The following is a 57671-nucleotide window of genomic DNA, read 5'->3' as shown; positions in this document are numbered from 1 at the left end:
CAACCGACAACGGTATTGCAAATAATACCGATATTTTTAAAACAACAGACAGTAATGGGGACTTGATTTTCACTGCTTCTGAAATTCATGGCTATAGTAATGTTCAAGTATCTGGCTTCTTATCAGTTTGGGCGCCTAAAGATGCTACGGATGATCAAGATGTACGTACTGCTGCTAGTGAATCGACTTCTAATGATGGCAATACGCTTCATTCAAATGCTGCCTTAGATTCCAACCTAATTTATGAAGGCTTTTCAAACTTTCAATCAACACCTCAGTCAGAAAGTGAATTTGCAAATGTCAAAATAGCTGCTAATGTTAATCTGTTCAAATCTTGGGGTGTCACGAGTTTCCAAATGGCACCGCAATATCGCTCGAGCACCGATACAAGCTTTTTGGATTCCATTATTCAAAATGGTTATGCCTTCACTGATCGTTACGATTTGGGATTTGAAACGCCAACGAAGTATGGAACCGATCAGCAATTGCGTGATGCGATTAAAGCATTGCATGCTAATGGCATACAAGCAATGGCTGACTTTGTGCCAGACCAGATTTATAATTTGCCTCAAACAGAACTGGTGTCTGTATCACGCACCGATAGTCTTGGTAATCAGTCAGCCAATTCAAATGCAGCCAATGTATTGTATGTATCTCACACAGTTGGTGGTGGCGAATATCAAAGTAAATATGGTGGTGAGTTCTTAGCAATTATTAAGTCTAAATATCCAAGTTTATTCAAAACAATTCAGGTTTCGACAGGACTGCCAATTGATGATTCAACTAAGATTAAAGAGTGGTCGGCAAAATACTTTAATGGTTCAAATATTCAAGGACGTGGTTTTGGATATGTGCTATCTGATGGTGGTACGCAGAATTACTTTAAAGTGATTTCGAACAGTACAGATGATGACTTTTTGCCTAATCAGCTGACTGGAAAACCCACAATGACAGGCTTTGAACAAACAAGTAAGGGTATTGTATATTACTCTAAGAGTGGTATTCAGGCTAAAAATCAATTCGTCAAAGATGATGTTTCTGGCAATTACTATTATTTCAATAAAAATGGTCTGATGACAGTTGGTAGTAAGACAATCAATGGTAAAAACTATATGTTTTTGCCAAATGGTGTAGAGTTGCGGGGATCCTTTTTACAAACAGCGGATGGGACCGTCAATTACTATGCGACTAATGGGGCACAGGTTCAGGATAGTTACGTGACCGACACAGAAGGTAATAGTTATTACTTTGATGGTGATGGGGAAATGGTAACTGGTACTTATACAGTTGATGGACATGCGCAATATTTTGATGTGAATGGTGTTCAAACAAAAGGTGCCATCATTACTCTTGGCGGTGTGCAACGCTATTATCAAGCTGGGAATGGTAATTTGGCAACGAATCAATATGTCAGTTACAACAACAGCTGGTACTATGCCAACACCAAGGGCGAGTTAGTGACTGGTGTTCAAAGTATTAATGGTAACGTTCAATATTTTGCCAGCAATGGGCAACAAATTAAAGGTCAAATTGTTGTGACTGGTAATCAGAAAAGTTATTACGATGCAAACACTGGAAATCTTATCAAAAATGACTTTTTGACACCGGATCAAGGTAAAACTTGGTATTATGCCGATCAAGATGGTAATCTTGTGGTAGGTGCGCAAGAGGTTAATGGTCACAAGCTGTATTTTGATGATAATGGGATACAAATCAAAGACCAAATCATCTCAAATGATGGGCAACAATATTATTATCAAGGTGGTAATGGTGATTTAGTCACAAATCGATATATCAGTTACAATGATAGTTGGTATTACGCCGACGCAACAGGTGTTCTTGTAACAGGTCAACAAATTATCAACGGTGAAACGCAATACTTTAGGACAGATGGTCGCCAAGTAAAGGGCCAAATTATTGCTGATGGTGATAAACAGCATTATTACGACGCAGATTCAGGCAATTTGGTTAAAAATAATTTTGTCACAGTCGATCAAGGTAAAACATGGTACTATGCTGATCAAGATGGTAATCTCTCACTGGTTGACCGATAAGGTGACTGAATCACTGTAGCTGACTTAACTAAACATTAAAGGTAACAGTAGGAATGTGCTGTTACCTTTTGTCAATCAAATATATGTAAGCGCTTGCAAATATAGAAGAGACATGCTATAATTTAGGTAGAGATTAGGAGGAGATCCTAATAACATTCAGATTTGTTGACGCCGTCAGTGACGATGGCAGGAATGGATTTCTTTCAATCTAGGAACGACTTACTTAGTGAAAATTGGTTAGTACCATTATGAAAATAGTTGTGTATTCTGGCTAGTTTGAAAATTAATAATATTTGCTCAGGCACTTGGCTTGAGGAATATTGTTGCTGGGTAAGTTGTTTTTTTGTTTTGACCCTTTTTGGTGAAATTAAGTCGTCTTTTTAGCCCAAAAAAGTTAGAATTTCTACAATACCAAACACAGCTAACAATGCTGTGAAAAAGAAACCGTACAAGTATCCAAACACTCTAAAAGGACTATCTGTTTTTGCAGCGTATGTGCGATAGGTTATAAACGCTTTGCGTGAGGCAAAACCTTGCCAAACGGCGGCCGACAGCAGTAACAGACCAACAATTAATTGCCACATAAATAACACCTCCCTTCTGAGTAAAATGATGTTAATTGGGTGAAACGGAACCGTGGATATTGCCGTGACCTGTTGTCAACAAGCATGAATTTGTCCCAATGAGTTATTTCATACTGCCCAATAAGAAAACAAAAGGTATTACCGCCGTTACTATAAAGAAAATGATGTTAACATAGTCAATTTTTTTAGTGTTCATAATGTTTATCCTACACTGTTGCGCTAGTTTTTCATGTTTTTAAAAATCATAGGAAGCGCTTACAATTTAATTGTATAGCTACTAATATCATAATTCAACTATATATGTCATGAAACGATAATTAATGTTCTAAAATAACGATTTTAATTAAGCGATTATCCGTTATGACAAACTATATTGGAATCTCAAAAGCGCTGAATCAACTATTTATTAGGTTTTGTCCGATAAATAGGTACGTTTTATGCAAGAATTTATATTAATAAAATGATATCATTTAAGGAATAAAATAGTTGCCGTTTATTAGTGTGATTGATAATTATGCCGTTAATTGGCACAAAGGTAATTAGAGTATTGGGAGAACAATGTTGATTATTGGAGAACGCATCAAGTTATTGAGAAAAACAAAAAAATTGACCCAAATAGATCTAGCAAAGACAATATTTGTTTCTTATCAGCTAGTGTCAAAGTGGGAAAGAAACCTAAGTGAACCGACGGCAGAAATGATGTTTACGATTATCGATAAATATCAACTACCTTTCGATTTTTTTTTGGACCCAGTGACCCAGCAAACGCAACATACAGCAAGAGAGAGAATTTTAAATGCCTTTTTAGAAAGTATGATTGCCTCGTATGACAAGAAACCAACTATCAACAAGGTTGCACAAGTTGCTGCATTGGAACCCGAACATGTGGCGCTTTATTTTGCTAATTCGGATGAATTAATCTATGAATTTTTCAACGAAGTTGATCGCAATATCAAAATTGAAATTGAAGCACAAGTTGCCTCACACCATGACTTGATTACTATTTTTATCAATAATATGGCCCCTTTACTTTATGCTAAGCGAGTGCCATTGCACGTTTTATACACGCGACCATACATTAAAGGGATTTGGCTGGCATTTATTAAATCAAAGTATAAACGAATTTTGTTAGCACATCATCAAGTGGACGAGCAAGAAGGATTGGCATTAGAGTATTTAATTGAAGTTTTAACAGCCTTTATATCTGTTTGGCTCAGTCAACCCAATCCAGAGCCGTTGAAAGCATTCCAGAGTCGTATGAGACGCTTAACCGGAAATAATATTAACCAATGGTTATAAAAAAACAGCAACTGCTGCTTTTAACGTTGCTGAATTTTATTTCGTAATTTTGGCAATATGTTGCAGTTCAGATAACTGCCATGACACGTAATTTTCGCCATTAGGGAGTGTTTCAGTGACGTTTACAACTGGTATGCCATGTGTTTTAGCTAGACTAATGATGTTACTGACGATCGTGCTGGAGGTTTGTTTGTTGTTAACAATAAAAGCGATTTGGTGATTCTCAATAGCTGATCTAAGTGACGCTAATGTTGTGGGGGAAGGATCATTACCCGCTTCAATTGCTTCAGAAAAATCTGAATCCATGACGTGATAGCCCAGTGCTTTTAGCATGTACTCAAAAACAGGTTCTGTTTGCGCAACTGATTGACCGTTAGAGTCTTGTGAGATTTGGGTGATTAATGATTGAATTGGCTTTAAGCTGGCAATATATTTTTTGGCATTTTTTTGAAAATCAGCTTTGTGGGCTGGATCTTCTTTGCCGAGTTGTTTTGCGAGATACTGTGCTGTTTTAATCATGGTTTCTGGATTATTCCAGAGATGAGGATTACTGCCAGTTTTTTGCTTTAAAACAGTTTCACCAACACGAATGAGCTTTGCTTGGTCAGAAGCCTTAGCTAATTTATTAAGCCATGTGTCGTAACCCAGTCCATTTGCCAAAGCAATATCCGCTTGACTGACTTGTTTTGCGACTGCTGTTGTTGGCTCGTAATCCTCGGGTGAAATGTTTTGATTTTTAATAATAGCGGTGGCTTTACCATGCGATCCGACAACTGCTTGCGCTAATTCGGCATAGAAATCAGTAGATGCGACAATTGTTATTTGATGATGCGTGCTGTTTTTTGAGGATGGGTGTTGTCCTTTAATAAGGGCGAAGCCCATAACAATAATCATGATGGTAGCCAATAAGGCGATAACTTTTTTCATTGGTTGTCTCCAATCTGGTTAAGTTGTTTCAAAAATTTCGTAATGGTCTTTTGTTGCTTAGGGGTGAAATTGGTCATAATTGTATTGAGGTGATCTAACATGGATTGATGGGCAGACTCATGGCGCAATGCTAATTGTTCACCACTCGGTGTTAATGAATAAAAAGTGCTACGCTTATCTGTTTCATTGATTGTCGCAATGACATAGTGATGAGCGATGAGATTTTTGATGGCTTTTGTGATGGCCGGACGTGATAATTCAACCGCTGTGGCAAGTTGTGTGTTAGTCAGTGACTGAGTGCGTAATAACATGAGCAAATGAGCTTGTGTCGCGTTGATATTTTGCCCCGCTGTACTTGTAATGACTTCTGAGTGACTAGCATATTCTTGTACGAAATGATTAAGTGCCGTCATGATTTCATTTGTTTCAGACATATATTCTCCAATACTTAACCGGTTAATTAACTAGTTAAGTATATCTTGTCCGACTAAAGATTGTCAATCATCAGTTTTTGAGTACAATTAGACTTATGAAAAAAGTAGGCTTAATAATCGTGGCCATGGTGGGCATAATGGGTGTTTTTTGGATCACTAATGTGGTCAATCAAACACATCATGATGAACCCAAAAGAACATTACAAATTAAAAAAATGAAACAACTGAAGGTCAAAAAATTGACAACAACAGCTTCAGCAGCAGTTGTCTTAAATCGTGATACTGGCCAATTAGTAGGGACTAAAAACGGTACGCGACCATTAGCAATTGCCTCGATTAGCAAGTTAATGACTGGGTATTTAACGTTGGAGAAATTAGCAATGACAGACATGATTGAACCATCTGCTAATACAGTTAAAATTGGTGAAGAACCTGAATTAGAAGCTGTTCCGTTGGACGCTGGAACCACTTATCGGACTGGTGATTTACTCAATGCAGCCTTGCAATTATCTGCTAATGATGCCGCGATTGCCTTAGGAGATGAAATAAGCGGTTCACAGGCACGTTTTGCAAAGTTAATGACAGCAACCGTCAAGCAATGGGATATTAAAACAGCAAAATGGTATAACGCTGCGGGCATACGTAATGATGAAATGGAAGATGACAAAGTCAACGCACCAAATAATGCTGAAAACATGATGTCTGCAATTGATGTTGCCAAAATGAGCGAGCAAATTTTGAAGCATCAGCCAAAAATAATAGCAATATTGAGTCAAACAACGAGTACTTTCAATGGCACAACTCAAGCGTCAAATTTTTCACTAATGAATAACTATTTTAGTCAGACAAAATATCAGGTCACGGGTGGTAAATTAGGTGTTTCTGTTAAATCTGGTGTGTCATTTGTTGGGTTCTTTACGTACAAAAAGCATCACTTTGTTACTGTTGTGCTGCATGCGGATCAGTACAAAAACTTAGCGGCTGTTTTTCGTGAAACAAAACGGATTCTTGATGAAACTGTGTAAATTGGGCAATAAAAAAACGATCACAATCGATCGTTTTTTTGGGGCTTTAATTAACCTTTAAACACCCAAGCATCACCATTGGCAGCCAATAATTTATCGGATGCTTCAGGACCCATTGAGCCCGACTTGTAAGTTTCAAGTGGTGCTTTATCTGCGGTATAAACGGCTGAAATAGCATCAACGAACTTCCAAGCGATTGAAACGCCATTCCAGTCAGCGAAGTTAGAGCCATCACCATTCATAGTGTCGTGAATCATACGTTCGTATGGTTCTGGCGTGTTCTTCTTATCTTCGTCAGATACAGTCCAACCTAAGTCAATTGTACGTGTGTTGAAAGCATCTTCAACTGACTTGGCGTTCAACTTCAATTCGATAGCACCCTTTGGATCAATGATAATTGACAAGACAGCTTCTTGTGCTTCTTGTTCTGAACCAAAGTTAAACGTGCCAGCCTTAAAGACGATATCAACCCGTGTCTGTTTAGCAGCTAAGCGCTTACCTGAACGGACATAGAATGGGACACCCTCCCAACGTGGCAAATCAAATTGCAATTCGCCGGCGATGAAGGTATTGTTTTTAGAATCAGCAGGTACGTCTAATTCTTCAAGGTATGGCTTGAAGTCAGCTGAATCACCGGCACCATATTGTGCACGAACAAAGTATTTGTTAACTTCTGCTTCATCATAGATCTTCAAAGCATTAAAGGCTGCGTTTTTAGCGGCACGAATGTCTTTGTCAGTGAATGATTCTGGTTTTTCCATGGCTAACCAACCAACAATTTGCATGGTGTGGTTTTGAATCATGTCAAGCAATGCACCGGCTGTGTCATAGTAGCCGGCACGTTCTTCGACACCCAAGACTTCTGACAATGTTACTTGAACGTTCTTGATGTAATCCTTGTTCCAAGCAGCATCGAAAATTGGGTTACCAAAGCGAAGGGCAGCAATGTTTTGAACCATTTCCTTACCAAGGTAGTGGTCAATACGGAATAGTTGGTTATCATCAAATGCGTTTTCCAAGTCATTTTGGAGTTCGGCAGCTGTGTCATATGATGTACCGAAAGGCTTTTCAATCATCAAACGGTTGTAACCAGTGTCAGCTAGTAGGCCTTCTGACTTAAGATATTTGGCAATTGTACCAAAGAAACGTGGCGCAACTGACATATAGAAAATGCGGTTGCCATCGATATCAAATTTGTCGGCAGCTTCTTCAATCGCCTCTTTTAAAACAGCGTATGAAGCAGCATCTGTTACGTCGTGTGCACGGTATGAGAAATGTTCGATGAACGCCTCAGCTTGTGCTTGATCGTCAGTGAAATCTTTAATTGAATCACGAACCAATTGTTTGAATTCGTCATCATTGAGGGCTTGACGGGCCGTTCCAACAATGGCAAAATGCTTTTGCAAGTAGCCTTTTTTATAAAGATTGAAAACTGATGGGTAAAGCTTACGCTTGGCCAAGTCACCAGTGCCACCAAAGAAAGTTACTAACGTCTTGATTTCTGAAACCATGATGTACCCCTTATTTTTAGTTAAATTCACTTTTCATTATAGCGCAAAATAGCGGAAAAAGTAACCGTTTTCAGCGTTTTTTAAACGTTTATCATCTAAAATTGGATATCTGTCGTGAAATTTTGCACTTGACCTTATCACCTGTTCGTTACACAATAATAAAAAAGCAAATGAGGAGTACAACAAATGAAATGGTTTTGGATAGGATTAGCTGCCTATTTGATTGTGACATTTACTGTGGGTATTGGTTGGGCATTTGCCGGCTTAATTGTCGCTGGCATGATTTATGTGGTTATTAAACTGATGGCTAACGGGCGCGACTCACGGCGCTAATAAATTGTCTAACCAGTAGGTACTGCGTGTACTGATAGCAACTTTTCATGGTACAATTGGATATTGTAAAAGCACTCAATATTCGGAGAATTTATGCAAATTGACTTAACTGATAGACCGCGGCCACTTAATGAGAAGTGGCTGCTTTTTGGAACATTACTATCAAATACTGGCAACTCAATGATTTGGCCAGTGACAACGCTGTATATGACCGGCGCATTGCACCAGACATTTACGACCGCAGGCATTGTTTTGATGATTGGCTCAATTATCAGCATGATTGGCTCGTTTGTCGGTGGTAAATTATTTGATCACTGGCGACCTTATGAAGCTTTGTTGATAACTAGCTTCATCATTTTAATTGCGGTATCTAGTTTGATTGTGTGGCATGATTGGCCAGCGTTTGCGGGCTTAATTTGGTTGGCTAATTTTGGCATGGGTGTTGAGCAAACGCTAGTTAATTCCTTTGCTACCACTGTTCCGGGTGAAAAAACACGGATTGTTTTCAATAATATGTATATCGTGCTCAATATTGGTGTGGTTTTGGGAACATTGGCTGTGGGCTATCTGTTTGATTATGGTTTTAGTCTGTTGATGATTATCTCATCTGTGTTATATTTTTTCCTAATGTTGATTATTGCGACTAAGTTCAACGTACCGATTACTCATGTGCGCGGGGAAACAGTGATTGTGGATTCGGCAACTGCTACCGTAGAGACGAACCAAGTACGCCCGACTTTTCGTTTGACGCCCTTATTAGTGGGGATTGGTGCCTTATTATTTATTACTTATCTTTCCTATATGTTGTGGGAAACGGTGATGGCACCACACATGAAAGCATTGGGTATGCCAACACGGAATTATGCAGACTTATGGATGATTAACGGCATTACGATTATTTTGTTGCAAAAAGTGGTGTCCGGTTGGGCTAATAAGCATCCTTACCAAATTTCGGTTATTCTTGGTAGTCTGATTTTTGCTTCGAGCTTTTTCTTTTTGATGTTTGTCAAAGAGTTTTGGCAGATTGTGCTAGTGTTTGAACTGTTGACGATTGGTGAAATGCTACAAAGTCCGCAAGTTCCGGCATGGGTTGCTAAGATTACACCAAAAGAAGTTGCTGGGCAGGCACAAGGCTTTGTCTCAATGATGATTAGCTCAGGTCGTGTGATTGGTCCTATTTATTCCGGTATTATGATGGATCGTGGTTTGATGAATATGATGTTTTTGTCTGTGTTTGTGATGATGTTGCTCATCACAGCAAGTCTAGCTTGGACTATTTTCAAGAGCAAACATGTTAAAACATCTTAAAAGGCAGATTGTAGCAATGCAATCTGCTTTTTTTGATAAGCGTACGTTGGCATATAATTGGTAGAACAAGGTACAATAATAACTGATAATTCATTGTAATAAGGAGCAAAAATATGAATATTAGAACGCAGGTAATTCATGGCGGGCATCAAGTTGATCCACAAACAGGTGCTGTTAATATGCCTATTTATCAAACGACAACGTTCAAGCAGACAGAATTAGGAGGTGGCGCGAAGTGGGAATACACACGGTCAGAAAACCCAACGCGCGCCTCTTTGGAAGAATTAATTGCTAGTTTGGAACATGGCACTGCTGGTTTTGCTTTTTCATCTGGTATGAGTGCGATTCATGCAGTAATGAGCACCTTGTCAGCAGGCGATCATATCTTATTGGCTGATGATGTCTATGGTGGTACTTTTCGGTTAGTTAATTCGATATTAGCGCGCTTAGGTATTACGTATGATCAGGTTGACATGGCTGATTTACCAGCAGTCACTAGCGCGTTTACAGCGAATACGAAGATGATTTTTTTGGAAACACCCACGAATCCTTTGTTGAAGTTAGCCGATATCCAAGCGTTGTCATTAATTGCTCATAATCATCAGGCCACTTTGGCAGTCGATAACACATTTGCGACGCCCTATAATCAAGTACCCCTTGACCTTGGTGCAGACTTTGTCGTGCATTCTGGGACCAAATATATCGGTGGTCATTCGGACGTCTTGAGTGGCTTTGTAGTGACAAATGACGATCGACATTCAGCTGAAATCAAACATTTACAAATGTCAATTGGGGCAACTTTGGGTGCGTCAGATAGTTATTTAGTCTTGCGTAGTCTCAAAACATTTGCCCTGCGTATGCGAGCACACAATGATAATGCGCAAGCTTTGTTCAACTGGTTGCAGACGCAATCTCAAGTGGCCAAAATCTATTATCCGGGTGACGCGTCATCGGCGCAATATGCGATTGCGCAAAAACAAATGCATGGTGGTTTTGGTGGGATGATTTCAGTCGAATTACAGGCAGGATTAGATGTCAAAAAATTTGTGGAAAGTCTCAAAATTTTTACATTGGCTGAAAGTCTTGGCGGTGTAGAAAGCTTGGTAGAAGTGCCTGCGGTGATGACACATGCGTCTATTCCGGCTGACATACGTCATGAACACGGCATCACTGATGAACTGATCCGCATTTCAGTTGGTATCGAAGACAGCCAAGATCTAATTGCGGATTTTCAACAAGGTTTGGCACAGCTTTGAACTTTAAAAGTACCACTTGAAAAAAGTAATTGAATCAGTTACACTAGATTTACTTGAAATTAGCACAAATAAGTAAGACGACACTCGGCGTGAAGAGAAGCAGTGGTTGGTGAAAACTGCACAGGTGTCATAATCTGAAGTACAGCTATCCATTTAAGCGTGGCAGCACCATGTTAACAAATGCCAAAGTGATGCGTTTTATGACGCATAAGCTGGGTGGTACCACGGATTCTTAATGAAATGTCAATTCGTCCCTTTGTCATTGTGACGGCAGGGACGTTTTTTATTTGACATAAAATGGAGAGAATACTATGGTTACAAAATTGAAGACTAAAATTTCTGTGACGCTGCTGCTTGTGGCGGTCGCAATTTTAGCAGTGGGTGTGATTGGATTCGGATTATCTCCGATTGCGCCGTTAATGTTGGTAATTGGGCTCATTATTGTTGTTGCACGGTGTTTTGGCGTGAGCTGGCAAGCCAGTCAAAAAGCATTGTTAAGCGGTGTGTCATCTGGTATTGCACCGTTATTTTTGTTCTTATTGATCGGCTCGTTAATTGCACTGTGGTTAGCAACTGGTGTGATTCCAACGATGATTTGGGTTGGCTTTAAATTACTCAGTCCACAACTATTTTTGCCCACAGCTTTATTATCAACAGCAATTGTTGGTACCTTGATTGGTAGTGCTTTTACGACATTATCGACGGTTGGGGTTGCACTAATGGGTGTGGGAACGTTGATGGGATTTGATCCCGCTTTAATTGCTGGAACAGTATTATCTGGGGCAATTTTTGGTGATAAAAGTTCGCCCCTATCAGATTCTACTAATCTAGCTAGCGCGATTTCTGAAACAGATCTGTTTGCACATATTAAAAACTTGATGTGGACAACCTTACCTGCGTTGATTTTGTCACTTGTGATGACTATTATATTGGGATTTGGGCATCAAACAAGTGGGGATGCGACCGCTAAAATTAGCCGTTTATTACCACTACTAGCGCCTACTTGGTGGGCTATTGTACCGCTTGGCTTGTTAGTCATCACAGCCTGGCGAAAAATACCGGCGATTCCGGCTTTGATGATCAATATTTTGATTTCAAGTATCGCTTTTGTAACGCAACATAGTTTGACGGCTTGGGCTGATTTATTGATTAATGGCTTCAAAACAAGTAGCCATAACGCTACTTTGATGGCTTTGATGAATCGTGGTGGCATGTCTGCTATGATGCCAACAGTGATGATGATAATGCTTGCCTTGGCTTTTGGTGGTTTGCTCAGTGGCTTAGGAATTTTGTCGCGTGTCATGGCACCAGTGGTTGTCTATTTAAAAACACAACGTGCGATGATTGTGGCGACATTGTTAACAGGGATTGCGGCGAACTTTTTAGTTGGTGAGCAGTATCTCGCAACCATTTTGCCGGGGCAATTATTCAAAGATAGTTTTAAGCGTGTTGGCTTATCAGCGCTAGCGTTAGGTCGTACGATTGAAGATAGTGGTACTGTAATGAATTATTTGGTGCCGTGGGGCGTTGCCGGCGCTTTTGCAGCGCAAACACTTGGTGTATCAGTGCTTGCTTTTGCGCCATTCACGTTCTTTGCGCTATTTTCACCCGTTATGTCATTGCTTTCGGCTGTGACAGGAATTGGTTTGAAGCAACTTGAAAAATGATATAATTGCGGTAACTGTTTGATGGGGGTATAAAATGTTAATTCGAGATATGGTGCGCACTAAGCCAATTAGTTGGTTGTTATTCATTGTCGGGTCAGATATTATGATGACCTATGGGATTAACATTGCCCATCACAGCCACTTTGTGCGGGCACAAGATTATCCAACAATTGCCAAGTTTGTGGCCATGGATCTCATTAGTTTTGTCTTCATTATGCTTTTTTTTGATTGGCTGCACCACAAATTTGCGCAAGATGGACAAGAAACGTTGATTGATATTGTGTTACGAATTGGTGGTAATCTGATGGCCGCTTATTTTGGTTGGTTTACGATTGGCTTTATCGTTCTACAAGTGATTGATTTTCAAGCACAAACATTCTGGTGGTTGGTTGTGATTTCTGCTGTGCTGGCTGTGATGAATTGGCTATTTAGGCGTGTTTCACCAATCAAATTCCAGCTTAATCCCAGTAAAAATCAGTGATGGTAGCACATGCTATAATGGAAAGTATGCAGAATCAAACGCCGGAAACAATTTTAAAAGAAACTTTTGGATATGACCAGTTCAGAACGGGACAATTGTCAGTCATTAACAAGGTATTAGCGCACAAGCACGCCTTGGCCATCATGCCAACCGGTGGTGGTAAATCCATCACCTATCAGCTGCCAGCCATGATGTTTGAAGGATTGACGTTAGTAATTTCACCACTCATTTCCTTAATGAAGGATCAAGTTGACGGTTTAAATACATTAGGGATCCCAGCAACTTTTTTGAACTCAACAGTCGATGGTCAGGAACAAGCCCAACGCATGTCGGATCTACGTCATGGTGTTTATAAAATGTTGTATGTTGCGCCTGAACGCCTTGAAGTAAAAAGCTTTTTTAGCTTTGTGCAACAGTTACCGGTGGACTTAATTGCCATTGATGAAGCGCACGTTTTGTCGCAATGGGGACACGACTTTAGACCAAGTTACCTCAACATCTTGCCTTTATTGTCCGAAATTCCCGGTAATCCAGCAATTCTTGGTTTGACGGCCACAGCGACTGAACGTGTCCGTGAAAATTTACAAGAGCTTTTGGGCGTTAGTGACGATGACACTGTACTTACTGGATTTGCGCGGGATAATTTGGCGTTGAAAATAGTCCGAAACCAAGATAAACGTGATTATATTGCTAAATATCTGCGTGAAAACGCTGACCAGACTGGGATTATTTATGCGGCAACACGCAAACAAGTCGACGAGTTGACAGCCTATCTGAATAAAATTGGGATTCATGCTGCTCGTTATCATGCGGGCTTGTCAGAAAAGGAAAGACAAAAGCAACAGGAAGCTTTTCTCTATGACGAAAGCCCAGTCATTGTGGCAACGAATGCTTTTGGAATGGGCATTAACAAGCCGAATGTGCGCTACGTCATTCATTATTCAGTACCGGGCAATATTGAAGCATACTACCAAGAAATTGGCCGCGCCGGTCGTGACGGCTTGCCAGCTGAAGCAATTTTGCTGTATGCACCTCAGGATATCCATCTGCAAGAATTTTTCGTGCAAAAATCAGAAGGTTCCGAAGCCTACAAGCAAAATGAATACGATAAAATTCGTGAAATGAATGCGTATGCGAATACCCAAACGTGTCTTCCACGCTATTTGTTGCAATATTTTGGTGAGACAGTAACACAAGACTGTGGTCGGTGTTCGAACTGTTTAGATGAGCGAGAATTAGTTGATGTGACGGTAGATGCACAAAAGGTCTTAGCTAACGTTATGCGCATGAATCAGCGCTTTGGCAAAACAATGGTTGCCAAAGTGTTGAAAGGTTCTAATGATGCAAGTGTGAAAAAGTACGAGTATTTGCGTGACTTACCCACATTTGGTTTGATGAAAGAGCGCACTTTGAAAGATTTAACTCAGTTTATTGATTATTTGACGGCTGACGGCTACTTGCGTTTTGAAGGAGCAGAATATCCGGTGTTAAAGGTCACTAAACTGGGCGCCGATGTCCTTAAAGGTCAGGGAAATGTTACCAAACGATTGGAAAAGGTTCGCATTCTTCGTCAATCAGCGACGCAAGAGGGCTTGAAATTGTCAGATGATGATAATCGCTTGTTCGCTCAGTTGAAAGAAAAGCGCTTAGCATTGGCGCGTGAGGCCGGCATTCCACCGTTCTTAATTTTCTCCGATAAAACACTCATGGCCATGGCTCAAAATCGGCCACAAACAAACGAAGCATTTTTGGCCATTTCTGGTGTTGGTGAAAAAAAGTTTGATATTTACCATGATGATTTTGCCGCTGTGATTAATGATTATGTTGTTAGTTAAAATGTTGTGAGAGCTGGGTGATGTGGATCCCAATCGTTGAACAAAATACAATTAACTAAAAAACTCATTGGTGAGTTGACGATAGTTAGAAGTTGTTTAAGAATCAAAGCATTCATTGTTGGTGTGAGATTGCTATAATTTAGGTTGGCGTTGGTCGCGTTGAGGGCCATATTTTCAACGAAAAAATGTAAAACGAAATAATAAAGTTCACTGCGACTAAATTTTGCACCAATGCCTTCTAGGTGATGATCAAATCAAAATAGGCTAAGTGATGCATATTTTCAGTTGCATCCGAGCCATTTTGTTGAAGTCTTTTTGGTGAATTGAGGAGACTAAAAAACAAATGACGATCAGAAAGATTGTCATTTGTTTTTTTATTTTTTTGGCGTTAATAATTTCTATCAAGTCACGCTCATATTGAAAAAATTGTTGGCATGAATTGGACTAGATTCAATCAATAATTGATACAATTTGATTTTGATTTAATCTAATAGGATTATAGTATAGGTGTGGTCAGGTATATGACCATACTCTCCCAAATTAATTTCATATTCTCTCTGAATATCTCTTAAACCAGATGAACTCCCTCATCTGGTTTTTCTCTGTTAACTTTTTGTGCAATAAGTATTTATTTGTGCTAAAGGTTTGCAAATTAGGGAGGGGTGGTTGATGGTAATAGGTTAAATTAATAATTATCTTAGGTACGTAAAAGCTTTGTTATATCACAAAGGCTAATAGTCGCGCAAAGCGTGGCTATTACGATGTACTACAGTTACATTAACTAATAAGTTTGGGAATTCCAATTTTTTCGAGCTCATCGCTGGCAGGCGACGAGCTTTTATTTTACACAAACATCCCAACCTGTCAGGGCGAGGTATGTGTAGTATTGACGTTCGTCGAAATACTTTTGCAACTAAATTAACGTTATGGCAACAAAAATTTGCCATAATGCAGCGTTGAAAAGTTGTACTTCATTAATTAATTGTGTTAAGAATATTCACCACCTTTCACGACGTTAAATCTTAAAACACTGTAAAAAACCTAGCAGATCTAGGTTTTTTAGCGATAGCGTTGTTCATAAGTAAATAATTCGGACTATTTTCTTGGTTACTAATTAAACCGAACAGCTGAATAAAATATTAGCACATTGCTAAATGTATGATGTTAATTTCTGAAAATTGGGTACTTAGATAAAATATTAAACTAATTAACGTTCACATCAGAGATTTATGTGATAATTTAAAGTAAAATAAGCGTCAGCAGTTCTTTTTAAAATTAAAATGAACGGAGGGAATAAGTACATGACAAAACGATATGTTGGAGAAATTTTTCAAGAAATTAGAAAGAATCGAGGGCTCACGATTACAGAGGCGGCTGGAAAAGCAGTAGATAGATCCTTCATTTCAAAATTTGAAAATGGACAAACTGACATTTCTTTAACTAAATTGATTCAGATTTTACATAATATTGGTTTAACTTTGTCAGAATTTTCAGAGGAAATTACGCAGAATGAAAATAATTTGGAAATGTTTTTAACCAGGGTGGGGACATTGTTTCACAGTCGTAATTTTGAATCTCTTAAAGAAATGCAACTATCGCAGAAAATTCATTGGCAACAAACGCATAATAAAATTTATAAAGTGAATTTTATACTTATTTCATCGCTGATAAATATCAATCAAAATCCATCTGTTAGCCCTGCTAATGTGCAGTACATTGTAAATTACTTGTTTGATGTTGGTGAATGGCGTTGTTATGAATATCAATTGTTTAGCCGTGTCATACATATATTGCCGATAAATATAATTGATTATTATTTGTCTATCATTGTGACAAAATACAATGATTTGGACAAAGCAATACAGGTTGCCATCATTAAGTCATTAGAAAATCGAATTGTACTGGCTATTGACAATAATGACTTGAAGTTTGGCAACCACTGGTATCAAGTGTTATTAAAGTTTGATATTCCAGATGGTGAAGCTTACTTAACTATTAAAAGAAAATTATTATTAGGAATGTTGTATATTATGGATTCAAGAGAAAGAAGTCGTGGTATACACGTTGTTCAACAACAAATAGCTTTACTCAGAGAAATTGGTTTCGTTCGAATGGCTGCTTACCATCAAGACCAATTAGATCAATTTATACAAGTGCATCATAAAAAGTAATGTTGAATATATTCAACATTTAATTAGCTTAGTTTTGTTAGGATTATACTGATAATATTAAAAATTAAGGAGGCATTTGATTATGTCACAAGAAATTAAGTTTGAGGAAGTTGCTGTTTTGAAGGTTGAGTCATCGCGTAAGTTAGATACTTGCTATGATTTTGAATAAAATTTGAACACTTCTAGAAAATTCGAAACAATTGTTTCGTTTTTTTAATGCTCGCAAGGAGGTCACTTTAATGTTACAAAATTACACACAGGAAGTTTGGAAAACAGAAAACAAATTTAAATTTACAATGCTTGATATGATACCAGAATTAACGGGGTTAATAGATATCCAATGGGCTTCTCTATTTGAAATTTTTTTTAAACGGAATGCACAATATGATATGTTTTTTTTTCGAGACACTTTAAAGGTACTGAAAGGTTCGATTTATTACCAAAGTGTTTTAGCCTATGCAGCACAACATGAATTACCAGATAAGCATGGCATCATATCATCTTCTAATGCAACATCTGTTTTGTTTATTAGGCGAGGGGCTCAAATAACGCAATACAAAATAAAAGGCAAAGTAACGGACGAACAGATTTATCAACAGTTTAATATTAATTATATTTGGAGTAATGATTTATGAAAATTGGTCGCTTCCAAAAAAATGAAATTCGTTTATTATCTGGCTACTACCTCATGCTTATTTTAATAGATAGCACTATGTATTCAGCCTTTACAATGATGATATTGTCCTATTTTTCAAATCAGCTAAAATTATTGATTTTGGGAATTGAATCTTTAGTAGCAATTTTTATTTTTATAGATACAAATCGAAAAAAAAAGATGTTAGTTGGACTAAAGCTACAGGACTATATTTATTTAGGTGAGTTTGGCTTGATTTTGTTTTTATGTTTTCCTAATAGCATATTCATAAAATGTTTCAGTTATGCCATAGTAACATTGTCAACCTCTTTACTAGTATTGGATATTTCAAAAAGTATTATTATACAACAGAGTCAATTTGAAATTGGCTTCATGAAATTAGCTAACTTAAAAACATTTGCTACACTAATTGGTTTTGGTATTGGCGGTATTTTAAACGCTCAATTTATTCCGTCTTTGATTATCCTGATTATGATTGTTTTTGCCGTGTCTTTGATTCTAGTAAATAGATTTTCTAAGGTTGATAGCCATAAATCACTTACTATTTCGATTGGCAAAATTGAGGATATATTTACGGTTTTTGTACTAGGAATTTTGACTGCTAATACCTCAGTATGGGTTCCGATTGTAGCAGTGAGTTTACAACATCAGTATGTTCATTTAACGGTTATAGCTTTCGTACTACCTGGTGTTTTAACTTTGATATTAATGCGTTGGCTAATTAAGGTACCAACTGTGATTATTTTGATTTTATTTGTTGTTCAATCGCTCATTATGATTATTGGCTTTATAAATCAGAGTGCAATTGTTCAAACATTTTGTTTAGCTTTTATTGTACCAACTAGTTTAAGCATAAGTGTTCATCTCAGAAGCCAATTTTTTAAGAAAAATACTATCTTTGACCTTAAAAGTTTAATTCAACTTTTATCAGTGAATAGTAACACTGTTTTATTTGTGTTGGCTATTTTGAGCATTATAGTACCAAACATTGGGATTTATTTATTATTAGTAAATATGGTGTCAATGATTATATTAGTTATTAAAAGTCAAAAGGAAAAGTTATGAAAATTGGATTTAGTTATAGACCAGCGATTCATTCTAAGAATCTAAATGAATTGTTGCCACTCGTGGACTATGTCGAGATTATGCCGGATATTATGAGTAGCAATGAAATATACCTTATTCAAGACAAATTATCTGGTAAAGAGGTGGGCTAGTGCGTAGGAACACCAGCTCTTTTTATTTGTCACTTGTCAATCAAACACTGTCTCATAAAGGTCTCATGGAGGACAAATTTCACAAGTTAGAAAAGGTATGCTGTGAGTAGTGTGAGAGGTAGACAAATTTCTAACAAAGAAATTTACAAATGACAATTACAGAAAAAGCGTCCCGACTGAAGTGAACCCGATAACTTGGACAGAATAAAAATCTGTTCAGAAAGTTATTGGTTTTTTATGTCTAAATATTCAAATGAATTAAAAATCATGATTGTTAAAACATGGATCTCGGGTGCTAAGAGTTCCACTGAATTAATCCCAAAATATGGCATCGGTAGTGATCACATAATCCGCGAATGGTGTAACAAGCATCAAATTACAGGTTCCATTGGTTCGGCAAGCTACAAAACCTATACGCCTGAATTCAAAATGCAGGTCATTAATGATTATCTTTCAAGACACTCATATTCTGAGGTGTCACGTCATTTTGTGCTCTTCCCTAGTACAAACAGTCGCTAATTGGTTGAGCACCTACCGCAAATTCGGTTACTAAGTAGGTACGGCAATGGGTTAAAACCTAAACCGAAAGGCAGACAACCGACTATGGGACGCAAACGCATTCATCCACTCACACCAGAACAACAAGAACTCGCTGACTTAAGGCAAGAGAATTATCAACTCAAGATGAAAGTGGCGATCTTATTGTGGTAGGCAACGCGTACAAAAAATTAAAAGCCTTAGTGGCTCAACGAACCGAGAAAAACAAACGGTAGTAACGTCACTAAGGTTGTATCATGGCGTGTCATTGAATGACCAAGTAAGCGTTGATTGCAGTTGTTTATCCAATAATGAGGACTTAATGATCGTTGCTGGATTGAGTGAAAGACGGAAACTTTTATCAGGATTGTGGTTCAAACTAACACTTTTCTGGCTGTTTTCTGATTGACCTTGCCAAAAAGTGGTTGCATGATCCGATAACTCATCATCGCCATACATGAGTTTGAGATCATGACGCGTTATCTTGTCAGTTGTGCCATTTGCCTCCCAGTCGCTAGTTTGCGCAACTGTGATGTCATAGGTGATAGCTGCTTCTAAGTTGATGAGATCAAGCTTTCCTGTTGACATATTAGTTGCTATCGGTAACTTTCCGCCACCAAAGTCGCTCGCATTTAGTGTACCAAAAACAATGTTTGACGCAGCATCAATTGTCGGTGCTTGCGCCCAGACGTAGGTGACAGGACGAGTGGCTTCACTATTCCACATATCAGTAGTTGATACAAGTGTCCCCTTAGGATTGTGAACAGTTCCGGATCCCACTTCCTGCCAGCTTGCGGCAGTTGTTTTGTAGTTTTGTCCGTTATCACTAAAAATAGTTTTGGTGGCTGGTGCTACGCGGAATGAAGGGTCAGCGAGGAACATAGTATTTTTACCCAGTGTTATTTTCCAAAGGTGGTTAGTGTTACTAAACATCGTTTCACAAGATTGCAATGAGTTTGTTTGCCAACTACTTAAATCCAAAGTTACTACACCACTGTATGCAAACATGTTTTTCATAGTTGACACATTGCTTGTATTAAAATTAGCAAAATTTACTGATTTTAAACTTGCAGTATTTTGAAACATACTTTCCATGGATACATTTGTAGCATTTCTCTCCTGTCCCCAACCTGAAAGATTCAGATTTGTCAATTGACCAGCATTATAAAACATGTGCCTAAACGTAGTGACTTGGCTGACGTCCCATTTATTGATATTCAGATCCGTTAAGTGAGTGTTTGAAAACATTTCTGCCATATCAATGACGTTAGTTGTTTTAAAATCTACTAAAGTCAGATTATTTAGTTTAGAAGTCCTATTGAACATGCCGTTCATTTTGACATCGGTTGCACTTCTTTCGGATCCCCAGCCTGACAAGTCCAAATCAGTTAGTTGTGAAGCATCATAAAACATAACCTGAAACGACGTGACTTGATTGACGTCCCAATTGTGTAAATCAAGTTTTTCTAAGCTGGTGACATAAAACATTTGCGTCATATTGATAACGTTGGTTGTTTTGAAGTTTGTCAACGTCAAGTTTTTAAGATTGGGCGTGTTTTGAAACATACTGCTCATAATAACGTTATTAGCACTACGGTTCTCACCCCAATTAGATAGATCCAAGGTGGTAAATTTGGCACTTAGGAACATTCCTTGAAACGTCAGCACTGTATCAACATTCCAACTGTGAAGATCAAGCGTCGTCAAAGCAGTTGCACTAAACATATAAGCCATGGTCGTCACATTATCAGTTTTAAAGTTGGTCAGGTTTAAACTGGTTAACGCACTGGTGTAGGCAAACATATAATCCATTACAACCGAAGCAGCTGATCGATTATCACCCCAATTAGATACATCTAAAGTTATTAATTTATCTGCCCCATAAAACATATAAGTAAAAGATGTAACTTTATTGACATCCCAGTTGCTTAAATCTAATTCAGTTAATCCAGTTGCTCGAAATGTGTAAGACATATTAGTGACGCTAGCAGTCTTAAAATTGCTTAGGTTTAAAGTGGTTAACGTACTGGTACCATCAAACATGTAGGCCATACTTGTAGTGACAGATGAATCATTATTTCGCCAACTTGATAAGTTCAAAGCCGTGATCTTTGCCTTTTGGAACATGTTAGCAAACGTTGTGACTTTGGCGACGTTCCAAGTGTGTAAATCCAATTCAGTTAAGCCAGTATATTGGAACATGTATGACATATTAGTGACATTGGTTGTTTGAAAATTCGTTAGTGTTAAGTTGGTCAAGGCAGATGTACCAGAAAACATGTAAGACATGCCAACAGTCGATGCGGTACGATTAGCACCCCAATTTGATAGATCCAAGTCTGTTAACTTTGATGCATTCGTAAACATATGAGAAAACATTGTGACCTGTGTGACGTCCCAATCACTAAGTGCCAAGTTGGTTAAGACGATACCACGAAACATATAGTTCATACTAATGACGTTAGTGGTTTTAAAATTTGCGAGTGTTAAACTTGTGAGAGCACTAGTAGCGTCAAACATATAGTCCATACTGACATTTCTTGCTGTTCGATTAACACCCCAATTTGATAAATGTAGCGTCGTTAATTTGGTAGCACTTTGAAACATGTAATTAAATGATGTAACTTTTGTAACATCCCAATCACTAAGGTCTAAGCTAGTCAGGGCTGAGAGTTGAAACATATAAGCCATAGTAGTGACATTGGTAGTTTTAAAATTAGTTAGATTTAAGTTTGTCAAACCACCATTGTTGGAAAACATGTAACTCATATTGACGTCTGTTGCTGTCCTATTGAGTCCCCAGCCAGATAGATTAAGTGTTTCCAACTTGGACATTACACCCGTAAACATATTACTAAAATTTGTTACTTTAGTGACGTCCCAATCACTTAAATCTAAATTAGTCAAACCAGTCGAACGAAACATCACAGACATATTGATGACATTCGTTGTTTTGAAGTTTGTCAAAACTAAGTTAGTTAAAGCACTCGTGGCATCAAGCATATAACTCATATTGACATTTGTTGCTGTTCGATGCGCACCCCAACTTGATAAATTCAAAGTGGTCAAAGCCGTCGCGCCAGAAAACATATAGGCAAACGTTGTTACTTTATCGACGTTCCACGCACTCAAGTCTAAACTGGTCGCGAGAGTACCATAAAACATATAAGACATATTCGTCACATTACTGGTATTCAACAAACTAAAATCAGGATTAGTCAGGCCTTTACTATTGTAAAACCAATAAGCCATTGAAGTGACATTACTCGTATCAAAATTTTGTAAATCAATAAATTCACTGAGTTGCCCTAGATTAGCGAATAAATAAGTCACATTGGGGTCTACTGTGACATTAGCTTCAAATTGAATTTTCTTGACTTGAGTGGCCACCAAATCAGCGGCTACCAAATTCTGATCAATTCTCTGTGCTAATTGCCCCGCCCCAAAAACCAACAAACCAGTATCCGAATCAAATGTCCAAGTACTAGTGCCGTTCGTGTTTGTCGTTATTCCTCGTGGTGCCTTTGCAGACGAAGCTGGTTTGCTATCCGCTTTCGCCACCGTTGGTTGTTCAACTGGTGGGTCTGTTTCTTCTGGCTGTTCCGCTTGAGCTACTTCAGGTGTCTCGGGTTCATCAGGTTCCGGCTCTGTTGGCTGACCGTCACCCGTATCACCAGTAACGACGCGCTGAATCAATTCTTGCAAGTCAGAGCGACCGTCATTTGGTAGACGTAGCTTTGTATCTGTTTTGACGTCATCAGCTGTCATCACTTCGGCAGCTGTCACGGCCTGTACTGGACCTGTGACGGTTAATAAGGTAATTAATATTGGTAAGTAGAATTGCTTGTTCAAACGCATGATTTTTCTCCATTAGTAGCCTAGATCCTCATTCTACTAGGGGGGGTGGAAGACCACGTGACAATTTCTTGAAGAAAGTGTGATAATTTGAGACAAATATATGTCTATATAATCAACATGATAATGTTATTTTACTTATAAAAGTGTCGATACTAACAAAATTATTGACAATAAATAAGATTTGTCTTAAAATAATGATAAGTTAATAAATCAATGAAGCGAAGAGTAGATGAGGCGTGGCAATATAGCGAGTCGGGATAGTGAAAGCCGGTATGACGCAATTTATTGAAGATGAACGTGGATGATGTCGCATGGTGCAAGCTGTGTGTCCGGCTGAACGCCGTTATCGTGATGAGTGCACATTGTGCTGAATTTGGGTGGTACCACGTTTTGACGTCCCTGTTAATCTTAGGATTAACAGGGACTTTTCATTTTTAACGACTAAAAAAAGAAAGAAGAAGTATAATGATTAGTAGACATCTCGTTTTACAGACTGACTTTGGCCTGCAAGATGGTGCGGTAAGCTCAATGCGTGGCGTTGCCTACGGCGTGGCTGATAACATTGTCGTTAGTGACTTAACCCATGGGATCACGCCTTTTAATATATTTGAAGGATCCTTTCGGCTGTTCCAGACATTTCGCTATTGGCAAGCTGGTACGGTATTTGTTTCGGTAGTTGATCCCGGCGTGGGGTCCAATCGGTTATCGATTATTGCTAAGACAACAACAGGGCATTATATTGTGACACCAGATAATGGTACCTTGTCTCATTTACTAACTAACGGCTTGATTGAAAGTGCCCGTGTGATTGACGAAACAACGCAGCGGTTGCCGGGATCAGAAAAATCAGCGACGTTCCATGGGCGCGATATTTATGCTTTCAATGGGGCCAAATTAGCTAGTGGGCAGACACGATTTGAGGATTATCGTCAGAGTGTGTCAGTAGATGATTTAGTTCGTTTGCCAATTACACCGGGGCGTTATCAAGAAACGCAGTACGGACAGCCACAACTTGTTGGTAACATTGATATTACTGATGTTAACTTCGGATCATTATGGTCAAACATTCCTATCAGTGAGTTTGAGAAGCTGAACTTGGTATATGGCGATACTTTGCGTGTTCAAATAACGCATCATGATCATGTTTTGTTTGATGAGGTCTTGCCTTATGTGCATACCTTTACAGATGTTAATCCAGGAGAACCATTGATTTATATTGACTCGGTGTATACAGTTGCTTTTGGCGTCCACACTGGTAGTTTTGAGCAGACGTATCACGTTGGTGCTGGTCAAAATTGGGCGGTCGTACTTACCAAAGAAGCACAATAGATGACAGAATAATTAGGAGAAAAACGATGAGTGAACAACGCAAAAAATCAGGACTATCTGTACGGGCAGTAGTCGCAACTGGAATCGGTGCAGCAGTTTTCTTTATTTTGATGAAGTATATTGCGATTCCAACAGGTGTTCCTAACACCAATGTTAACGTGGCTGAAGGTTGGTTGGCTTTGATTGCTGGGTTATTTGGACCAGTAGTTGGCTTTTTAGTAGGGATTATCGGGCATACGTTGACTGACGCCACTTATGGTGCGCCTTGGTGGTCATGGGTGTTGGCAGATGGCGTTTTTGGTCTACTGCTTGGTTTGAGCAAGCGCTTTTTAGATTTGCAAGGTGGGGATTTAACGGCTAAAAAGCTGATTCAATTCAACGTTTGGCAGATTGTTGCCAACGTTGTGTCATGGGTAGTGATTGCGCCAATTGGCGATATTTTAATTTATAAGCAGCCAGCTAACAAGGTCTTTTTGCAAGGCATTGTGGCAGCAATTGTGAATATTTTGTCAGTGGCAATCATTGGCTCAATCTTAATTGTGGCTTATGTAAAGTCACGTCCCAAAAAGAGTTCGTTGCGTAGCGAATAGTTCTCATGCGGCAATTGTCGCGTACATAGGAGTCATCATGCCGGAACCGATAATTGATTTTCAACATGTCACATTTAAATACAATGCACAAGCCGAACCAACCTTACATGACGTGAGTTTTCAGATTTATCCGGGTGAAAAGGTTTTGATTGCTGGTGCCTCAGGCTCTGGTAAAACCACATTGTTACGGTTGCTTAATGGCTTGATTCCTCAAGCTTATCAGGGAGATGTGACTGGTCAATTATTATTAAATGGCAAAAATATTTTGGATCAATCCCTATTTGAACTTTCGTTACAAGCTGGAACTGTATTACAGGATGCAGATGCGCAGTTTGTTGGCATGACTGTGGCTGAAGATATCGCTTTTGCATTGGAAAATGATACACAACCGGTGAACAGTATCAAACAAAAAGTTGCAAAGTGGGCGCAACGTTTTGGTTTAGGTGAGCGCCTGAATTTGGCACCACAAGATTTATCAGGTGGGCAAAAGCAACGCACTGCAATGGCTGGTGTGTTAATTGACGACGGGAAGTTGTTACTATTTGACGAACCTTTGGCGAGTTTGGACCCAGCTGCTGGACATGCTGCTATGAAAATGATTGCTGAATTGCAGGCTGAACGTGATTTGACGGTAGTCATTATTGAGCATCGCATTGAAGAAGTGTTGGGGGCAGATATTGACCGTGTGATTGTAATGTCTGACGGTAAAATTGTTGCGAATGGCACACCAGACGAGATCGTACAAGCTGGCGTATTACTGGATAATGGGCTAGATGAGCCGCTTTATGTGCAATTATTGCGCCAAGCTGGTGTGGCGATTACCAATTTGCCACATGTGTCTGATTTGAATCAAATTGATGTGACGCCATATCGCGACCAAATCGCAGCTATTGGTCAATCTGTAATACCAGCTAAACTTGCCGATCCGCAACTCATCATCCAAAATGTTTCATTTGGTTACAGTGCGGGACAACAATTGTTCAACGCGTTGTCAACGACAATCCACACCGGTGAAATTCTCGGCATTGTCGGTAAAAATGGTTCTGGTAAAACGACGTTATCACATTTACTAACAGGATTTTTACAACCAAGTAGTGGTGATGTTTTATTGCATGGCGAGTCTGTCTTAAGACAATCAATTAAAGAACGCGCCGACCACATTGGCTACGTGTTGCAAAATCCCAACCACATGATTACGAAATCAACAGTTTATGATGAAGTCGCCAGTGGTTTGATATTACGCCAAGTGGATACTGACACCATTGAAAAACGTGTGCGTGATATGCTCAAGTTAGTTGATTTAGATGGCATGCGCCACTGGCCAATTTCCGCACTTAGTTTTGGTCAGAAGAAGCGATTGACGATTGCTGCTGTCTTGGTCTTACAACCAGAAATTTTAATTTTGGACGAACCAACAGCTGGTCAAGATGCGACGCATACGGTTCAATTATTGACTTTCTTGCAGAAAATCAACACCCAACAGCAGACTACAATAATTATCATCACGCATGACATGCATTTGCTGGCAAATTTTGTCCAGCGTGTGTTGGTCATTGTTGACGGCCAGTTACTGGCAGATACGACACCGGCTGAATTATTGGCTGACGAAGAACTGGTCACAGCAGCAAGCTTGCGGACAACGAGTGTCTATCGTTTGGCGAAACGTTTGGCGATTAAGCAACCGGAAAAACTCAATGCTGCGATAAGGAAGTAATATGAACAATTCGTTATTTGGATATAAAGCGCGTGACACATGGATGAACCAAACAACTGGCACAGCTAAGCTAGTTGGCTTTTTGGCGTTGACAACAGTTGGTATGGTTTCTTATGATACGCGTTTTCTGGTGGCACTGGTTATTTTATCTTTTATACTGATTAAAATTTCGCACATTCAATATCGCGAATATGCCTTATTGTTGAAATTAGTGATTTTTATTGGGGTCCTTAATTTAATTATGATTACAGTTTTAGCGCCACAATACGGTGCAGAATTGTATGGTTCAAAACACGTGTTATTTGGTAGTGGTTATTGGACAATCACACAAGAGCAGTTGTTTTATGAATTAAATCTACTATTAAAGTATGTTTTTTCATTTCCATTATCAATTGTATTGTTATTTACGACTAATCCAAGTGAGTTTGCCTCTGGCTTAAACAAAATTGGGGTGCCGTACAAAGTGTCTTATGCAGTTGCCCTGACGCTTCGCTATATCCCAGATGTTCAAAGCGATTACCACACAATTAGTTTGGCGCAACAGGCGCGTGGCTATGAAATTTCTAAAAAAGCATCCTTAACAAAACGTATGAAAGGTGCCGTGCAAATTATTTTGCCGTTAGTTTTTTCTAGTTTAGATCGCATTGATACAATTAGTCAGGCAATGGAATTGCGACGCTTTGGTCGCTATAATAAACGTACATGGTACCAAGATCAAAAATTTTCTGGTCGTGACTTTGGCATGATAATTGGTACATTAATCATCGTCGCGATTGGTATTTTGTTAGTATTTCAAAATGGGGGGCGCTTGTGGAATCCATTCAATTAACTTCATCACAGTGGCAAGAAAATGCCCAACAATATCAACCAGCTTTAATGGCTGATTTGCTTCAATTTTTGGCTATTCCATCAGTGCTTGATCCAACAACAGCTAATATCCAACGCCCGTTTGGCACAGGCATTGATATGGCACTTAAATTTATTAGTGATATAGCGCAGCGTGACGGGTTCAAATTCAATCGAGTAGCTGATAACATGATTGTTGTTGTTGACTATGGTCCGGAAGACGCGTCGGAAACTGTTGGGGTATTGTCGCATGTTGATGTTGTACCCGCAGGGGATGCGTGGACGGTAACATTGCCATTTAGTCCCAAAATTGAGGGCAATCGATTGTACGGGCGTGGTTCTCACGATATGAAAGCCGACCTATTAGCTGCCTATTATGCAGTCAAACAGCTCAAAGATATGGGATTTCAACCAAAACGAAAGATTAGATTGATTTTCGGTAGTGATGAAGAGTCAGATTGGCGTGACATGCAGGCTTACTTAACGGAAGTGGGGGAGCCGACATTAGGATTTTCACCCGACGGGGCGTTTCCAGTCGTACCAGGTGAAAAGGGTGTGCTGACTTTGGCGATCAAATTTCAAGGTGTCACCACTAGCGCATGGCAATTGCATCACTTTCATGCTGGTGAACGTGATAATGTCGTACCAGGCATGGCAACAGCTGATATCGAGCTACCAAGTCATGTTGATATCAATGGTTTTTTGGGCGCCTACGAACGTTATTTGAATGACACCCCAATAATTTCTGGTGTTGGTCAATATGATGATGGGCATATCTTACTAACGTTATACGGAAAATCAGCGCATGGCGCTTATCCAGAAACTGGATTGAATGCTGGTACGTACTTGGCCCATTTTTTGGTTAATTATGGTTTCAACCAGCAAGCCCACGCATTTCTGGAATTTTTAGGGATTGCTAACCACCAAAATGTCTTTGGTGAGAAGTTGGGGCTAGTGTATCACGATGACATTATGGGTGATTTGACATTAAACATTGGGCAGATGACGTTTAATGAAAACGCTGAATCAGAAATCAGGATCAATTTCAGATATCCGATGGGTATTACTGAGACGGCAATTTTAACACAGGTGCAGCGACACATGGGTGATTTGATCGGCAAAACATTTAAGCAAGAGTCTTTTGGTAATCAACCACACATGGTCGATTTGAACGATCCAATTGTGACAACACTAGAAAATGTTTACGCCGAACATACACACACAGCCAAACAATACAAAATTTCTAATGGCGGTTCTTATGCACGTTTGCTCAAGCGCGGTGTCGCTTTTGGTGGTCAATTTCCCGATGTTCCTGTCATTAGTCATCAACCTAATGAGTATGTTCTGATTGACAATATTCCCAAGACTCAAGCGATTTTTGCCCATGCGTTATATGAAATTTCTCGATGAAATTGAGGTATGAGTAAAAATTGAGTACAAAACGTAAAATAAGTTACCTGTGGAAATAATTTTGCGAAACACTTGATAATAATAGGCGATATGTAGTATCATTAATACCTGTGAATGCATAAAATTATGCGTGCACTCCTTGCAGCTAAGGCTGCCAGAGACCAAAAGGAGGAAATACAATGGCTACATCATACGAATTGACTTATATTGTTCGCCCTGACTTGGATGCGGATGCAAAAAAGACGCTTGTTGAGCGTTTTGACGGCATTTTGACAAACAACGGTGCAACAATTCAAAAGTCAGCAGATTGGGCAACACGCCGCTTTGCTTACGAAATTGCTGGTTACCGTGAAGGTACTTACCACATTATCAACTTTACAGCTGAAGGCGATGCTGCTACTAATGAATTTGATCGTTTGGCTAAGATCTCACAAGATATCTTACGTCACATGATTGTTAAGCGCGACGCAGAGTAATCTGAATTTCCACTGGGAAAGGAGCTTTTAAATGATTAATCGAGTAGTATTGATTGGGCGATTGACCCGCGATGTGGAATTACGTTATACCCAATCGGGTGTAGCTGTCGGCACGTTTAGCTTGGCGGTTAACCGTCAGTTCACTAACGCAAGTGGTGAACGCGAAGCTGACTTTATTAACGCAGTTATTTGGCGTAAAGCAGCTGAAAATTTTGCTAACTTCACTGGAAAAGGCGCACTTGTTGCGATTGAAGGTCGTTTGCAAACAAGAAATTATGAAAACAATGCAGGTCAACGTGTTTACGTGACCGAAGTTGTTGCGGATAATTTCTCATTACTAGAATCCCGTGCTGAAAGTGAAAAGCGTCGTGCACAAAACGGCTCTTCAAATAGCAATGCGGGTGGCTATAATAATGGTTCAAATGATCATTCATTTGGCGGTAATGATAATTCGTTTAGTGGTGTTGATCCTTTTGCTAGTGCGAACCAAGGTTCAGCTAACAAGTCAGCAGCCGCTGAAAAAGATGCACCTAACCCATTTGCGGCTAGTGGCAACACTGAAATTGATATATCAGATGATGATTTACCATTTTAAATTAAATTAAACACTAAGAAAGGAGCTTTATTATGTCAGAACAAAACTCACGTCCACAAAACTCTGAACGTCCACAACGTTCACGTCGTCCACAAGGCGGCCCACGTCGTCGTCGTAAGGTTGATTTTATCGCTGCTAATCACATCGAATACGTCGACTACAAGAACACTGAATTGTTGGAGCGTTTCATTTCAGAACGTGGTAAGATTTTGCCACGTCGTGTAACTGGTACTTCTGCCAAGAACCAACGCAAGGTAACAACTGCTATCAAGCGTGCTCGTATCATGGCTTTGTTGCCTTTCGTTACGGAAGACTAATTCAGCTTAAAACCCAAGAAGTGATTCTTGGGCTTTTTTTTGTTGTATTTTTGACGAGATTATCTCATTTTAACCACAGGCCACCCTGTGGTAAAATAGTAGATATGAAAGTTACGAGGAGTAACGCGTGAAACGATTTTTTAATTTTAAAAATTTACCTATTTTTTTCCAGAATACAAAATTAGGCACGGTTGCCTTGCTGCTATTAGTGGCGAGTGTGATGAGTGTTGTTTTTGCGGTAATCATTAACTGGATATTTGGTTTAATTTGGTTGGTGGTAGTTGTGATTGGACTTGTCTTCAGTGGGCAAGCGTTCAAAGAGGTTAGCGAAAACGCGCAAGAATACTTATCAGGATTAGGTTATCGTATTGCCCGTAGTGAACAAGAAGCTTTGATTCGTATGCCAATTGGTATTATATTACTGAACCAAGACCAAAAAATTGACTGGATTAACCCCTATATGCAGTCTTATTTGGACAAAAGAGATGTGCTAGGTTTGGAATTATCAGAACTTGATAGTACGCTTGCGCAGGAAATTAACAATTATGCTGATTCGTCTGACACGAACACCATTACTTGGCAAGAGCGACAGTTTTCATTATTTGTTCAACAAAATTTACGGGTTATTTATTTAATGGACATCAGTGAATATGCTGCCATTGCTAAACAATATGAGGATCATCAATTGTTCAGCGGTTTGGTATCGGTGGATAATTATGAGGAAGTAACTGAGGGGATGAGTGAATCAGAGACCTCAACGTTACGCACATTTGTCACGCGCTCATTATCCGATTGGGCAGCAGATCATCAAATCTATATTCGTCGCTTAAACACAGTGCATTACGTGATGTTTGGTTATCAATCTGCCTTGGAAGAGGCGGAAGCTGACAAGTTCAGTGTTTTGAAGGCGATTCGTGAAGCAACAGCCCAACAAAACTTACCGGTCACTTTATCAATTGGTATTGCCTATGGCACGCCAGATATTAATCAGCTGGCAAAACTAGCGCAAACTAATCTTGACTTGGCGTTGGGGCGTGGTGGCGATCAAGTCGTCGTTAAGGCTGAGGATTCGGCAGCACGTTTTTATGGTGGTGCTACCAACCCTATGGAAAAGCGGACTCGCGTTCGTGCGCGCATGGTTTCGCAGACCATATCTGAGTTAATTGAACAGGCTGATAACATTATGATTGCGGGTCATGCGATGCCAGATCTTGATTCAGTCGGTGCTGGATTAGGCGTATGGCGACTAGCCCAAACCAAAAACAAACCGGCGTTTCTCGTGATAGATGAAAAGCAAGTATACAGTGATATCAAATTATTACTGGCCGAACTTAGAAAAAGTCCTGCTGACTTTGTAGCACCCGGATCAAATATTAATGATTCCATTATTGATGAAACGCGCGCGCTTAAATTAGTACGCGATAATACGTTACTCGTTTTGGTTGATCACGCTAACACTAATATATCGGGTGCATCACAATTATTGGCACGACTAGGAAATCGTGTCGTTGTTATTGACCATCACCGTCTGGCTGAGCAAGGGTTAAAAGATAAACCGTTAATGTCTTATATTGAACCATACGCATCATCAACTTCGGAGTTAGTGGTTGAATTGTTGCAGTACCAAGATCAGTCAAATGCGCCAATTACAAAAATTGAAGCCACAGCAATGCTTGGTGGTATCCAGATTGACACAAAAAACTTTACTTTACGTACCGGTTCACGTACTTTTGATGCAGCAAGTTATTTGCGTGCCAATGGTGCGGATAGTAATCTAATTCAGTCGTTTATGAAAGAAAAGTTTACGGATTTCAAAGCACGAACCCACTTGATTAACTTAGCAGAGATTCAGGATGGTAATGCGATTGTGACCGGTGAAAACCAGAATAATTATTCGGGGCTAATTACGGCTCAAGCAGCCGACGAACTGTTGCAAATCAGCGGCGTTGATGCTTCATTTGTGATTACTAAGCGTCAAGATGGTCGTGTTGGAATTTCCGCACGTTCAACTGGTGAGCGTAATGTTCAACGTGTGATGGAGGCCCTCGGTGGTGGTGGCCATTTATCTAATGCTGCCACACAAATTGCTGATGTCACGACTGATGAAGTGAAACAACAATTGTTAGACGTATTGACTGAACAAAAAGAAGAATGAGGTTTTAAAAATGAAAGTTGTATTTTTAGAAGATGTTAAAGGTCGCGGTAAAAAAGGTGAAGTCAAGGATGTTCCTGATGGTTATGCCAATAATTTTTTGATAAAAAATAAAAAAGCTGAGCCGGCGACGGGCAAGAATTTAGGTGCAGTTAAGGGCCGCCAAAAGGCAGAAGAAAAAGCCTCTGCGGAAGAGTTAGCAGAAGCACAAAAGTTGGCTCAGTTCTTTGAGGACGAGAAAACAGTTGTTGAATTGACTGGTAAGTCAGGCGCTGATGGGCGTTTATTTGGTGCAATATCCACCAAACAAATTGCTGCCGGACTGGAAAAGCAATATCAAATTAAGATTGACAAACGTAAGATGGTACTCAACCAACCAATTCATGCTTTGGGCTATACGAATGTCCCTGTTAAGCTTCATCGTCAAGTGACAGCTAACTTGCGTGTGCATGTAAGCGAGGGTTAAGATGGATAATCCGGTATCAAATGAATATCGGCAGGTGCCACAAGATATTGACGCTGAACGAGCAGTGCTTGGCGCCATCTTTTTTGATGTCAAATCAGAGAACGCCATGATTGAGGCAAGTGCAATTTTGGCACCGGACGATTTCTATCGACAAGCCAACCAAACCATTTTTAAGGCAATGCAATCCTTGATTGAGGATAACCGTCCCATTGATATGTTGACATTGCAGGACAAATTGAACAGCATGCAGCAACTTGATAATGTTGGTGGCATGCCCTATTTGGCAGAAATATCTGAATCGACGGCTTCTGCAGCCAACTTAAAACATTATGCTAATATCGTCCGAGAGAAAGCAATTTTACGCAAAATGATTGATACGTTAACACGTAGCATGTCGTTAGCTTATGATGCAGCAGAACCAAGTGAAGATCTACTAGACCAATTATCGCGTAGTATCGATACCATTGCCGAAAATAGAGGTAGTGAGGATTTTCGAAAAATTAAAGATGTTATCCGCGAATATCAGGCTAATCTAGATGAGGCTGTGAAAAATGACAGTGATGTTGTTGGTTTATCCACAGGATTTCCAGAAATGGATAAAATAACACACGGTTTTCGTAATGATCAAATGATTGTTTTTGGTGCTCGTCCAGCAGTTGGTAAAACAGCGTTTGTACTTAATATTGCGCGTAATGTGGCAAAAAATGAACAAGTACCTGTCGTTATTTTTGAAATGGAAATGAGTGCGACAGACATTGTTGGTCGGTTATTAGCTGGTGAAGGATCTATTGATTCTAACCATTTGACAACGGGACAAATGACGCAAGAAGATTGGCAAGCACTCACATTGGCGATGCAATCTTTGGCACAAATGCAAATCTACATGGACGATACCGCAGGTATTAAAATCAATCAAATTAGTGCAAAATTGCATCAACTTGAACGTGATTTGTTGAATGAAATGTCACCGGAAGAACGTGTGCAAAATCCACACCCAATCGGACTTGTTGTCATTGATTATTTAGGCTTGATTGAGTCAAATAACACCGAAAGCCGTCAACAAGCAGTTTCTGAAGTATCAAGATCGATTAAAAAATTAGCAAAAGAATTAAGCACACCCATCATAGCACTTGCCCAGTTGAGCCGTGGCGTGGAACAACGTACAGATAAACGTCCAATTCTTTCTGACTTGCGTGATTCAGGTTCTATCGAACAAGATGCTGATATTGTTGCTTTTCTGTATCGTGATGATTATTCTCGTGATGACGGTGAAGATGGCGAAGGGGATCCACGTGAAGAACAAGAAGCAGTACCAATTGAAGTAATTTTTGAAAAGAATCGTGCTGGTGCACGAGGAACTGCAACATTGATGTTTAATAAGCCAACTTTCAAATTTAATGCCATGGCACCATTGTATCGTGATGATATGAATGCTGGCGTTCCAGACATGAGTTCTGGTTGGTAAAAAAAGCGCATCTGCGCTTTTTTATTGGAAAAATATATATTTAACGGTCGAAATGATAAGGATGAGAGCCAAATAGAAAGGTGTTCCTCGCCAAAAATTTTGCCAATCAGCCTGAGAAAGATGGAATCCTAACAACAGACTGACTAAAATGAAGATAATAATGATGTTTCTAATGTGCCAACCAGTAACCCAGCCAAAAGATAACAAGAACCAAATAGTTAGGCATATTCCGAGAATTGGTGCTAAACTAATAAAAAAATTACCCAGTCGTTGATAGTAGCTTTTGGGATTATATTCGCGATTAACATAGCCTAATATGCCATCATCACTGATTTGCCAGAGACAAAAGCTGACAATGTGATGTCGAAAAATCAAGGCGACAGTCAAGTGGCTTAATTCGTGTATGACGACGCCAAAAAAACTTAAAATAGCTGTGAGGGCATAACCTAGCCACCGATTGAGTTGATCCGTTAAGTAAGATGAGAGACTGCCTACTAAATAAACAACAGTAATTGGCAGGATAAAGAAAAAAAGTAGCTGCTCACCCACCGTGTTTAGCCAATCAGTCATTTTCTAGTAAATCTACGAATGAGGCACCAACCAGCGATGCAACATCTACGGGATTAATTTTGTCAGAGCGACCTAACTCACCACCACTGACCAAAATATATGGTGCTTTTTGAGCAGTTTGTTCGAAGAAAATTGGAAAGTGCTTGTTTTGCCAAATACCGACAGGATTATTGGCGCCGTGAATGTAGCCGGTTGTTTTTTGTAATACTTTTAGTGGCAACATGCTAACTTTTTTATTACCGGAAGCAGCGGCTAATTTTTTTAACGATAAATGTGATGTAATAGGGAGAACAGCAACAATTGGACCAGTTTTGTCACCTTCTGCGGCTAACGTCTTGTAGATATCATCATGTTTCACGTGAAACGTTTCCAAAATAGCATCACGTTCGGCTTCTGATTTGTCAAGAATGTTGAGAGACAGTGCTTCATATGGAATGTTATGCTTCTCCATTACCTGTTCAGGCAATGTTTTTTTCATTTTCTTTTTACTCATGCTCATATTTTACCACAATTGGAACAACCAATGAAATGACTGGTCAGACCAATATGTGATATACTTATTAACATTATGTCAGAACCTATATATGTGACCGTGCAAGCGGACTTAAAACAAAAAATTTATCAAGGCGAATTTGCTAATTTGAAATTACCAGATGAGCGATCACTAGCTGAACAGTACAATGTTTCCCGTTCGTCAATCAAAAGAGCACTCAATGTGCTTGTTCAACAAGGGGTTATTTTCAAAAAACGAGGTAGTGGTACCTTTGTCAATCCATTATATTTGAAGAACCACGCTATTTTTCAGCATGAAGGATCAAATCTTGGTGTCTCTGATTCTTTTCGTGTCGACGGCAAAGCACCGGCAATCGAATTAATAGATTTCAAAGTCATTCCGGCAACACCAGAACAACAGCAAGCGCTTTTCTTAAATGAGGGTGATTTTGTTTATGAAATAAAACGATTGCGTCGCTTAGAAGGTGTGCCATTTATGATTGAGCGTGGCTATGTGCCAATTAGTGTTTTACCCGGTTTAAATCGTGATATTGTTTCAGGTTCAGTGTATGAATATATTGAAAAAAATAAACATCGCTCGGTCACAAAGTCCTTTATGACAATTATGGCTGAACCATCAAATAAAGAAGATCAAAAGCTGTTAAAACTCACTGAAAAAGAACCAGTTGGTATTATGGAAGGCATTTTTTTCATGGATGACGGCACGCCATTAGAATTTTCAACAATGCGTTTGCACTATAAATATCTTCGTTATAATGCCTTTGTCAGCCTTGACTCAGAATGAAATACTGCGATTAGCAGTTTTTTTATGGCATTTCAATCAATTGGACCGTACCAAAAATGTATGTGCGCCAACCAAAATAACAATAGACCTGAACCAATCTAATCTTTCTTCTTGAACTCACTACTAAAATCAGTTATACTGTAAGAGTAAATAGCGGAAGTAGATTCGTGGTTTACGATTCTCTCAAAAAATAAGGAGTACTTAATCTCATGGCAGATTTCGATTCAAAAGAGTACTTAGAACTCGTTGATAAGTGGTGGCGTGCAACCAACTACTTGTCAGCAGGGATGATCTTCTTGAAGAGCAACCCATTGTTCTCAGTAACAAACACACCAATCCAAGCCGAAGACGTTAAAGTAAAGCCAATCGGTCACTGGGGAACTATTTCAGGTCAAACATTCTTGTATGCCCATGCAAACCGCTTGATCAACAAGTATGATTTGAACATGTTCTATATCGGTGGTCCAGGTCACGGTGGTCAAGTTATGGTCACAAACGCTTATTTGGATGGCGAATATACAGAAGATTACCCAGAAATCACACAAGATTTGGCAGGTATGAGCCGTTTGTTCAAGCGCTTCTCATTCCCAGGTGGAATCGGATCGCACATGACAGCTCAAACACCAGGTTCATTGCATGAAGGTGGTGAATTAGGTTATTCATTATCACACGCCTTTGGTGCTGTTTTGGACAACCCAGACCAAATTGCTTTTGCAGTTGTTGGTGATGGTGAAGCTGAAACAGGTCCATCAATGACATCATGGCACTCAACAAAGTTTTTGAACGCCAAGAACGATGGTGCTGTATTGCCTATTTTGGATTTGAACGGCTTTAAGATTTCTAACCCAACAATTTTCTCACGTATGTCTGATGAAGAAATCACAAAGTTTTTTGAAGGTTTGGGTTATTCACCACGCTTTATCGAAAACGATGACATTCATGACTACACTGCTTATCACGAATTAGCAGCCAAGGTCTTGGATCAAGCAATTGAAGATATCCAAGCTATCCAAAAGGATGCGCGTGAAAATGGCAAGTACCAAGACGGTACAATTCCTGCATGGCCAGTTATCATTGCTCGTTTGCCAAAGGGTTGGGGTGGTCCAACACATGATGAGAATGGTGATCCAATCGAAAACTCATTCCGAGCTCACCAAGTGCCATTGCCTTTGGCACAAAACAAGCTTGAAACTTTGACACAATTCGAAGAGTGGATGAACTCATACAAGCCAGAAGAATTGTTCAACGCAGACGGTTCATTGAAAGATGAATTGAAAGCAATTGCACCTAAGGGTGACAAGCGTATGTCAGCTAACCCAATTGCCAACGGCGGTCGTCGTCGTGGCGAAAAGGCGCAAGACTTGACTTTGCCTGATTGGCGTCAATTTACCAACGATATCACAGATGATAATCGTGGTACAGAATTGCCAAAGCAAACACAAAACATGGACATGACAACACTTTCAAACTATTTGGAAGAAGTTATGAAGTTGAACCCAACATCATTCCGTGTCTTTGGTCCTGACGAAACAATGTCAAACCGTTTGTGGAGCCTCTTTAACACAACTAACCGTCAATGGATGGAAGAAGTTAAAGAACCAAATGATCAATATGAAGGTCCTGAAGGACGTATCTTAGATGCGCAATTGTCAGAACACCAAGCAGAAGGTTGGTTGGAAGGCTACACATTGACTGGCCGTGTTGGTATCTTTGCTTCATACGAGTCATTCTTACGTGTTGTCGACACAATGATTACACAACACTTCAAGTGGTTGCGTCACGCTTCAGAACAAGCATGGCGTAATGATTACCCATCATTGAACTTGATTGCAACGTCAACTGCGTTCCAACAAGATCACAATGGTTACACTCACCAAGATCCAGGTCTATTGACTCACTTGGCTGAAAAGAAGTCAAACTTCATTCGTGAATACTTGCCAGCCGATGGTAACACATTGTTGGCTGTTCAAGCACGTGCCTTCTCAGAACGTCATAAGGTTAACTTGTTGATTGCTTCAAAGCAACCACGTCAACAATGGTTTACAGCTGACGAAGCTGATGTATTGGCTAACGAAGGTTTGAAGATTATTGATTGGGCATCTACTGCTCCATCAGGTGATGTTGATATTACATTTGCATCTGCTGGTACAGAACCAACAATCGAAACTTTGGCCGCTTTGTGGTTAATCAACCAAGCGTTCCCAGAAGTTAAGTTCCGCTATGTCAACGTTGTTGAATTGCTACGTTTGCAGAAGAAGTCAGAACCTAACATGAACGACGAACGTGAGTTGTCAGACGAAGAATTTAACAAGTTCTTCCAACCAGAAACACCAGTTATCTTTGGCTTCCACGCGTATGAAGATTTGATTGAATCATTCTTCTTCGAACGTAAGTTTGAAGGTGATGTATACGTTCATGGTTATCGTGAAGATGGTGACATCACAACGACATACGACATGCGTGTGTACTCACACTTGGATCGTTTCCACCAAGCTAAGGAAGCAGCAGAAATCTTGTCAGCAAATGGTAAGATTGATCAAGCAGCCGCTGATACATTTATCGCTAAGATGGATGACACATTGGCAAAGCACTTCGAAGTCACTCGTAATGAAGGACGCGATATTGCAGAATTCACTGACTGGAAGTGGTCAGCACTTAAGTAAGACAAAGTGCGACTTTGCCATTGGTGAAAGAATAAGCGAATCAGTTAATTCTGGTTCGCTTTTTTGTTTGTAAATATGTAGAATGGTTGTATTGAGTAAAATTAAGGTGAAAAATCATGTTAAAAAAAGACGGCTTGACACACGTTCCTAATTTAGATTATGAAAGCCAAGATAGCTTAGACGATTTAATCGAACGTGCAATTTCACTCGGATTTAAAGAATATACCATCGCTGAAATGGCGCCTTTACCAGATGAAGCAAATGTAATCCAACCACATCCAGGTCTCACGTCAGATGATTTGTCAACTTACAAATTAGAAGTGGATCGAGTAGTTGATCAGTATCAGAACCAAATCGTTATTAAACGTGCTTTTGAGATCAATTATTTTTCGCCTTATGAAAACCAGATGCGTCAGTTCTTGCGTTCGCAAATAGATTGGGTTGATGAGGTAATTTTGTCAGTGCATTTTATACCAGATGATATGGGTATATTACGGCGTATTGATGATATTGATATCATTAAAAAATATTTTGCAACAACGCTAACAACACCTCAAGAGTTCTATCAACGTTATTTTGCATTGATGGCTCAGAGTATTGAAGCAATCCTTGGTGTCAACAAACCCATTCGAATTGGTGATTTTGGGATTATTAAGCGTTTCCAAAAGACATTGAATCTGCCTGATTTTGATGACAATATTTACAAGCAGATAGGTGATATATTTCAAATGATGATGACGCGTGGCTACCAGTTGGAAATTAATGCTGCTGGCTTCAATGATGTGGGTTATGGAGATACTTATCCAGCGCTGGAAGTAGCTGCTTCAGCTTTTGATATGGGGATTGAAGTGATTTATAGTTCTCATGCCCACAGTGTCAGTGAGGTGGGTCAGTTTTTCAATGAAATAGAAGAGGTTATCAAATGAAAAAAGCAGCATTCTTTGACTTTGACGGTACTTTAGCAAATACCGAAAAATTATCTGTATTGGCAACACAACAGGCCTTTAAACAAGCTAATTTACCTGTACCCGACGCGCAAGATATTGTCCATTATCAAGGCGTTCCAATTGAAACATCATTTTCAAAATTAGGTGCAAAAGATTTAAATTCGTCAGAATTGCAGATATTATATACGTATTTTCGTGCTGCCTATCAAAATGGCGAATCTGAAGACACTATAACAGCATTTCCAGGAATTGCATCGGCATTAGCACAACTCCAAACTGCTGGTGTTGAGTTGTTTATTATGACCAGCAAAAAGTCTGCCGTAGCGCAACGTAATCTAGCGATTCTGGACATTAACCAATATTTTAGCGACATTTATGGTTCGGATCGTGTCGTTGCATTTAAGCCACTACCGGGTGGTTTATTACAAGCTATGAGGGAGCACAATATTGATTACAGGCAAGCTGTGATGATAGGTGATGCAACTTTTGATATTGACGCTGGTAATGCGGCTGGAATTGATACAATTGCAGTTACGTGGGGATCACATGACCAGGCGATTTTAGAAAAATCTCGACCTAATTATCTGATTAGTGACGCAAAACAATTAACGGAGATAATTATCAATGAGTGATCAACGTGCCGATAAATTGGGTGAGTTGTGGGACGTTTATACCCGCCAACGACAATTAACTGGGCGAACACATCGACGAGGGGAACCGCTAGCGCAAGGAGAATATCATATGGTTGCTAATGCGCTTGTTTTTAATCAAGACGGAGAGTTACTAGTTCAGCAGCGATCGTTTAAAAAAATGGCATTACCAGGTGGCTGGGTTTTGGCGACCGGTGGGTCAGTTCTGCAAGGAGAAACATCATTAGAGGGTATTCAACGAGAGGTCGTCGAAGAATTAGGCGCACAAGCAACTCACTTTGAAAGAATCCGAACTAGTTGGGAAAAAGATTGGTTCGATGACTTGTATGTTACCCGAATTAATCAGCCATTGGACAGCTTGAAGATTCAGACTTCTGAAGTTGAGCAAGTGACTTGGCTATCAATTCCTGCCGCACAAAGGATAAGCAGTGACCCTGATTATTTAGACGACGATATTCTAATAAAAGCACAGCGCATAGCCCTTAATATGATATAATTTGTTTTTATTATTTTAATTATAAATTGTCTGGTGATAACTCACAGGCTCGAGGGAGAAACTATGTCTGATTTTTTTAAGTTAGATCGCAATATTCAATTGCGAATCGTGATGATGTTTATCACAATTGCAATTGGTTCTTCAGTGGGCCCAAATATGACAATATATTATGTAGATTATTTCGGTCCGTTTGTAACTGGGATATTATTAGTGGCAGTCCAAGTGGCAGGCTTTATAGCTGGTCTATATGGTGGTCATTTGGCTGATACTTGGGGCAGAAAACGAGTGATGATTGGTGGCATTGCGGTTATGACGGTTGGCTATATTCTAGCAGCTGCCATGAATTCACCATTATATATTAATCCATATTTAACGTTTTTTGGTTTTTTAATGGCGACTTTGGGTATTAGCTTTGCCTCACCTGCCGAAGAAGCAATGATGATTGATGTATCAACATTACAAAATCGTAAATTCATCTATGCCATGATTTATTGGGTCATTAATTTGGCGGTCATGATTGGAGCGGCTTTGGGCGGCTGGTTTTTCAAAACAGCCCGATTCGAGCTGCTTCTGGGCACAGCATTAGGGGCGCTATTGAGTTTGGTCATTGTTGTCATATGGATTACTGAAACATTTCCTGCTTCAAAGCGAACCGTGCATGGTCAATCAGTCTGGTCAGTAGTTAAAAGTTATCGAGAAGTTTTTGCTGATAAACGTTATCTTAAGTTTATGATTGCTGCTGTTGGAGCGACGGTCATTTTTTCGTCACCAGATTATTATTTAGCGGCGCACTTAGGACAGAGTTTCCACAATACAACGCTATTTGGGGTAACAATTTTTGGTCAACGCATGCTTTCTGTAATTACTGTAACCAATACCTTGATGATTGTGTTATTGATGGGAACCATGACCAAACTCTTTCAGAAGTGGTCAAACATGAAAGCAACTGCCGTAGGGACTGCGATGCAAGGCGCAGGTTTTGCACTATCATTTCTATTGAATGATTTTTGGCCACTATTTTTGGTGGCAATTTTTCTGACACTAGGGGAAATGATTGTGACACCGGCACAGCAATCGTTGCGTGCGGAAATGATGAACCAGCAAAAAATTGGCACTTATAGTGGCTTCAGTGCTGCAATGCGACCAGTTGGTTTTATTATTTCGTCTGCTATCGTTAGTGTTTCTGCGTTTATCGGCAATATTGGCGCCGCAATGATTTTACTGATTGCTACTGGCATCAGCATTTGGTTTACGTATTTATCTGTTGTGATGTTGCGTGAGAAAAGAACCGTTTAATTGATAAAAATAACAATCAATGTTTTGAAAGCGATTACTTTTTGCTATAATGTAGTTACAATAAAATTGGAGCTCAGACATGTCAGAAATAAAAATTGTGTCCATTGATATTGATGGCACGCTATTAAACGATGATCGACAAATTACCCCTGACGTGAAGTCAGCTATTCAAGCAGCCATGGCACAAGGCGTTAAAATCGTGATTACAACGGGACGTCCCCTACCAGGTGTGCAAGATATTTTAGATCAACTAGAGATTGCTGGCAGTGAGCAATTTGTCATTACACACAATGGTGGTTTAATGCAAACTGCTGATGGTTCTCGTATTCTCTTTCAGGCGGCACTGCGTTTATCAGAATATCAGCAAATTAATGATTTCATGCGCGAACAAACTACCTATATTCAGGCAGAAAGTCAAAATGCTGCTTATACGACCAACCATTTGGTTCACCGTTGGGCAAGCTTTGAAAATGCTTTAGTCAAATTACCACTCCATGTCGTTGATGATGTTAAGGATTTGGCAGAAGTTGAAATCATTAAAGGCATTGCTAACGATGAGGCTGATGCATTAGACCGTGTTCAGGCATTAATTCCAACAGCGATTACTGAAGCAGTTTCCGTCATTCGATCAACGGCAAATAATTTGGAATTTATCAATCAGAAAGCTTCAAAAGGAAATGCCTTAGCCGCACTTGCACAGTCTCTTAATATTGATATTAAAGATACAATGGCAATCGGCGATCAAGAAAATGATTTTTCAATGATCGAAGTTGCTGGTCTGGGCGTTGCGATGGGTAACGCCATTAAAAAGATTAAAGACATTGCTGATGTTGAGACAGTGTCCAATAATGAATCCGGCGTTGCAAGAGCACTTGAGAAGTATGTTCTAAAATAGTGCCATCTAAAAATGATTACTGATATAAGCCAAGGAGGCAGAAGATGAAAGTTACATTAAGTGGAAAAGAAGTTGAATTAGAAGGGGAACCAACAAAAGTTGGTGAGGCAATGCCACACTTCAAGTTGTTAGACCAATCAGGTGAAAAGGTTAAAACAGCTGACTTACTAGGTAAAGTCACACTTATTTCTGTTGTACCAGACCTGAATACTGATACATGTTCATTGCAAACACGCCATTTTAATCAAACTGTTGATCAATTCGATGGTGTTAATTTCATCACTGTATCAACAAACACAGTTTCAGAACAACGCGATTGGTGTGCTGCGGAAGGCGTGCATAATTTGAGAATGTTGTCGGATGAACAAGAATCATTTGGCTATGCAACAAAATTATATGTACCGGACACTGGCTTTGATACACGTTCTGTTTATATTTTGGATGCAACAGGGACTGTGATTTATGCACAAATCGTACCAGAAATATCTGAAGAGCCAGACTATGATGACGCTTTGAAAGCCCTATCAAAAGCTTTAGAAGCATAAAGATAGTCATTTGAATGAACGATTACAGTTTCACCTGTGGTCGTTTTATTGTGGGGTAATCAACTGATTTTAAAATTCGGTTAGCTATGTATTTAAGACGTTTTTTTTGATAGAATGGGTGTAGTAGTGATATTTTACCTATAAAAATTTGGAGTTAGACATGCCGGAACCTAAATTGAAACTTTTTTCGTTGAGTTCAAATGAGCCACTTGCTCAAAAAATCGCCGATTCAGTAGGCGTGCCGTTGAGTGAAATTTCTGTTAAACGCTTTGCTGACGGTGAAGTACAAATTAACATTGAAGAAAGTATTCGTGGTGATAATGTATTCGTGATTCAGTCCACTTCTGCGCCTGTCAATGATAATTTGATGGAGTTGTTGATTATGATCGATGCTTTGCGTCGAGCCAGCGCTAATCAAATTAATGTTGTATTACCTTACTATGGTTATGCCCGTCAAGACCGTAAAGCACGTTCTCGCGAACCGATTACTGCCAAGCTTGTCGCTAATATGCTGGAACGTGCTGGCGCAACGCGTGTGCTGGCACTTGACTTACATGCTGCCCAAATTCAAGGATTTTTTGATATTCCAATGGATCATTTGCAAGGGGCACCGCTATTAGCCGATTATTTGATTGAATCAGGAATAGCCAACAAGCAAAATGCGGTGGTTGTGTCACCAGATCATGGTGGTATGACGCGTGCGCGTAACCTTAATAACATGCTGGGATTAGAATCACCGGTGGCAGTAATTGATAAACGCCGCCCAAAGCCAAATGTTGCTGAAATTGGCAGCATTGTTGGTGATGTCGCAGGAAAAACGGCAATCATGATTGATGACATGATTGATACCGCAGGAACCATTACACAGGGTGCACAGCTAATTATGGCGCATGGTGCTAAAGAAGTGTATGTTGTGGCATCGCATGCTGTATTTTCAGGTCCAGCAGTGGAACGCCTACAAAATTCAGTATTCACAAAGGTTATTTTGACAGACTCAATTAATTTACCGGAAGAAAAGAAGTTTGAAAAACTAGAAATTGTTTCCGTTGGTGAATTAATCGGCGAAGCGATTCGTCGTATTAGTAACAATGAAGCAATCAGTTCTCTTTTCAAAACACGTTTCCATCGCAGAAGCCATTAAGTTCTGTCTCAAGTTTACCAATCATTTGATGTGATTGGTTTTTTTTATCAGCGTGAATTTGCGATAATAGTGTTACTATTTGGACCAAATGTGGGCATTTAAGGTTATCATGATTGCTTTATAGTAATGACAAGCTTGTTTATAATGTAGGACATATCAACGATAAACACATTTAGCTGTTGAAAATGTTATAATGTACTTAGAATACACTTATTATGATAGGAGTTCTGCATGAGTAAAGTTTTAGTTGTAGACGATGAAAAGCCAATTTCAGATATTATCAAATTTAATTTAACAAAAGAAGGCTACGATGTTGTGACAGCGGCTGACGGACGTGAAGCGTTGGACATGTATAACGATGAAAATCCTGATCTTGTTTTGCTTGATCAAATGTTACCAGAAGTCGATGGCATCGAGGTATTGCGCCAAATTCGATCAAAATCAGACATTCCAGTCATCATGGTAACGGCTAAAGATAGTGAAATTGACAAAGTCCTAGGACTTGAAATGGGCGCTGACGATTATGTGACTAAACCTTTTTCTAACCGTGAACTTGTAGCACGTGTGAAAGCTAATTTACGTAGTCGTAAATCAGTTGCTCAAAGTACAGAAGAATCATTTAATAGTACGGAAGACATTCACTTGGGGGATTTGACTATTCATCCGCAAGCCTATATGGTTTCTAAAAACGGCGCTGATATTGAATTGACTCACCGTGAATTTGAATTGCTTTACTATTTGGCACAACATATTGGTCAAGTTATGACGCGTGAACATTTGCTACAACAAGTGTGGGGCTATGACTATTTTGGGGATGTTCGCACAGTTGATGTTACCGTGCGTCGCTTGCGTGAAAAAATCGAAGATAATCCCAGCCATCCTAATTGGCTAGCCACTCGACGTGGTGTTGGCTATTATTTGCGCCCATCAGAAGAGTAAGAATAAGCGGCTAGACCGCATACATAATTAGGGAGATCGCAGCTCTCAGCTGAGCATAACTGACATGACAGCAATGACTAAATTTTTTCAATCTATTCGCTTTCGTATTGCACTCGTATTCGTGTTGCTAATGATTATCGCACTCGAATTACTGGGTGCGTTTTTCGTACGGCAAATGGAACAGCAAAATTTGGCGACTTTTCAGCAGCAAATTACCCTCCCAAAATATTTGACGGATCAAATCACAACAGCGCTCCGCGACAAAGATACAGATACTGGTAACCATCAAATTCAGGATGTTTTGTCAGGACTAAACAATACAAACATACAAGAAGCGCAAGTTATTGACAAAACTGGAACTATCCGGGGCACAATTTCTGTCTCTGGGCAACAAACGATTGGACAAAAAACGACTGATATTAACGCTCAAAAAGCATTGGCTGGTGATCAATCCTATTTGCAAACGCGTACCATTAATGAAGGTGGTGATCGTAAAGAGTTGATGACGACACCGCTTGGTGCGACTAATGGTCGGCTCAAGGATATACCCGGTGTGATTGTGGTGAAAGCAAGTCTTTCACCAGTCTATAAAAACATAAACAACGTTATGAAGTTGTTTATTATTGCCGGGTTAGTTGCGCTGATTGCTAGTATTGCGTTAGCTCTCTTTTTGGCGCGAACGCTAACACGACCAATTGAGCAAATTAATGAACAGACAACCAAAATTGCTGACGGTGACTATTCAATGGTCAACCACATTTATGGTTCTGATGAATTGAGTCAATTAGCGATGTCAGTGAATGAACTTTCAATGCGTATTGAAGAATCGACGGAAACGGTGAACGCGGAACGCAACCGTTTGGATTCGGTTTTGACACACATGGCTGATGGTGTTTTAGCAGCTAATCGACGAGGCGAAGTGACCATTATTAACCAAGCTGCAGCTGATTTTGTTGGTGTTGATCGTGAAGAAGCTTTAGGCAAAAATGTTATTGATTTACTACATCTGAAAAATAAGCGCACATTACGTGAAATGCTTGAAAACCTAGATGATTTTCGGGTTGATTTATCTGACGATAGTAAAGATTTATTGGTACAAGCCTATGTATCATTGATTAAGCGCCAATCTGGTTTCATTTCTGGACTAGTGGTGGTTTTACATAACATTACTGAACAACAACGTATCGATTCTGAACGGCGAATGTTTGTCTCTAACGTGTCTCACGAATTACGAACACCGTTAACCTCTGTTCGTTCGTATGTGGACGCACTTGCTGAAGGGGCAATTAATGATCCTGACATGGCGCAGAATTTTTTGGGTGTTGTGCAAGATGAAACGCAACGTATGATTCGTATGATTAATGATTTGCTTGAATTATCAAGACTTGATCAGGGCACGATGGATGTTAAATTAGAAGTCATTAATTTAAATAGCTTGTTTAACTTTGTGCTGAATCGTTTTGATATGATCTTGGAAAACGATGCTAAAAATGATGAATCACCGTCAAAGCGATACAATATTTTACGTGAATTTACGAAAGAAGATGTTTGGGTTGAAGTGGATCCAGATAAGTTTACGCAAGTACTAGACAATATCATGAATAATGCTGTGAAATACTCGCCAGATGGTGGCACAATCACAGCACGTTTAATAAAGACTAAAACACGTGCTATTTTGAGTATTTCAGATCAAGGATTGGGTATTCCGCGCAAGGATTTGGACAACATTTTTAACAGGTTCTTCCGAGTGGACAAATCTCGTTCGCGTGCTCAAGGAGGAACTGGCTTAGGACTGGCAATTTCTAAGGAAGTTGTTGAAAAATTCAATGGTCGAATTTGGGTTGATTCTGTTGAAAACAAAGGCTCGACGTTCTATATTTCTCTAGCCTATGTGGATGAAGTGCCGGAGGACGATTGGGATGCGGAATAATCGATCTGTGCAAGGAATCACGCTGAATGTCATACTGACAATAACTATTTTAATTTCGATCGTGTTGACAGCATTTGTTTTTATGTCCATTGGACAACAACAAAATGTGAGTTCTTCTAATCAGCAGGATCAACAGTCTGTGACGGCGTTTAGACCTACAAACTATATTATCAATGACAAATATGGCACTCAAAATATGGTGATGCACGCTGATAACCAGCAAATCAAAACAATGCGTGGTTATTTGACATCTGCCGATATTAAAAATCCTCATCAGAAAAAGGTTTCAAATGCGACAATTATTGCTGCCATAAGCAAAAAGCAATCTGCCGTATATCGCTATCCGGATGTGGTACCTATTGACTACTTCAATGCACGATATAATCAAAATATCGCGGCGATTAAGGGCTTTAATTTTGATTACTTTGTATTACCGCTTGATAAATCTAATCTGGCTTACTTTATAAATACCCAAACCAAGACGATGGTCACGGTGAGCTTGAGTAAAATTAATACGACCAAGATGTGGGAAGTAGCCGAAAAGTTGCCTAAATCACTGACCGTTAATTTTAAATCTTTAAACCATCGTGTGCGACTAAATTTTCCAAAAAATATCAAATTACCTGTTTATTCTTATTTGGTGAATCATCGTGATCCAACGACGTATGTGTCAACACTATTAGGCACAACGAACCAATTAACAACAACAACAGATGGCAATAAAGTTATTTATACGAATAAGTTTAGCGACCAGCAAGTAACTTATGATCCAGATCTTGATACGGTTACGTTTAAAGACAACAAGGCTGATGGTAAATTAGATAAAACTTATGCTGCTAGATTAAACATTGGTTTTTCTCAGATTAATTTGTTGCAGCTTAACTTAACAGACACACGTTTTTATGAAAGCCGTAATGACGGCAAAAACGTTACTTATCGGACCTTTGTTGAGGGGATGCCGGTATATTATCAATCTGAAAGTGGCGCAATCCACATGACCTTAGACAATCATGGTAACTTGATTAGCACATACTCGTTAAACGAATTGGGTGTGCCAGTGCCAAATAATCAAAAAGAGGTGACGCTACCCAAGACATCAGATATTCTTAGCCGGTTACGACAGGCTGGTGTCAAAGAGACCGACTATTATTTTGTAACACCTGGCTACGAGTGGATGGTGAACAAGGATAGTCGTGCGGCGGTTAATATGCGCCCAACTTGGATGATTGAAACGTCAAGTGGCTGGCAGAGTGTGGATGATTATTTAAAGAGTCGCGCTAATCAATAGGCGGTTGAATCAGAGCATCACTACATTTAAGAAAGGAAGGCTGTGATTGATACTTAGTATCAGTGGCAATTTAAAAAATGCAATTTAAAAGATTGAAAATTTTGATGATTATTTTGTTTATTTCTTTAGATACCTTTCTTTTTGTGTGGTGGCGAAGTAATCGTCCAGATAATGTCCAAGTGACCGATGCAAACACCAGCATTATTGCTGAAATGAAGCATCAGAACATCCAGTTATCCAAGTTTAGCACCAAGATACCCTATGCAAATTATTTAGCTGGTAAACAATCCAACAAATTGATCTCATTGTCGGGCAAAGTAACTGGTTATGAGGCTAATATCAAAAATCAGAAGCTGTCAGTCAACTTCAACACGCCACAAAGTATCAAAAACAGTGGCAGCAAAAATGAGACAAGTAAATATATTGGTAGTCAGATTGATCCTACGGCGCTAGCATATAGTGCTGGCTATCAATATAATAAAATTTTGTCTTACGAACAGGGTGCCAAACAGGGTATTTATTCACAGGAAATTGATAAGTTACCGGTTGTTTCACAGCAAGGGTTGTTTGTTGTGAACTATGACAAGGATGGTAAAGCTACTGGATTTACACAAACGAAAATATCAAATGTCACCGAATTAAGAGATGAGCGTGTTACGTTGAGTGAAGAAGATGCAATTGTTAGTTTGTATCGATTTAATGAATTAAATTCTGGTGATAAATTATCAAAAGGTATGTTATCCTATGACTCCGCTTTGAAAGTAAATGGTTATGATATCTATACACCAGTTTGGTTGTTTGTGGTGACTCATAGTGATGGTGAGAGAGATGCGTTAAAAATCAACGCCTTTACTGGCGATAATTTGTCCGAATAATTTAATTTTAGGTTAATTTCAACTTGATAAAGTAAAACATAACGACATGAAGAGGTGTAATATATGGCACAATCAACATTAACAAAAACAGTGTTAACTGGCGTCATTGCAGGGCTAGTTGGCGGAGGCGTTATTTTATACGCACAAAAAGGAATCGAACAGAGTACCACACAAACGACAGTGCGTACAACGGCAACCAAAACGTCGTCAATTGCGAAAAATGCCACTGCCACAACAGCGTATAATAAAGTTTCAGATGCGGTTGTGTCTGTATTGAATTTTAGTAAATCGGGACAAAATTATGAAGAATCATCTGAAGGTTCTGGTGTCATTTACAAAAAAGCAGATCAATCAGCGTTTATTGTAACAAATAATCATGTCATTGATGGTGCAGCTAAAATTCAAGTAATGCTCCACAATGGTAAAAAAGTGGATGCTACCTTGGTTGGTAAAGATGCTATGACTGACTTAGCGGTTCTAAAGATTGCGAGTGACAATGTGACAACAACTGCTGAGTTTGGTGATTCTAGTAAAATAGCGGTTGGAGAAAATGTGTTAGCGATTGGCTCTCCTCTAGGATCAGAATATGCCTCTTCGGTTACGCAAGGCATAATTTCAGCTAAAAAACGATTAGTCGAAGCCACTTCTGAAAATGGTCAAAATTATGGTGGTTCAACTGTTATTCAAACAGATGCCGCGATTAATCCGGGCAATTCCGGTGGGCCTTTAATTAATTTTGCTGGTCAAGTTATTGGAATTAATTCAATGAAGTTATCTACTTCGTCATCAGGTACAAGTGTTGAGGGAATGGGATTTGCTATTCCCTCAGATCAAGTGGTAGACGTTGTCAATAAGTTGGTTAAGGATGGGAAGATTACGCGGCCGGCCATTGGCATTGGTTTAGTTAATTTGTCAGAAGTGACTGCTGACGATCAAAAGTCTACACTCAAAATTCCTGATAGTGTCACTGGTGGTGTGGTTGTTATGAGTTTGACGAAAAAAGGACCGGCTGATACTGCTGGGTTGAAGAAGTATGATGTAATTGTGGGTATTGATGGCAAGAAAGTGACAACACAAGCTGACCTACGTGAAGAGCTGTATAAACATAAATTAGGTGATACGGTTACACTGACATATTACCACCACAGTAATAAGAAAACAGTTAAAGTTAAATTAACTCAAAAATTAGCAAGCTAACGGTTATCGTTAGCTTTTTCTTTACTTTTAGTTGACAGCGAGACGACAACGTGTGTTTTCAGAAAATGTTGAAAACCGTGTGTAAATGTTAATAACTTGGGGGAAAACTCCTGAAAAATGTGGAAAAATCCAGTATAATAGTGGATAAGAAAGCCTGTTCTTTAAAAAAGAGTAAATTATTGGTGATTAGGTAATCAAAAACAGACTTATCCACACGAATAATGAGTAAATATTGTAATGTTCGTGTAAATGTCAATTTATTTTTTTTATCCTTGATAAGGAGTTTTAATTTTTAAATTAACGAACATTTGAGATGAATATTGAAGTAATGTTTAGCGAACAAATGTGCTTATCCACATCTGTGGATAACGTTGTGAATAACTGTGGAAAAGTGGTGCTTTAAAGACAGAAATTCAGTTAATTTAATACAAAATGCGTTTATAAAGTTATCCACTTATTAGCAAAAAAAGTTAAAAACTGTGGATAATTATTACAAGCGAACAGAACAAAGCTTGATATATAGGCATTTTATAAAAAACAAATAAAATTTGTTCGTGTGGATAACTCGATCAGAATTGTAATTACAATAATCTAAAAATAATTAAGAAAGGTTAAATAAGTAATAGACAGTGAATATTAAAATTATCACAGTAGGCAAATTAAAAGAGCAATATTTAAAAGATGGCATTGCAGAATATACCAAACGGTTATCTCGGTTTGCTAAAGTTCATTTAATCGAGGTGCCTGATGAAAAGACACCAGAAAAGGCTAGTGAAGCAGAGAATACGCAGATTATGGCTAAAGAGGGGCAACGTATTCAGGAAAAAATTGGTGAACGTGATTATGTTATCGTTTTAGCCATTGAAGGTAAGCAGTTACCTTCAGAGGTTTTTGCTGAAAAAATGAATCAAATTACGGTGGATGGTTACTCAGATGTAACGTTTATAATTGGTGGTTCATTGGGGTTGTCACCGGAGGTGAAGCATCGCGCTAATTTTAAGATTAGTTTTGGGCTGTTAACCTTGCCACATCAGTTAATGCGTTTAGTTTTGGTTGAACAAGTATACCGTGCTTTTATGATTCAACAAGGGTCTCCCTATCATAAATAGCAAAAAAAGCCACCTACTAGGTGGCTTTTTGTGTAATACTTAAATAGTTGCGTTCTCGGTTACTGTGGCTTGCATTATTGGCAGACTAAACTCAAAATCATCAGGTACAAGCATACCAACATCTTTCACGATAGTATCACCAGACAGGTAGCCACCTACGCGTTTTGTTAGGCCGACTTTTTTAAAACCAAAGGTAACTGTTGTATGGGCTTTTAATGCTGCTCCTCTGACCTCGCCAGTAGTTGCGTCGACCCCCGTGGGAACGTCGACAGCAATAACCGGTTTTTCAATATGATTGGCTGCTTTAATCATTTTTTGCAGACCTTCTGGTAAATCATTATTAAGGCCGACGCCAAAAATAGCATCAATAATCAGCGTTGCTTCGTTGAAGTCACTTTTTTCAGAGCGAACAACACCGTAGGCCTCAATAATAGACAGTTGTCGTTTGACACTATCTTTGGCCCGATTAACGTTGCCTACAAATTGTAGCGAAACGTTAATGCCCTGTGCATAGAGTAGTCGCGCAATGGCAACGCCGTCAGCGCCATTATTGCCTAGCCCAGCCAATACCAGAACATGATTGAGATCAAAGTGGCCAGCACCAACGACATCAACTACCGCCATAGCAGCACGTTCAATTAAAACATCTTGTGGCATGCCAATGACATCAATCGTATATTGATCAATTTGTTGCATTTCGTTTGCAGTTACAAGTTGTGTCATAATTTCCATCATTTCTTCATAGTCGTTAAATCTATTATACGAGGAATTGAGCGGCTAATCAAACGAGTAAAGCCTTTATTTTTTCCCAAATACTAGCAGGTGTTGTCATTTTTTTATTTTGTTGTTTGTTTGCAGCTTTGCTTAAATTATTGACTAAGGTAACCCCAGTTTGGTAATCACTGTTGCCTGTTGTATAAATTGTTAAAATATATTTGTCATCAATACTACCGCTAGAGTTGACAATCCAAGTGCCGTTATCGGCATTGTAATCTGTCATCCAACCATTTTTTAAAGCGACATCTTTAGCGCCGGTACTAACACCCCAGTCTTGTGTATCTGAAATATTACTCATCAAGGACAAGATATAGGCTTTTGAGGTTGTATTTAATAATGAATTTTTGTTATACAGTTGATCAAGTATTTTATTTTGTTGGCTAGCAGTGGCCATTGTTTCACCGAAATAAGTGGCCTGTGTGATTTTAACATCAATGCTGTGCCAAAAATTATTTAGACCATCATCACCACCAATTTCTGTCCATAATGCCGTAGCAGCATCATTGTCAGAATTAGTAATCATTTGTGTTGCATTTTCTTTTTCATCAGCAGTTAAGGTTTCGCCAGCATTTTGTTTTTGAATCATGAGTGCTTCCAAAATGGAAACCTTAATGGTTGACGCCATCATGATTTTTTTAGTTTTGCTATTGCGATAGGTATAAGTCTTACCAGTTGATAAATCACGAATACTAGCAATAACAGTTACATCGCTGTCAGTTTTCTTGATGACTTTTTTCCAACTAATGGTTGGATTTTGAATGGTACTTGCGCTTGCTGGCGTTACTATGAAAGAACTGGCTAAAAAGATAATCAGTATTTTACGCATAAAATAATCCTTAATATCGCACTATTTTAACTATATCATAATTCAAAAATATTAAACGGAATTTAAATTGGCTATTTGACAAATAAGAAAAATTAGAATACAATAATAACAATTTAAAAATCATAGAGGTTGCTATTGACATCAGTAGCTTGTGGAGTATTTACAGATACGAGGAAGCAAGTCAAAGGGGAAATAGCCGAAGCACTAGTACTGTAAGGTTAGTTAGCTGGGTCGTTAGTCAATAACTGGCGAACTGTCGCGCAAGCGGGGTGCTATGTGGTTGATTGCAATATAATTGGAATCCATGGCTACTAGTTTGTGTGCTGTGGATTTTTTCTATATAGAAAGGCAAATGTGCGACATTGATTTAATGGACGTGCTTAAAGGGACTGATGGTAGAAGCAATTACAAGACCAACTGAGATGACAATTTCTTTGGCGGCAGTTAAAAATAACATTGAAGTGGTGAAAGCCACTTCTGGTGCTGATAAAGTTTTTCTAGCTGTAAAATCAAACGGTTATGGTCACGGTTTGCATACAATGGCTGAAGCTGCAGTGGCCGGTGGTGTGTACGGCCTTGCTGTTGCTATCATTGATGAAGCGCTAGCACTACGACATCAACGGTTGACAGTTCCTATTTTGATTCTAGGCATTTCACCAGCAGAGTACGCCGAATTAATGGCTGTGCAACATATTATGGCGACAGTTGTCTCGATAGATTGGCTGAAAATAGCAGAACAACACTTGAGTGGTGAACAGCGTTTACCAGTAACTTTGGGGCTAGATACGGGAATGGGGCGCATTGGTTTTCGAGAACGTGCAGAAGTTGCTGAAGCAATTGCTTTTGTACAGGCACATGCAGATAAATTCGAATATGTCGGTTTATGCACCCATTTTGCTGAATCCGATTCATCTGACACACGCTATTTTGAGAAGCAGCTCAAACGTTGGCATGCTTTGACTGACGGTTTACCAAAGCCTGAGTATTATCATGTAGCGAATTCTGGTGCAGCGCTGTATCATCCAAATGAAGTACCACATGAAGTTATTCGAGTTGGCACTGTGATTTATGGTATTGAACCATCGCGTGGTGAGTTAGCTGATGGTCATGATTTGATGCCTGTATTATCGTTACGTAGTCAGATGAATTTTGTTAAAAAATTACCAGCTGGAGAAGGCATTAGTTACTCTCATATTTATACCACTTCCGAAGACGAGTGGATTGGGACAGTTCCAATTGGTTATGGGGATGGGTGGTTGCGTTCATTAACTGGTTTTAATGTGATTGTTGACGGACAATATGTACCAATTGTAGGACAAATTGCCATGGATCAACTGATGATTCGTTTGCCACATGAATATCCACTTGGCACAACAGTAACATTTATCGGCGTGGACGGTGATTTAGAAAACACGGTAGAAGATGTGGCGCAATATGCCAAATTAGCACCGTGGGAAATCACCACAGGTTTCCATGAACGGATACATCGTATTTTAGTAGATTAGGAGAAAATCATGACAAAATCATATAATGTCGCTATTTTAGGTGCCACGGGTGCTGTGGGGACGAGACTTATTGAACAACTGGAGCAGTCTACAATACCAGTGAATTCGTTGAAATTATTGGCTTCACCACGTTCAGCAGGTAAACAATTAGAATTTAAAGGTGAAAAAATTACTGTTGAAGCGACCGCGCCAGACAGCTTTGATGGTGTTGATTTGGTTTTGGCAAGTGGTGGTGGCTCAGTTTCAGCCCAATATGCGCCAGAAGCGGTTAAACGCGGGGCAGTGGTTGTTGACAACTCGAGTTATTGGCGCATGAATGATGATGTGCCTCTCATTGTTCCTGAAGTTAATGAAAGCGCATTATCATCGCATAATGGCATTATCGCAAATCCTAATTGCTCGACCATTCAAATGGTGGTCGCATTAGCACCTATTAAACAACAATTTGGCTTGAAGCGGGTCATAGTATCAACATATCAAGCGGCGTCAGGTGCTGGTCAGTCTGCTTGGAATGAATTGGTGGCCGAAACAACTGCTTATAATGCTGGTGAACCAGTACACGCTAACATTTTACCTGTCAAAGGGGCGCAACATCATTATCCATTGGCATATAATTTATTACCACAAATCGACGTTTTTGAAGATGATGGCTATACACATGAAGAATGGAAGATGATTCATGAAACTAAGAAAATCATGTTTGGTGACAAAAATTCAAAAGCTGTCAAAGTAACTGGTACAGCTGTGCGCGTTCCTGTACCTATTGGACATGGGGAAACGGTTTATTTTGAAACTAATGACGGCGCTGGAGCAACAACTGCTAGCATTCAAGCAGCTTTGCGTTCAGCTGCTGGCGTTGTGCTAGAGGATAATCCAGCAGAACAATTATATCCACAACCAGTTAATGCAGCTGGTAAACGCGAGACATTTGTTGGTCGTGTACGTCCTGATTTGGAAAATGATGATAGTTTCCACATGTGGGTTGTGTCAGACAATCTACTAAAAGGTGCGGCATGGAATACGGTTCAAATTGCAGAGCGTCTTGTAGCACTCAACTTAGTTAAGGTGCCGGAAGGTGCGTCCGAGAAGTTTCCAGTGACAAAATAAAAAAGTGCCAGTAAGCGCTTTTTTATTATCATTCATTTTTTAAAGATTAAGATCATGCAATATCGGTGTGGGTGGCGTGTTACAATTGAGGCATGATAATCAATGAAATCATTATAATCATCGTATTTTTCAGCTTAGCTATATTGCTGAATTACCAAATCAGGACGAATGTGGCTTCTTTACAAGTTGGCGCATACGTGCTTTTTATGCTCGCCGTTTTTGGGTATTTCATGTATACACTTTTTAGAACTGATAATAATGTCGTTTATCGTGTTGCACTGATAGTTGGCGTGATTGGGGACTTTTTGGGATTGAGTCTTTTATTAGTGTTACTGTTTTATAGTTATAAAAAGTGGCATGAGTCCGGGCATACAGTGACTAACATCATTTTGTCTGGCATGATTATTTTTTATGTTGTGCTTAATGTCTCTATTTATTTACCACAATGGCTGCCATCAGATATCTGGCAATTACGCGGTGTCATTTCATGGTTGGCTTTATTTGTGTTATGGCAATTTTTACGTTTTTTCATTACGAGTATGATTTACGGATTGGTTGTCAAGCGTCCCGAAGTAGGTCCATTGGTGGTATTGGGCGGTGGATTGGTTGATGGCTATTTTGTTGGTCGCATTGTTAGTCAACGTATTAAAGCAGCTGTTAAAGATGCTAAACAAATGACGCCCTATCCGATGATTGTTTTTTCAGGTGGTCAGGGGGAAGATGAGCTGATATCAGAGGCTCAAGCCATGCGAGATTATGCTGTGAAAGAGCTTCATGTCCCGATTGAAAAGACAAGGCTAGAAGATCAATCACGCAATACGTTTGAAAACATCAGAAATTCATCAGAAATGTTACACACGCCATTTACCTTTTATAGTAGTGATTATCACATTTTGCGGGGTGCAACATTAGCACAACAACAAAAGGTAACTGCTAGTGGGCGTGGTGGTAAGAGCCCTTTCCCATATCGAATTATTGCTTTTTTGCGCGAGTTTTCTGGTGTGATGAATATTAAAAAGAAAGCACAGATTGTTTGGGGTAGTCTTTTATTCTTTGTAGCAATGGCAGTAGTTATAATAGTTTTTAGATAAAAATATATACAACTG

At 39.3% G+C, this 57671-nt stretch carries 51 protein-coding genes and 1 riboswitch (1 of these 52 cut by a window edge); of the genes, 42 read left to right on the top strand and 9 right to left on the bottom strand.

Annotation, left to right across the window (positions count from 1 at the left end):
* Positions 1-2054, top strand: the end of a protein-coding gene (locus tag IEU65_RS05350; RefSeq protein ID WP_010278815.1) for a glycoside hydrolase family 70 protein. Its footprint begins 2401 nt before the window's first position; the window shows 2054 of its 4455 coding nt (coding positions 2402-4455); its start codon lies off the left edge, out of view; its stop codon occupies positions 2052-2054.
* A 380-nt stretch (positions 2055-2434) separates the two neighbouring features.
* Here IEU65_RS05350 and IEU65_RS05345 read toward each other — a convergent pair whose 3' ends face one another.
* Positions 2435-2638, bottom strand: coding sequence for a hypothetical protein (locus IEU65_RS05345; protein ID WP_010278811.1), 204 nt, complete (start codon positions 2636-2638; stop codon positions 2435-2437).
* A 558-nt stretch (positions 2639-3196) separates the two neighbouring features.
* Between IEU65_RS05345 and IEU65_RS05340 the strand changes: the two genes are divergently transcribed.
* Complete coding sequence (locus tag IEU65_RS05340) at positions 3197-3937, top strand: helix-turn-helix domain-containing protein (protein WP_228935025.1); 741 nt, start codon at positions 3197-3199, stop codon at positions 3935-3937.
* A gap of 36 nt (positions 3938-3973) precedes the next feature.
* On the opposite strand, the gene IEU65_RS05335 is transcribed toward IEU65_RS05340, so the two are convergent.
* On the bottom strand, positions 3974-4864 hold the full coding sequence (locus IEU65_RS05335) for a metal ABC transporter solute-binding protein (RefSeq protein ID WP_010278808.1): 891 nt from the start codon (positions 4862-4864) through the stop codon (positions 3974-3976).
* Positions 4861-5298 (bottom strand): MarR family winged helix-turn-helix transcriptional regulator, encoded by a 438-nt coding sequence (locus IEU65_RS05330; protein ID WP_010278803.1) that lies wholly within the window; start codon positions 5296-5298, stop codon positions 4861-4863. The genes IEU65_RS05335 and IEU65_RS05330 overlap by 4 nt, the downstream gene beginning before the upstream one ends.
* A gap of 95 nt (positions 5299-5393) precedes the next feature.
* Between IEU65_RS05330 and IEU65_RS05325 the strand changes: the two genes are divergently transcribed.
* On the top strand, positions 5394-6323 hold the full coding sequence (locus IEU65_RS05325; RefSeq protein ID WP_031941009.1) for a D-alanyl-D-alanine carboxypeptidase family protein: 930 nt from the start codon (positions 5394-5396) through the stop codon (positions 6321-6323).
* Positions 6324-6373: 50 nt separating this feature from the next.
* Here the strand turns inward: IEU65_RS05325 and zwf are convergent, their stop codons facing one another.
* Positions 6374-7834, bottom strand: coding sequence for a glucose-6-phosphate dehydrogenase (gene zwf / locus IEU65_RS05320; protein WP_010278795.1), 1461 nt, complete (start codon positions 7832-7834; stop codon positions 6374-6376).
* A 186-nt stretch (positions 7835-8020) separates the two neighbouring features.
* On the opposite strand from zwf, the gene IEU65_RS05315 reads away from it, so the two are divergent.
* From IEU65_RS05315 to IEU65_RS10385, 10 genes are all read left to right on the top strand, one after another.
* The gene (locus IEU65_RS05315) at positions 8021-8167 is read left to right on the top strand and encodes a hypothetical protein (RefSeq protein ID WP_010278782.1); all 147 of its coding nucleotides are present in this window, start codon (positions 8021-8023) and stop codon (positions 8165-8167) included.
* A 93-nt stretch (positions 8168-8260) separates the two neighbouring features.
* Positions 8261-9475, top strand: coding sequence for an MFS transporter (locus tag IEU65_RS05310; protein ID WP_010278779.1), 1215 nt, complete (start codon positions 8261-8263; stop codon positions 9473-9475).
* 113 nt (positions 9476-9588) lie between these two features.
* Entirely contained in the window at positions 9589-10731 is a 1143-nt protein-coding gene (locus IEU65_RS05305) for a trans-sulfuration enzyme family protein (RefSeq protein WP_010278775.1), read from the top strand.
* Between the two features lie 311 nt (positions 10732-11042).
* Positions 11043-12398 (top strand): Na+/H+ antiporter NhaC family protein, encoded by a 1356-nt coding sequence (locus IEU65_RS05300; protein WP_010278771.1) that lies wholly within the window; start codon positions 11043-11045, stop codon positions 12396-12398.
* Between the two features lie 34 nt (positions 12399-12432).
* A complete protein-coding gene (locus tag IEU65_RS05295; RefSeq protein WP_010278767.1) occupies positions 12433-12879 on the top strand; it encodes a hypothetical protein in 447 nt (148 codons plus the stop codon).
* Positions 12880-12905: 26 nt separating this feature from the next.
* Positions 12906-14714 carry a DNA helicase RecQ gene (gene recQ / locus IEU65_RS05290; protein ID WP_031941008.1) on the top strand — a complete coding sequence of 603 codons (1809 nt, stop codon included), beginning with the start codon at positions 12906-12908 and terminating at the stop codon, positions 14712-14714.
* 1301 nt (positions 14715-16015) lie between these two features.
* A complete protein-coding gene (locus IEU65_RS05285; protein ID WP_010278759.1) occupies positions 16016-16885 on the top strand; it encodes an Rgg/GadR/MutR family transcriptional regulator in 870 nt (289 codons plus the stop codon).
* 239 nt (positions 16886-17124) lie between these two features.
* Positions 17125-17520 (top strand): hypothetical protein, encoded by a 396-nt coding sequence (locus IEU65_RS05280; RefSeq protein ID WP_010278754.1) that lies wholly within the window; start codon positions 17125-17127, stop codon positions 17518-17520.
* Positions 17517-18605: a hypothetical protein gene (locus tag IEU65_RS05275; RefSeq protein WP_010278751.1), complete on the top strand. Its 1089-nt coding sequence runs from the start codon at positions 17517-17519 to the stop codon at positions 18603-18605. The genes IEU65_RS05280 and IEU65_RS05275 overlap by 4 nt, the downstream gene beginning before the upstream one ends.
* 389 nt (positions 18606-18994) lie before the next feature.
* Positions 18995-19276 carry a transposase gene (locus IEU65_RS10385; protein WP_228935023.1) on the top strand — a complete coding sequence of 94 codons (282 nt, stop codon included), beginning with the start codon at positions 18995-18997 and terminating at the stop codon, positions 19274-19276.
* A 273-nt stretch (positions 19277-19549) separates the two neighbouring features.
* Here IEU65_RS10385 and IEU65_RS05265 read toward each other — a convergent pair whose 3' ends face one another.
* Positions 19550-23152 carry a BspA family leucine-rich repeat surface protein gene (locus IEU65_RS05265; RefSeq protein ID WP_010278742.1) on the bottom strand — a complete coding sequence of 1201 codons (3603 nt, stop codon included), beginning with the start codon at positions 23150-23152 and terminating at the stop codon, positions 19550-19552.
* A gap of 465 nt (positions 23153-23617) precedes the next feature.
* Here IEU65_RS05265 and IEU65_RS05260 point away from each other — a divergent pair, with 465 nt between their 5' ends.
* The 11 genes from IEU65_RS05260 (at position 23618) to dnaB (ending at position 34512) form a co-directional block, all read left to right on the top strand.
* Positions 23618-24481: an SAM hydrolase/SAM-dependent halogenase family protein gene (locus tag IEU65_RS05260; protein WP_010278740.1), complete on the top strand. Its 864-nt coding sequence runs from the start codon at positions 23618-23620 to the stop codon at positions 24479-24481.
* Between the two features lie 26 nt (positions 24482-24507).
* Complete coding sequence (locus tag IEU65_RS05255) at positions 24508-25071, top strand: ECF-type riboflavin transporter substrate-binding protein (protein ID WP_004911153.1); 564 nt, start codon at positions 24508-24510, stop codon at positions 25069-25071.
* A 37-nt stretch (positions 25072-25108) separates the two neighbouring features.
* Positions 25109-26785, top strand: coding sequence for an ABC transporter ATP-binding protein (locus IEU65_RS05250; RefSeq protein WP_010278737.1), 1677 nt, complete (start codon positions 25109-25111; stop codon positions 26783-26785).
* A 1-nt stretch (position 26786) separates the two neighbouring features.
* Complete coding sequence (locus tag IEU65_RS05245) at positions 26787-27614, top strand: energy-coupling factor transporter transmembrane component T family protein (RefSeq protein WP_010278733.1); 828 nt, start codon at positions 26787-26789, stop codon at positions 27612-27614.
* The gene (gene pepV / locus IEU65_RS05240; protein ID WP_010278729.1) at positions 27596-29041 is read left to right on the top strand and encodes a dipeptidase PepV; all 1446 of its coding nucleotides are present in this window, start codon (positions 27596-27598) and stop codon (positions 29039-29041) included. The genes IEU65_RS05245 and pepV overlap by 19 nt, the downstream gene beginning before the upstream one ends.
* A 179-nt stretch (positions 29042-29220) precedes the next feature.
* Entirely contained in the window at positions 29221-29517 is a 297-nt protein-coding gene (gene rpsF, locus IEU65_RS05235; RefSeq protein ID WP_004911142.1) for a 30S ribosomal protein S6, read from the top strand.
* A 31-nt stretch (positions 29518-29548) separates the two neighbouring features.
* The gene (gene ssb, locus IEU65_RS05230) at positions 29549-30112 is read left to right on the top strand and encodes a single-stranded DNA-binding protein (protein WP_139968538.1); all 564 of its coding nucleotides are present in this window, start codon (positions 29549-29551) and stop codon (positions 30110-30112) included.
* A 32-nt stretch (positions 30113-30144) separates the two neighbouring features.
* Entirely contained in the window at positions 30145-30429 is a 285-nt protein-coding gene (gene rpsR / locus IEU65_RS05225; RefSeq protein WP_139968539.1) for a 30S ribosomal protein S18, read from the top strand.
* Between the two features lie 127 nt (positions 30430-30556).
* Complete coding sequence (locus IEU65_RS05220; protein ID WP_010296104.1) at positions 30557-32584, top strand: DHH family phosphoesterase; 2028 nt, start codon at positions 30557-30559, stop codon at positions 32582-32584.
* Positions 32585-32594: 10 nt separating this feature from the next.
* Positions 32595-33047 (top strand): 50S ribosomal protein L9, encoded by a 453-nt coding sequence (gene rplI / locus IEU65_RS05215; protein ID WP_010296101.1) that lies wholly within the window; start codon positions 32595-32597, stop codon positions 33045-33047.
* 1 nt (position 33048) lies between these two features.
* Positions 33049-34512, top strand: coding sequence for a replicative DNA helicase (gene dnaB / locus IEU65_RS05210; RefSeq protein WP_010296097.1), 1464 nt, complete (start codon positions 33049-33051; stop codon positions 34510-34512).
* Positions 34513-34533: 21 nt separating this feature from the next.
* Here dnaB and IEU65_RS05205 read toward each other — a convergent pair whose 3' ends face one another.
* Both IEU65_RS05205 and IEU65_RS05200 read right to left on the bottom strand, forming a co-directional pair.
* Positions 34534-35082 carry a hypothetical protein gene (locus IEU65_RS05205; protein ID WP_147651150.1) on the bottom strand — a complete coding sequence of 183 codons (549 nt, stop codon included), beginning with the start codon at positions 35080-35082 and terminating at the stop codon, positions 34534-34536.
* Positions 35075-35575, bottom strand: coding sequence for an aminoacyl-tRNA deacylase (locus tag IEU65_RS05200; protein WP_010296095.1), 501 nt, complete (start codon positions 35573-35575; stop codon positions 35075-35077). Before IEU65_RS05200 ends, IEU65_RS05205 begins: the two co-directional genes overlap by 8 nt.
* Positions 35576-35650: 75 nt before the next feature.
* Here IEU65_RS05200 and IEU65_RS05195 point away from each other — a divergent pair, with 75 nt between their 5' ends.
* From IEU65_RS05195 to rlmH, 15 genes are all read left to right on the top strand, one after another.
* A complete protein-coding gene (locus tag IEU65_RS05195) occupies positions 35651-36379 on the top strand; it encodes a GntR family transcriptional regulator (RefSeq protein WP_010296092.1) in 729 nt (242 codons plus the stop codon).
* A gap of 209 nt (positions 36380-36588) precedes the next feature.
* Positions 36589-39042, top strand: coding sequence for a phosphoketolase family protein (locus IEU65_RS05190; RefSeq protein ID WP_147651151.1), 2454 nt, complete (start codon positions 36589-36591; stop codon positions 39040-39042).
* A gap of 116 nt (positions 39043-39158) precedes the next feature.
* On the top strand, positions 39159-39968 hold the full coding sequence (hisJ, locus tag IEU65_RS05185; protein ID WP_010295995.1) for a histidinol-phosphatase HisJ: 810 nt from the start codon (positions 39159-39161) through the stop codon (positions 39966-39968).
* A complete protein-coding gene (locus IEU65_RS05180) occupies positions 39965-40621 on the top strand; it encodes an HAD family hydrolase (RefSeq protein WP_010295993.1) in 657 nt (218 codons plus the stop codon). The genes hisJ and IEU65_RS05180 overlap by 4 nt, the downstream gene beginning before the upstream one ends.
* Positions 40614-41135, top strand: coding sequence for an NUDIX hydrolase (locus IEU65_RS05175; protein WP_010295990.1), 522 nt, complete (start codon positions 40614-40616; stop codon positions 41133-41135). Before IEU65_RS05180 ends, IEU65_RS05175 begins: the two co-directional genes overlap by 8 nt.
* Before the next feature lie 63 nt (positions 41136-41198).
* Positions 41199-42431 carry an MFS transporter gene (locus IEU65_RS05170; protein WP_147651153.1) on the top strand — a complete coding sequence of 411 codons (1233 nt, stop codon included), beginning with the start codon at positions 41199-41201 and terminating at the stop codon, positions 42429-42431.
* A gap of 79 nt (positions 42432-42510) precedes the next feature.
* Positions 42511-43326, top strand: a complete 816-nt coding sequence (locus IEU65_RS05165) for a Cof-type HAD-IIB family hydrolase (RefSeq protein WP_010295985.1) — start codon at positions 42511-42513, stop codon at positions 43324-43326.
* A 44-nt stretch (positions 43327-43370) separates the two neighbouring features.
* On the top strand, positions 43371-43871 hold the full coding sequence (tpx, locus tag IEU65_RS05160; protein ID WP_010295983.1) for a thiol peroxidase: 501 nt from the start codon (positions 43371-43373) through the stop codon (positions 43869-43871).
* A 160-nt stretch (positions 43872-44031) separates the two neighbouring features.
* The gene (locus IEU65_RS05155) at positions 44032-45012 is read left to right on the top strand and encodes a ribose-phosphate diphosphokinase (protein ID WP_010295979.1); all 981 of its coding nucleotides are present in this window, start codon (positions 44032-44034) and stop codon (positions 45010-45012) included.
* A 231-nt stretch (positions 45013-45243) separates the two neighbouring features.
* On the top strand, positions 45244-45951 hold the full coding sequence (gene yycF / locus IEU65_RS05150; protein ID WP_004911084.1) for a response regulator YycF: 708 nt from the start codon (positions 45244-45246) through the stop codon (positions 45949-45951).
* Positions 45952-46015: 64 nt separating this feature from the next.
* A complete protein-coding gene (gene walK / locus IEU65_RS05145; RefSeq protein ID WP_010295976.1) occupies positions 46016-47881 on the top strand; it encodes a cell wall metabolism sensor histidine kinase WalK in 1866 nt (621 codons plus the stop codon).
* A complete protein-coding gene (yycH, locus tag IEU65_RS05140) occupies positions 47871-49169 on the top strand; it encodes a two-component system activity regulator YycH (RefSeq protein WP_010295972.1) in 1299 nt (432 codons plus the stop codon). The genes walK and yycH overlap by 11 nt, the downstream gene beginning before the upstream one ends.
* A gap of 77 nt (positions 49170-49246) precedes the next feature.
* On the top strand, positions 49247-50044 hold the full coding sequence (yycI, locus tag IEU65_RS05135) for a two-component system regulatory protein YycI (RefSeq protein ID WP_139967595.1): 798 nt from the start codon (positions 49247-49249) through the stop codon (positions 50042-50044).
* A 63-nt stretch (positions 50045-50107) separates the two neighbouring features.
* A complete protein-coding gene (locus IEU65_RS05130; protein ID WP_010295968.1) occupies positions 50108-51241 on the top strand; it encodes a S1C family serine protease in 1134 nt (377 codons plus the stop codon).
* Between the two features lie 629 nt (positions 51242-51870).
* Entirely contained in the window at positions 51871-52350 is a 480-nt protein-coding gene (gene rlmH / locus IEU65_RS05125) for a 23S rRNA (pseudouridine(1915)-N(3))-methyltransferase RlmH (protein ID WP_010295966.1), read from the top strand.
* A 39-nt stretch (positions 52351-52389) separates the two neighbouring features.
* Here the strand turns inward: rlmH and IEU65_RS05120 are convergent, their stop codons facing one another.
* Both IEU65_RS05120 and IEU65_RS05115 read right to left on the bottom strand, forming a co-directional pair.
* Positions 52390-53073 (bottom strand): NAD(P)H-hydrate epimerase, encoded by a 684-nt coding sequence (locus IEU65_RS05120; RefSeq protein WP_031941381.1) that lies wholly within the window; start codon positions 53071-53073, stop codon positions 52390-52392.
* A gap of 58 nt (positions 53074-53131) precedes the next feature.
* On the bottom strand, positions 53132-53953 hold the full coding sequence (locus tag IEU65_RS05115; RefSeq protein ID WP_010295962.1) for a serine hydrolase: 822 nt from the start codon (positions 53951-53953) through the stop codon (positions 53132-53134).
* A gap of 115 nt (positions 53954-54068) precedes the next feature.
* Positions 54069-54236: riboswitch (Lysine riboswitch) on the top strand.
* A 109-nt stretch (positions 54237-54345) separates the two neighbouring features.
* Here IEU65_RS05115 and alr point away from each other — a divergent pair.
* From alr to IEU65_RS05100, 3 genes are all read left to right on the top strand, one after another.
* Complete coding sequence (alr, locus tag IEU65_RS05110; protein WP_010295960.1) at positions 54346-55458, top strand: alanine racemase; 1113 nt, start codon at positions 54346-54348, stop codon at positions 55456-55458.
* A 9-nt stretch (positions 55459-55467) separates the two neighbouring features.
* On the top strand, positions 55468-56565 hold the full coding sequence (locus IEU65_RS05105; RefSeq protein WP_010295958.1) for an aspartate-semialdehyde dehydrogenase: 1098 nt from the start codon (positions 55468-55470) through the stop codon (positions 56563-56565).
* 170 nt (positions 56566-56735) lie between these two features.
* Positions 56736-57656 (top strand): YdcF family protein, encoded by a 921-nt coding sequence (locus tag IEU65_RS05100; RefSeq protein ID WP_010295956.1) that lies wholly within the window; start codon positions 56736-56738, stop codon positions 57654-57656.
* Positions 57657-57671: the final 15 nt, after the last annotated feature.

Source organism: Leuconostoc pseudomesenteroides KCTC 3652, from assembly GCF_014634745.1.
Taxonomy (GTDB): domain Bacteria; phylum Bacillota; class Bacilli; order Lactobacillales; family Lactobacillaceae; genus Leuconostoc; species Leuconostoc pseudomesenteroides.
This window is presented reverse-complemented; position numbering and strand designations above follow the sequence as displayed.

Excerpts from the sequence above, each read along its gene's own strand:
- IEU65_RS05285 (WP_010278759.1), top strand. The coding sequence starts at position 16,016 with ATGACAAAACGATATGTTGGAGAAATTTTTCAAGAAATTAGAAAGAAT.
- IEU65_RS05310 (WP_010278779.1), top strand. The coding sequence starts at position 8,261 with ATGCAAATTGACTTAACTGATAGACCGCGGCCACTTAATGAGAAGTGG.
- IEU65_RS05190 (WP_147651151.1), top strand. The coding sequence starts at position 36,589 with ATGGCAGATTTCGATTCAAAAGAGTACTTAGAACTCGTTGATAAGTGG.
- IEU65_RS05305 (WP_010278775.1), top strand. The coding sequence starts at position 9,589 with ATGAATATTAGAACGCAGGTAATTCATGGCGGGCATCAAGTTGATCCA.
- IEU65_RS05120 (WP_031941381.1), bottom strand. The coding sequence starts at position 53,073 with ATGACACAACTTGTAACTGCAAACGAAATGCAACAAATTGATCAATAT.
- IEU65_RS05255 (WP_004911153.1), top strand. The coding sequence starts at position 24,508 with ATGAGTGAACAACGCAAAAAATCAGGACTATCTGTACGGGCAGTAGTC.
- IEU65_RS05200 (WP_010296095.1), bottom strand. The coding sequence starts at position 35,575 with ATGAGTAAAAAGAAAATGAAAAAAACATTGCCTGAACAGGTAATGGAG.
- yycF (WP_004911084.1), top strand. The coding sequence starts at position 45,244 with ATGAGTAAAGTTTTAGTTGTAGACGATGAAAAGCCAATTTCAGATATT.
- tpx (WP_010295983.1), top strand. The coding sequence starts at position 43,371 with ATGAAAGTTACATTAAGTGGAAAAGAAGTTGAATTAGAAGGGGAACCA.
- dnaB (WP_010296097.1), top strand. The coding sequence starts at position 33,049 with ATGGATAATCCGGTATCAAATGAATATCGGCAGGTGCCACAAGATATT.
- walK (WP_010295976.1), top strand. The coding sequence starts at position 46,016 with ATGACAGCAATGACTAAATTTTTTCAATCTATTCGCTTTCGTATTGCA.
- IEU65_RS05335 (WP_010278808.1), bottom strand. The coding sequence starts at position 4,864 with ATGAAAAAAGTTATCGCCTTATTGGCTACCATCATGATTATTGTTATG.
- IEU65_RS05205 (WP_147651150.1), bottom strand. The coding sequence starts at position 35,082 with ATGACTGATTGGCTAAACACGGTGGGTGAGCAGCTACTTTTTTTCTTT.
- IEU65_RS05260 (WP_010278740.1), top strand. The coding sequence starts at position 23,618 with ATGATTAGTAGACATCTCGTTTTACAGACTGACTTTGGCCTGCAAGAT.
- yycI (WP_139967595.1), top strand. The coding sequence starts at position 49,247 with ATGCAATTTAAAAGATTGAAAATTTTGATGATTATTTTGTTTATTTCT.
- zwf (WP_010278795.1), bottom strand. The coding sequence starts at position 7,834 with ATGGTTTCAGAAATCAAGACGTTAGTAACTTTCTTTGGTGGCACTGGT.
- IEU65_RS05315 (WP_010278782.1), top strand. The coding sequence starts at position 8,021 with ATGAAATGGTTTTGGATAGGATTAGCTGCCTATTTGATTGTGACATTT.
- IEU65_RS05265 (WP_010278742.1), bottom strand. The coding sequence starts at position 23,152 with ATGCGTTTGAACAAGCAATTCTACTTACCAATATTAATTACCTTATTA.
- rplI (WP_010296101.1), top strand. The coding sequence starts at position 32,595 with ATGAAAGTTGTATTTTTAGAAGATGTTAAAGGTCGCGGTAAAAAAGGT.
- hisJ (WP_010295995.1), top strand. The coding sequence starts at position 39,159 with ATGTTAAAAAAAGACGGCTTGACACACGTTCCTAATTTAGATTATGAA.
- IEU65_RS05325 (WP_031941009.1), top strand. The coding sequence starts at position 5,394 with ATGAAAAAAGTAGGCTTAATAATCGTGGCCATGGTGGGCATAATGGGT.
- ssb (WP_139968538.1), top strand. The coding sequence starts at position 29,549 with ATGATTAATCGAGTAGTATTGATTGGGCGATTGACCCGCGATGTGGAA.
- IEU65_RS05155 (WP_010295979.1), top strand. The coding sequence starts at position 44,032 with ATGCCGGAACCTAAATTGAAACTTTTTTCGTTGAGTTCAAATGAGCCA.
- IEU65_RS05165 (WP_010295985.1), top strand. The coding sequence starts at position 42,511 with ATGTCAGAAATAAAAATTGTGTCCATTGATATTGATGGCACGCTATTA.
- IEU65_RS05340 (WP_228935025.1), top strand. The coding sequence starts at position 3,197 with ATGTTGATTATTGGAGAACGCATCAAGTTATTGAGAAAAACAAAAAAA.
- rpsF (WP_004911142.1), top strand. The coding sequence starts at position 29,221 with ATGGCTACATCATACGAATTGACTTATATTGTTCGCCCTGACTTGGAT.
- IEU65_RS05195 (WP_010296092.1), top strand. The coding sequence starts at position 35,651 with ATGTCAGAACCTATATATGTGACCGTGCAAGCGGACTTAAAACAAAAA.
- IEU65_RS05175 (WP_010295990.1), top strand. The coding sequence starts at position 40,614 with ATGAGTGATCAACGTGCCGATAAATTGGGTGAGTTGTGGGACGTTTAT.
- rpsR (WP_139968539.1), top strand. The coding sequence starts at position 30,145 with ATGTCAGAACAAAACTCACGTCCACAAAACTCTGAACGTCCACAACGT.
- yycH (WP_010295972.1), top strand. The coding sequence starts at position 47,871 with ATGCGGAATAATCGATCTGTGCAAGGAATCACGCTGAATGTCATACTG.
- IEU65_RS05275 (WP_010278751.1), top strand. The coding sequence starts at position 17,517 with ATGAAAATTGGTCGCTTCCAAAAAAATGAAATTCGTTTATTATCTGGC.
- IEU65_RS05170 (WP_147651153.1), top strand. The coding sequence starts at position 41,199 with ATGTCTGATTTTTTTAAGTTAGATCGCAATATTCAATTGCGAATCGTG.
- IEU65_RS10385 (WP_228935023.1), top strand. The coding sequence starts at position 18,995 with ATGTCTAAATATTCAAATGAATTAAAAATCATGATTGTTAAAACATGG.
- IEU65_RS05180 (WP_010295993.1), top strand. The coding sequence starts at position 39,965 with ATGAAAAAAGCAGCATTCTTTGACTTTGACGGTACTTTAGCAAATACC.
- recQ (WP_031941008.1), top strand. The coding sequence starts at position 12,906 with ATGCAGAATCAAACGCCGGAAACAATTTTAAAAGAAACTTTTGGATAT.
- alr (WP_010295960.1), top strand. The coding sequence starts at position 54,346 with ATGGTAGAAGCAATTACAAGACCAACTGAGATGACAATTTCTTTGGCG.
- IEU65_RS05250 (WP_010278737.1), top strand. The coding sequence starts at position 25,109 with ATGCCGGAACCGATAATTGATTTTCAACATGTCACATTTAAATACAAT.
- IEU65_RS05330 (WP_010278803.1), bottom strand. The coding sequence starts at position 5,298 with ATGTCTGAAACAAATGAAATCATGACGGCACTTAATCATTTCGTACAA.
- IEU65_RS05130 (WP_010295968.1), top strand. The coding sequence starts at position 50,108 with ATGGCACAATCAACATTAACAAAAACAGTGTTAACTGGCGTCATTGCA.
- IEU65_RS05280 (WP_010278754.1), top strand. The coding sequence starts at position 17,125 with ATGTTACAAAATTACACACAGGAAGTTTGGAAAACAGAAAACAAATTT.
- IEU65_RS05345 (WP_010278811.1), bottom strand. The coding sequence starts at position 2,638 with ATGTGGCAATTAATTGTTGGTCTGTTACTGCTGTCGGCCGCCGTTTGG.
- IEU65_RS05295 (WP_010278767.1), top strand. The coding sequence starts at position 12,433 with ATGTTAATTCGAGATATGGTGCGCACTAAGCCAATTAGTTGGTTGTTA.
- IEU65_RS05300 (WP_010278771.1), top strand. The coding sequence starts at position 11,043 with ATGGTTACAAAATTGAAGACTAAAATTTCTGTGACGCTGCTGCTTGTG.
- IEU65_RS05105 (WP_010295958.1), top strand. The coding sequence starts at position 55,468 with ATGACAAAATCATATAATGTCGCTATTTTAGGTGCCACGGGTGCTGTG.
- IEU65_RS05245 (WP_010278733.1), top strand. The coding sequence starts at position 26,787 with ATGAACAATTCGTTATTTGGATATAAAGCGCGTGACACATGGATGAAC.
- IEU65_RS05115 (WP_010295962.1), bottom strand. The coding sequence starts at position 53,953 with ATGCGTAAAATACTGATTATCTTTTTAGCCAGTTCTTTCATAGTAACG.